General features: G+C 71.9%; 52 protein-coding genes and 2 pseudogenes (2 of these 54 cut by a window edge). 20 read left to right on the top strand and 34 right to left on the bottom strand.

Features of this window, described 5'->3' with window-relative positions:
- Positions 1–1365, bottom strand: the 5' portion of a protein-coding gene (ppdK, locus tag B6R96_RS23805) for a pyruvate, phosphate dikinase (RefSeq protein WP_081523585.1). Its footprint begins 1344 nt before the window's first position; 1365 of the gene's 2709 nt are visible here — the first part of the coding sequence; it begins with the start codon at positions 1363–1365; its stop codon lies off the left edge, out of view.
- 364 nt (positions 1366–1729) lie between these two features.
- Entirely contained in the window at positions 1730–2890 is a 1161-nt protein-coding gene (dusB, locus tag B6R96_RS23800; protein ID WP_081523584.1) for a tRNA dihydrouridine synthase DusB, read from the bottom strand.
- A gap of 33 nt (positions 2891–2923) precedes the next feature.
- Between dusB and B6R96_RS23795 the strand changes: the two genes are divergently transcribed.
- Entirely contained in the window at positions 2924–4372 is a 1449-nt protein-coding gene (locus tag B6R96_RS23795; protein WP_081523583.1) for an MFS transporter, read from the top strand.
- Positions 4373–4391: 19 nt separating this feature from the next.
- Here the strand turns inward: B6R96_RS23795 and B6R96_RS23790 are convergent, their stop codons facing one another.
- On the bottom strand, positions 4392–4847 hold the full coding sequence (locus B6R96_RS23790) for a MarR family winged helix-turn-helix transcriptional regulator (protein ID WP_030384613.1): 456 nt from the start codon (positions 4845–4847) through the stop codon (positions 4392–4394).
- A 79-nt stretch (positions 4848–4926) separates the two neighbouring features.
- Here B6R96_RS23790 and B6R96_RS23785 point away from each other — a divergent pair, with 79 nt between their 5' ends.
- From B6R96_RS23785 to B6R96_RS23770, 4 genes are all read left to right on the top strand, one after another.
- The gene (locus tag B6R96_RS23785) at positions 4927–5283 is read left to right on the top strand and encodes a DoxX family protein (RefSeq protein ID WP_272482435.1); all 357 of its coding nucleotides are present in this window, start codon (positions 4927–4929) and stop codon (positions 5281–5283) included.
- A gap of 54 nt (positions 5284–5337) precedes the next feature.
- Positions 5338–6402 (top strand): aldo/keto reductase, encoded by a 1065-nt coding sequence (locus tag B6R96_RS23780; protein WP_081523581.1) that lies wholly within the window; start codon positions 5338–5340, stop codon positions 6400–6402.
- Between the two features lie 21 nt (positions 6403–6423).
- Complete coding sequence (locus B6R96_RS23775) at positions 6424–7017, top strand: TetR family transcriptional regulator (protein WP_030384616.1); 594 nt, start codon at positions 6424–6426, stop codon at positions 7015–7017.
- A 141-nt stretch (positions 7018–7158) separates the two neighbouring features.
- The gene (locus tag B6R96_RS23770; protein WP_081523580.1) at positions 7159–7881 is read left to right on the top strand and encodes a VC0807 family protein; all 723 of its coding nucleotides are present in this window, start codon (positions 7159–7161) and stop codon (positions 7879–7881) included.
- An 88-nt stretch (positions 7882–7969) separates the two neighbouring features.
- Here the strand turns inward: B6R96_RS23770 and B6R96_RS23765 are convergent, their stop codons facing one another.
- A complete protein-coding gene (locus tag B6R96_RS23765; RefSeq protein WP_053702992.1) occupies positions 7970–9352 on the bottom strand; it encodes a glycine--tRNA ligase in 1383 nt (460 codons plus the stop codon).
- Between the two features lie 155 nt (positions 9353–9507).
- Between B6R96_RS23765 and B6R96_RS23760 the strand changes: the two genes are divergently transcribed.
- Genes B6R96_RS23760 through B6R96_RS23745 form a run of 4 tightly spaced genes read left to right on the top strand, consistent with a single transcriptional unit; the run spans position 9508 to position 12653 of the window.
- Positions 9508–10488: a metal ABC transporter substrate-binding protein gene (locus B6R96_RS23760; protein WP_030384619.1), complete on the top strand. Its 981-nt coding sequence runs from the start codon at positions 9508–9510 to the stop codon at positions 10486–10488.
- Entirely contained in the window at positions 10489–11307 is an 819-nt protein-coding gene (locus tag B6R96_RS23755) for a metal ABC transporter ATP-binding protein (RefSeq protein ID WP_078626132.1), read from the top strand.
- Positions 11307–12173, top strand: coding sequence for a metal ABC transporter permease (locus B6R96_RS23750; protein ID WP_030384621.1), 867 nt, complete (start codon positions 11307–11309; stop codon positions 12171–12173). Before B6R96_RS23755 ends, B6R96_RS23750 begins: the two co-directional genes overlap by 1 nt.
- Positions 12174–12224: 51 nt before the next feature.
- On the top strand, positions 12225–12653 hold the full coding sequence (locus B6R96_RS23745) for a Fur family transcriptional regulator (RefSeq protein WP_078626133.1): 429 nt from the start codon (positions 12225–12227) through the stop codon (positions 12651–12653).
- Between the two features lie 71 nt (positions 12654–12724).
- Here B6R96_RS23745 and B6R96_RS23740 read toward each other — a convergent pair whose 3' ends face one another.
- The 4 genes from B6R96_RS23740 to B6R96_RS23725 form a co-directional block, all read right to left on the bottom strand.
- A complete protein-coding gene (locus tag B6R96_RS23740; protein ID WP_030384622.1) occupies positions 12725–13549 on the bottom strand; it encodes an isoprenyl transferase in 825 nt (274 codons plus the stop codon).
- A gap of 11 nt (positions 13550–13560) precedes the next feature.
- On the bottom strand, positions 13561–14307 hold the full coding sequence (gene recO, locus B6R96_RS23735) for a DNA repair protein RecO (protein WP_030009060.1): 747 nt from the start codon (positions 14305–14307) through the stop codon (positions 13561–13563).
- A 104-nt stretch (positions 14308–14411) separates the two neighbouring features.
- Positions 14412–15896 (bottom strand): nucleobase:cation symporter-2 family protein, encoded by a 1485-nt coding sequence (locus B6R96_RS23730; RefSeq protein WP_234431643.1) that lies wholly within the window; start codon positions 15894–15896, stop codon positions 14412–14414.
- 607 nt (positions 15897–16503) lie between these two features.
- Positions 16504–17199, bottom strand: a complete 696-nt coding sequence (locus B6R96_RS23725; RefSeq protein WP_079404897.1) for a TerB family tellurite resistance protein — start codon at positions 17197–17199, stop codon at positions 16504–16506.
- Positions 17200–17370: 171 nt separating this feature from the next.
- On the opposite strand from B6R96_RS23725, the gene B6R96_RS23720 reads away from it, so the two are divergent.
- Entirely contained in the window at positions 17371–18129 is a 759-nt protein-coding gene (locus B6R96_RS23720; protein WP_030384625.1) for an SDR family NAD(P)-dependent oxidoreductase, read from the top strand.
- Between the two features lie 57 nt (positions 18130–18186).
- Here the strand turns inward: B6R96_RS23720 and leuA are convergent, their stop codons facing one another.
- Positions 18187–19950 (bottom strand): 2-isopropylmalate synthase, encoded by a 1764-nt coding sequence (leuA, locus tag B6R96_RS23715; RefSeq protein WP_081523579.1) that lies wholly within the window; start codon positions 19948–19950, stop codon positions 18187–18189.
- A gap of 365 nt (positions 19951–20315) precedes the next feature.
- Here leuA and B6R96_RS23710 point away from each other — a divergent pair, with 365 nt between their 5' ends.
- From B6R96_RS23710 to B6R96_RS23695, 4 genes are all read left to right on the top strand, one after another.
- Entirely contained in the window at positions 20316–21392 is a 1077-nt protein-coding gene (locus tag B6R96_RS23710; protein WP_081525220.1) for a M4 family metallopeptidase, read from the top strand.
- Positions 21393–21401: 9 nt separating this feature from the next.
- Positions 21402–21671, top strand: a complete 270-nt coding sequence (locus B6R96_RS23705) for a protealysin inhibitor emfourin (protein WP_053171584.1) — start codon at positions 21402–21404, stop codon at positions 21669–21671.
- Between the two features lie 278 nt (positions 21672–21949).
- Positions 21950–22768 (top strand): GNAT family N-acetyltransferase, encoded by an 819-nt coding sequence (locus B6R96_RS23700; RefSeq protein ID WP_237291500.1) that lies wholly within the window; start codon positions 21950–21952, stop codon positions 22766–22768.
- Between the two features lie 152 nt (positions 22769–22920).
- On the top strand, positions 22921–23616 hold the full coding sequence (locus B6R96_RS23695; protein ID WP_081523578.1) for an SAM-dependent methyltransferase: 696 nt from the start codon (positions 22921–22923) through the stop codon (positions 23614–23616).
- Between the two features lie 83 nt (positions 23617–23699).
- Here B6R96_RS23695 and era read toward each other — a convergent pair whose 3' ends face one another.
- The 4 genes and pseudogenes from era to B6R96_RS23680 form a co-directional block, all read right to left on the bottom strand.
- Positions 23700–24650 (bottom strand): GTPase Era, encoded by a 951-nt coding sequence (gene era / locus B6R96_RS23690; protein WP_030384631.1) that lies wholly within the window; start codon positions 24648–24650, stop codon positions 23700–23702.
- Positions 24651–25145: 495 nt separating this feature from the next.
- Positions 25146–25652: pseudogene (locus tag B6R96_RS38815) on the bottom strand (WxL protein peptidoglycan domain-containing protein); the annotation flags it as partial.
- A gap of 17 nt (positions 25653–25669) precedes the next feature.
- Positions 25670–27034, bottom strand: coding sequence for a beta-xylosidase (locus B6R96_RS23685; protein ID WP_081523577.1), 1365 nt, complete (start codon positions 27032–27034; stop codon positions 25670–25672).
- Between the two features lie 117 nt (positions 27035–27151).
- The gene (locus tag B6R96_RS23680; RefSeq protein ID WP_030384632.1) at positions 27152–28204 is read right to left on the bottom strand and encodes a GlxA family transcriptional regulator; all 1053 of its coding nucleotides are present in this window, start codon (positions 28202–28204) and stop codon (positions 27152–27154) included.
- A gap of 71 nt (positions 28205–28275) precedes the next feature.
- Between B6R96_RS23680 and B6R96_RS23675 the strand changes: the two genes are divergently transcribed.
- Positions 28276–29586, top strand: coding sequence for an MFS transporter (locus B6R96_RS23675; protein WP_081523576.1), 1311 nt, complete (start codon positions 28276–28278; stop codon positions 29584–29586).
- Between the two features lie 230 nt (positions 29587–29816).
- Here B6R96_RS23675 and B6R96_RS23670 read toward each other — a convergent pair whose 3' ends face one another.
- The 12 genes from B6R96_RS23670 to hrcA form a co-directional block, all read right to left on the bottom strand.
- Positions 29817–30173, bottom strand: coding sequence for a cytidine deaminase (locus B6R96_RS23670; protein WP_030384634.1), 357 nt, complete (start codon positions 30171–30173; stop codon positions 29817–29819).
- Positions 30174–30240: 67 nt separating this feature from the next.
- Positions 30241–30603 carry an MmcQ/YjbR family DNA-binding protein gene (locus tag B6R96_RS23665; protein WP_081523575.1) on the bottom strand — a complete coding sequence of 121 codons (363 nt, stop codon included), beginning with the start codon at positions 30601–30603 and terminating at the stop codon, positions 30241–30243.
- Positions 30600–31904, bottom strand: a complete 1305-nt coding sequence (locus tag B6R96_RS23660; RefSeq protein ID WP_052871700.1) for a hemolysin family protein — start codon at positions 31902–31904, stop codon at positions 30600–30602. Before B6R96_RS23660 ends, B6R96_RS23665 begins: the two co-directional genes overlap by 4 nt.
- Complete coding sequence (gene ybeY, locus B6R96_RS23655) at positions 31901–32398, bottom strand: rRNA maturation RNase YbeY (protein ID WP_030384637.1); 498 nt, start codon at positions 32396–32398, stop codon at positions 31901–31903. The genes B6R96_RS23660 and ybeY overlap by 4 nt, the downstream gene beginning before the upstream one ends.
- A gap of 13 nt (positions 32399–32411) precedes the next feature.
- A complete protein-coding gene (locus B6R96_RS23650) occupies positions 32412–33455 on the bottom strand; it encodes a PhoH family protein (RefSeq protein ID WP_030384638.1) in 1044 nt (347 codons plus the stop codon).
- A gap of 195 nt (positions 33456–33650) precedes the next feature.
- Positions 33651–34745: a carbohydrate kinase family protein gene (locus B6R96_RS23645; RefSeq protein ID WP_237291499.1), complete on the bottom strand. Its 1095-nt coding sequence runs from the start codon at positions 34743–34745 to the stop codon at positions 33651–33653.
- A gap of 239 nt (positions 34746–34984) precedes the next feature.
- Positions 34985–35890: a ribonuclease Z gene (locus B6R96_RS23640; RefSeq protein ID WP_081523574.1), complete on the bottom strand. Its 906-nt coding sequence runs from the start codon at positions 35888–35890 to the stop codon at positions 34985–34987.
- 3 nt (positions 35891–35893) lie between these two features.
- Positions 35894–36253: a histidine triad nucleotide-binding protein gene (locus B6R96_RS23635; RefSeq protein ID WP_052871697.1), complete on the bottom strand. Its 360-nt coding sequence runs from the start codon at positions 36251–36253 to the stop codon at positions 35894–35896.
- 179 nt (positions 36254–36432) lie between these two features.
- Positions 36433–37176 (bottom strand): 16S rRNA (uracil(1498)-N(3))-methyltransferase, encoded by a 744-nt coding sequence (locus tag B6R96_RS23630; RefSeq protein ID WP_030384642.1) that lies wholly within the window; start codon positions 37174–37176, stop codon positions 36433–36435.
- Entirely contained in the window at positions 37173–38264 is a 1092-nt protein-coding gene (locus B6R96_RS23625) for a nitronate monooxygenase (protein ID WP_081525218.1), read from the bottom strand. The genes B6R96_RS23630 and B6R96_RS23625 overlap by 4 nt, the downstream gene beginning before the upstream one ends.
- Positions 38265–38421: 157 nt before the next feature.
- Positions 38422–39558 carry a molecular chaperone DnaJ gene (gene dnaJ / locus B6R96_RS23620; RefSeq protein ID WP_030384644.1) on the bottom strand — a complete coding sequence of 379 codons (1137 nt, stop codon included), beginning with the start codon at positions 39556–39558 and terminating at the stop codon, positions 38422–38424.
- The gene (hrcA, locus tag B6R96_RS23615; protein WP_081523573.1) at positions 39559–40575 is read right to left on the bottom strand and encodes a heat-inducible transcriptional repressor HrcA; all 1017 of its coding nucleotides are present in this window, start codon (positions 40573–40575) and stop codon (positions 39559–39561) included.
- A 148-nt stretch (positions 40576–40723) separates the two neighbouring features.
- Between hrcA and B6R96_RS23610 the strand changes: the two genes are divergently transcribed.
- Together B6R96_RS23610 and B6R96_RS23605 are read left to right on the top strand one after the other, a co-directional pair.
- On the top strand, positions 40724–41449 hold the full coding sequence (locus tag B6R96_RS23610; protein WP_081523572.1) for an MBL fold metallo-hydrolase: 726 nt from the start codon (positions 40724–40726) through the stop codon (positions 41447–41449).
- A gap of 28 nt (positions 41450–41477) precedes the next feature.
- Positions 41478–42275, top strand: a complete 798-nt coding sequence (locus B6R96_RS23605) for a DUF3097 domain-containing protein (protein WP_081523571.1) — start codon at positions 41478–41480, stop codon at positions 42273–42275.
- An 84-nt stretch (positions 42276–42359) separates the two neighbouring features.
- On the opposite strand, the gene hemW is transcribed toward B6R96_RS23605, so the two are convergent.
- The 3 genes from hemW to lepA form a co-directional block, all read right to left on the bottom strand.
- Positions 42360–43592 (bottom strand): radical SAM family heme chaperone HemW, encoded by a 1233-nt coding sequence (gene hemW / locus B6R96_RS23600; protein ID WP_081523570.1) that lies wholly within the window; start codon positions 43590–43592, stop codon positions 42360–42362.
- A 179-nt stretch (positions 43593–43771) separates the two neighbouring features.
- The gene (locus B6R96_RS23595; RefSeq protein ID WP_053703007.1) at positions 43772–45664 is read right to left on the bottom strand and encodes an AMP-dependent synthetase/ligase; all 1893 of its coding nucleotides are present in this window, start codon (positions 45662–45664) and stop codon (positions 43772–43774) included.
- Between the two features lie 234 nt (positions 45665–45898).
- Complete coding sequence (gene lepA / locus B6R96_RS23590) at positions 45899–47764, bottom strand: translation elongation factor 4 (RefSeq protein ID WP_030384650.1); 1866 nt, start codon at positions 47762–47764, stop codon at positions 45899–45901.
- A 255-nt stretch (positions 47765–48019) separates the two neighbouring features.
- Here lepA and rpsT point away from each other — a divergent pair, with 255 nt between their 5' ends.
- On the top strand, positions 48020–48286 hold the full coding sequence (rpsT, locus tag B6R96_RS23585; protein ID WP_030384651.1) for a 30S ribosomal protein S20: 267 nt from the start codon (positions 48020–48022) through the stop codon (positions 48284–48286).
- Positions 48287–48568: 282 nt separating this feature from the next.
- The gene (locus B6R96_RS23580; RefSeq protein WP_081523569.1) at positions 48569–48886 is read left to right on the top strand and encodes a hypothetical protein; all 318 of its coding nucleotides are present in this window, start codon (positions 48569–48571) and stop codon (positions 48884–48886) included.
- Here the strand turns inward: B6R96_RS23580 and holA are convergent.
- Entirely contained in the window at positions 48883–49875 is a 993-nt protein-coding gene (gene holA, locus B6R96_RS23575) for a DNA polymerase III subunit delta (RefSeq protein ID WP_199815931.1), read from the bottom strand. The two genes, B6R96_RS23580 and holA, sit on opposite strands and share 4 nt — an antisense overlap.
- A 61-nt stretch (positions 49876–49936) precedes the next feature.
- Between holA and B6R96_RS23570 the strand changes: the two genes are divergently transcribed.
- The gene (locus tag B6R96_RS23570) at positions 49937–50179 is read left to right on the top strand and encodes a hypothetical protein (RefSeq protein WP_081523568.1); all 243 of its coding nucleotides are present in this window, start codon (positions 49937–49939) and stop codon (positions 50177–50179) included.
- 10 nt (positions 50180–50189) lie between these two features.
- Here B6R96_RS23570 and B6R96_RS38225 read toward each other — a convergent pair whose 3' ends face one another.
- The 5 genes and pseudogenes from B6R96_RS38225 to B6R96_RS23550 all read right to left on the bottom strand — a co-directional run.
- Positions 50190–51080, bottom strand: a complete 891-nt coding sequence (locus B6R96_RS38225) for a YceI family protein (protein ID WP_053171609.1) — start codon at positions 51078–51080, stop codon at positions 50190–50192.
- Between the two features lie 136 nt (positions 51081–51216).
- Positions 51217–53265: pseudogene (locus B6R96_RS38220) on the bottom strand (ComEC/Rec2 family competence protein); the annotation flags it as partial.
- Between the two features lie 323 nt (positions 53266–53588).
- Entirely contained in the window at positions 53589–54560 is a 972-nt protein-coding gene (locus B6R96_RS38215; protein ID WP_081523567.1) for a ComEA family DNA-binding protein, read from the bottom strand.
- A gap of 98 nt (positions 54561–54658) precedes the next feature.
- A complete protein-coding gene (locus B6R96_RS23555) occupies positions 54659–55504 on the bottom strand; it encodes a DegV family protein (protein ID WP_030384657.1) in 846 nt (281 codons plus the stop codon).
- Between the two features lie 283 nt (positions 55505–55787).
- Positions 55788–55838 carry the 3' portion of a hypothetical protein gene (locus tag B6R96_RS23550; protein ID WP_081525216.1) on the bottom strand. The gene runs 726 nt beyond the window's last position, so only the last 51 of its 777 coding nucleotides appear in the window; the start codon falls outside the window, past its right edge — the gene reads right to left on this strand; it ends in the stop codon at positions 55788–55790.

The raw sequence follows: 55838 nt of genomic DNA, 5'->3' as shown, positions 1-55838 counted from the left end.
CGAGGTCTTGCCGCCGCGCGAGGTCAGGATGCCCTCGGAGGCGATCATGCCGTCCAGGTCGTCCGGGTTGGTCTCGCGGCGGATCAGGATGACCTTCTCGCCGGAGCGCGACCACTTGACGGCCGTGTACGAGTCGAAGACGGCCTTGCCGACCGCCGCGCCCGGGGAGGCGGCGATACCGCGGCCGAGCAGCTCGGTCTTCGCGTCCTCGTCGAAGCGCGGGAACATCAGCTGCGCGAGCTGGTGGCCGGTGACCCGCTGGAGGGCCTCGGCCTCGTCGATCAGGCCCTGGTCCACGAGCTGGGTGGCGATGCGGAAGGCCGCGCCCGCGGTGCGCTTGCCGACGCGGGTCTGGAGCATCCACAGCTGGCCGCGCTCGATGGTGAACTCGATGTCGCAGAGATCCTTGTAGTGGGTCTCCAGCGTCTCCATGATCGTCATGAGCTGGTCGTACGAGACCTTGTCGATGGCCTCGAGGTCCGCGAGCGGCACGGTGTTGCGGATGCCCGCGACGACGTCCTCGCCCTGGGCGTTCTGCAGGTAGTCGCCGTAGACGCCCTGGTGGCCGCTGGCCGGGTCACGGGTGAAGGCGACGCCGGTGCCGGAGTCGGGGCCCAGGTTGCCGAAGACCATGGAGCAGATGTTGACCGCGGTGCCCAGGTCGCTCGGGATGCGCTCCTGGCGGCGGTAGAGCTTGGCGCGGTCGGTGTTCCACGAGTTGAAGACGGCCTCGACGGCGAGGTCGAGCTGCTCGCGGGCGTCCTGCGGGAACTCGCGGCCGGCCTGCTTGGCGACGATCTTCTTGAAGCGGGTGACCAGCTTCTTCAGGTCGGCGGCGTCGAGGTCGGTGTCGACGGTGACCTTCTTGGCGGCCTTGGCCTCGTCGAGGGCGTCCTCGAAGAGCTCGCCGTCGACGTCCAGGACGGTCTTGCCGAACATCTGGATGAGGCGGCGGTACGAGTCCCACGCGAAGCGCTCGTTGCCGGCCTGGGAGGCGAGGCCCTTCACGGACGCGTCGGAGAGGCCGATGTTGAGGACGGTGTCCATCATGCCGGGCATCGAGAACTTCGCACCGGAACGCACGGAGACCAGCAGCGGGTCGTCCGACTGCCCGAGCTTCTTGCCCATCTTCGTCTCGAGGGCCTCAAGGTGGGCGCTGACCTCTTCGCGCAGGGCGGCCGGGGCCGTACCGCTGTCGAGGTAGACCTTGCAGGCCTCGGTGGTGATGGTGAAGCCGGGAGGGACCGGCAGACCCAGGTTGGTCATCTCGGCGAGGTTGGCTCCCTTGCCGCCGAGAAGGTCCTTGAGGTCCCGGTTGCCCTCGGTGAAGTCGTAGACGAACTTCTGATCTTTGTTTTCCGACACGGGTCTCGACTCCTCGAGGCTCGGTGGCTGCCCTGACGGCCAGGAACATACCCAGATCGAAGGCTTCTGGGTACGTCCACTTGGTCGTCATACGGCTGTAACCACCCGTGCGCCAGCAGATCGAAAGTAACTCATGGGTAATCAGAAAGCCGGATCAGCGTTCACATCCCGAAGGATGAGGGGGCCCCTGAGGCCTGATCACGCTCGGATGAGCGATCATCGATACATTTGTGTTCAAGTGTTGAACGCACAAAGGGTGGCACCCAGTGCCACCCTTTGAAAGTCTTACCCGTGATTTAGCTGCTCATCTGAGCGAAACCCTTCCCATGCGTGGCGTATATCACGCGCCACGGAGGGCGATTTGTCAGCCTCCGGAGGTGTCCAGTTCTGCGTCCTCGCTCACGCCCGCGCAGTCGTACGGGTCCTTCAGCCAGCCGTCCGGCAGGACAACTCGGTTGTTTCCGGACGTCCGACCACGCGGGCCGTCGGCGCTCTCGGGCCACGCCTGGTCCAGGTCGAGCTCGCTCAGATGAGCGTCCAGTTCGGCGAGGGAAGAGGTGACCGCGAGCTTCTGCCGCATCTCGGAGCCCACCGCGAAGCCCTTGAGGTACCAGGCCACGTGCTTACGGAAGTCGATCACCCCGCGCGCCTCGTCGCCGATCCACTCCCCCAGCAGCTGCGCGTGGCGGTGCATGCTCGCCGCGACCTCGCGCAGGGTGGGCTTGTGGAAGTCCTCGGGCCGTCCTTCGAAGGCCGCCACCAGGTCGTTGAACAGCCACGGCCGCCCCAGGCAGCCGCGGCCCACGACCACGCCGTCGCAGCCGGTCTCGCGGACCATGCGCAGCGCGTCCTCCGCGCACCAGATGTCGCCGTTGCCGAGCACCGGGATCTCCGGCACGTGCTCCTTGAGCCGCGCGATGGCGTCCCAGTCGGCGGTGCCGCCGTAGTGCTGGGCGGTGGTCCGGCCGTGCAGGGCTATGGCGGTGACCCCCTCCTCGACGGCGATCCGGCCCGCGTCGAGGTAGGTGAGGTGCTCGTCGTTGATGCCCTTGCGCATCTTCATGGTGACCGGCAGGTCGCCGGCCCCGGCGACCGCCTCGCGCAGGATCGCCCGGAGCAGGTTGCGCTTGTAGGGCAGGGCCGATCCGCCGCCCTTGCGGGTGACCTTGGGGACCGGGCAGCCGAAGTTGAGGTCGATGTGGTCGGCGCGGTCCTCTTCGACGATCATGCGGACCGCCTTGCCGACCGTGACCGGGTCCACCCCGTACAGCTGAATCGAGCGGGGCTTCTCGGACTCGTCGAAGTGGATCAGCTGCATGGTCTTCTCGTTGCGCTCGACCAGGGCGCGGGTCGTGATCATCTCGCTCACGAACAGCCCCTTGCCGCCCGAGAACTCCCGGCAGAGGGTACGGAACGGGGCATTGGTGATACCGGCCATGGGCGCGAGCACCACCGGGGGCGTCACGGTGTGCGGGCCGATCGCGAGGGGCGGAGGGAGCGTGGTCATCCGCCCATTGTCCCGCATGCCGAGGGGGTGGGGCGGACGTAGCATCGGCGCATGATCGAGCCGAGTCCCCGGCAGCGCGTGCTCGTCCTGGCGATCTGCTGCATGAGCCTGCTGATCGTCAGCCTCGACAACACCGTGCTCAACGTCGCCCTGCCCTCGATGCGCCGCGACCTGGACGCCTCGGTCTCGGGGCTGCAGTGGAGCATCGACGCCTACACCCTGGTCCTGGCCTCGCTGCTGATGCTCGCGGGGTCCACCGCCGACCGGATCGGCCGCCGCAAGGTGTTCGTGGCCGGCCTGGTGGCCTTCACCGTCGGCTCCCTGCTCTGTTCGCTCGCCCCCAGCCTCGACTGGCTGATCGTCTTCCGCATGGTGCAGGCCGTGGGCGGTGCGATGCTCAACCCGGTGGCGATGTCGATCATCACCAACACCTTCACCGATCCTGCCGAACGGGCCCGGGCCATCGGTGTGTGGGGGGCGGTCGGGGGCATCTCCATGGCGGCGGGCCCGCTGATCGGCGGCGTCCTCGTCGACTCCGTGGGCTGGCGTTCGATCTTCCTGATCAACCTGCCGATCGGGCTGGCGGCGCTGGCACTGACCCTGCGGCACATCCAGGAGTCCCGGGCGGCCCGGCCTCGGCGCCCGGACCCGCTGGGCCAGGTGCTGGTCATCGCCCTGCTGGGCAGCCTGACGTACGGGATCATCGAGGCTCCGGCCGCCGGCTGGCGCTCGCCACTGATCATGGGGTGCGCGGTGGTGGCGGTCGCCTCGTTCGTGGGGCTGCTGATCCACGAGCCCCGCTGCAAGGAACCGCTCATCGATCTCCGGTTCTTCCGCAGCGCCCCCTTCAGCGGAGCGACGGTGATCGCGATCAGCGCGTTCGCCGGGCTGGCCGGTTTCCTGTTCCTGAACACGCTGTACCTCCAGGACGTGCGCGGGCTGAGCGCCCTGCACGCCGGGCTGTACATGCTGCCGATGGCCGGCCTGACCGTCCTGTTCGCCCCGCTGGCCGGGCGGCTGGTGGGCAGCCGCGGACCGCGGATCTGCCTGCTGATCGCGGGGGTGTCGATGGCGGCGAGCGGACTGCTGTTCGCCCTGTTCGAGGCCGAGACGTCGAACCCGCTGCTGTTCACCGGGTACATGCTGTTCGGGCTCGGCTTCGGCATGGTGAACGCGCCGATCACCAATACGGCGGTGTCCGGGATGCCGCGCTCCCAGGCGGGCGTCGCGGCAGCCATCGCCTCCACCAGCCGGCAGACCGGCGGCACCCTGGGCGTCGCGGTGATCGGCTCCGTGCTGGCGGCCGGGCTGGCGAACGGCTCCGACTTCTCGGGGGCGGCCCAGCCGGCGTGGTGGATCATCACGCTCTGCGGGCTGGTGGTCCTGGTCGTGGGCGCGGCGACGAGCGGCACCTGGGCCCGCGGGACGGCGGAACGGACCGCCCGCACCCTGGAGGAGCAGGTGGGGCAGACCGCAGTGACGGGTTCCCCGCGCGGCTAGAAGGTGTCCGTACGGGCGGCTACTCGCCGCACTCGAAGTCCTCGGCCGAGGTGTTGACCCGGTCGAGGAGGCCGCGCAGGAGCTCGCGCTCGGCGGCCGAGAGGCCCGCGAAGATGCCGCTCTCGACCTCGTCGAGGGCGGTGTTCGTCTTGTGGAGGGCGGCTTCCCCGGCGTCGGTGATGGCCACGTTGTGACGGCGGCGGTCGGCCGGGTCCCGGCGGCGCTCGGCCAGCCCCTCGCCCTCCAGGTCGTTCAGGATTCCGACGAGCACGCTGGGGTCCACCTCCAGGCGCTCGGCGAGCGCCCGCTGGCCCATGGGGCCGCCCTCCAGGTGCATCAGTGTCATCGCGTGCCGCGGGGTGAGCCCGGCCGCGCCCAGCGCCCGCTTCATCCGGGTCTGGGTGACCGAGCCGTGCCAGGCGAGCAGCAGGCCCAGCCGCTGCGGGGGGTGCGGTCCGTCCTGAGCTGCCGTCATGGTCCACATCGTAGCAATCAGGAAATGGTTGCGAGGGGCATATCGTTGATGCTATTCAATGGTTTCACAGCATCGACCGTTGGAGATCTCCATGTTCATCGCCTACGCCGTCGTCGGCGTCCTGCTCGCGCTCACCCTCGCCGCCTCGGCCACCTTCACCCTCCGGCGCAACGACCAGATCGTGGCGAACATGCAGAAGGTCCGGGTGCCGGACTCATGGCTGCCACGCCTGGCCGCCCTCAAGGCCGCGGGCGCGATCGGCCTGGTGGCAGGCCTGTGGGTGACTCCGCTCGGAGTGGCCGCCGCCGTCGGCGTGACCCTCTACTTCATCGGCGCGGTGATCGCCCACCTCCGCGCCAAGGACTACGAGCTCGCGCCGGCGGCCGTCCTCACCCTGGTCGCGGCGGCCGCGCTGGCCCTGCGGATCCTCGCCTGACACTGACGAGTGACAGATATTGAAATCTGTCACTCGTCATGTCATTCTCGTTGCATGACGAAGAACGAGAACGCTTCCGACCCGACCACCACCGCACGGCGCGCCCTCGGCAGCACCGGCCCCACCGTCTTCCCGCTGGGGCTGGGCTGCATGGGGATGTCGGCTCTCTACGGGGAGGCGGACCGCGCCGAATCCATCGCGACCATCCACGCCTACCTGGAAGCCATCCCCGAAGGCACGGACGCCCTGCTGGACACCGGCGACTTCTACGGCATGGGCCACAACGAACTGCTGATCAACGAAGCCCTGCGCACGGCCCCCGCCGCGGCCCGCGAGCGGGCCCTGACCAGCGTGAAATTCGGCGCGCTCCGCACGGTCGAGGGCGGCTTCACCGGCTATGACGGCCGGCCCGAGGCCGTGAAGAACTTCCTGGCCTATTCGCTCCAGCGGCTCGGCCGGGACCACATCGACGTCTACCGGATCGCCCGCGTGGACCCGGACGTCCCGATCGAGGAGACCGTCGGAGCCATCGCCGACGCGGTCGCGGCCGGGCACGTGCGGCACATCGGCCTCTCCGAGGTCGGCGCGGACACCCTGCGCCGGGCCGCCGCCACGGCGCCGATCTCCGACCTCCAGATCGAATACTCGCTGATCTCCCGCGGCATCGAGGAGGAGATCCTGCCGACGGCGCGCGAGCTCGGCATCGGGATCACGGCGTACGGCGTGCTGTCGCGCGGCCTGATCAGCGGCCACTTCACGCGCGACCGCGCACTGGCGCCGGGCGACTTCCGCGGGATGAGCCCCCGCTTCCAGGGCGACAACCTCGACCGGAACCTCGACCTGGTGGAAGCGCTGCGCAAGGTCGCCGAGGGCAAGGGTGCGAGCGTCGCGCAGACCGCCATCGCCTGGGTGCTCGCGCAGGGACCGCGGCGCGGGGTCGATCTCGTACCGCTGGTGGGTGCCCGGCGCCGGGACCGGCTCGCCGAGGCACTGGGTGCCATGGACGTCTCCCTCGACGCAGCCGACCTGGCCGCCGTCGAAGAGGCCGTTCCGGCGGGCGCCGCGGCCGGCGAGAGGTACCCGGCAGCCCAAATGGCCCACCTCGACAGCGAACACTGAGCTGACGGTACGGTCGTACCCATGCCCCCCGCTGCTGCCGAGCCCCTGACCCCCGAGCGCATCCTCGAAACCACCGAGGAGGTGCTGCGCCGCTTCGGTCCCACCAAGGCGACGGTGGTGGACGTGGCCCGGGCCCTGGGGGTCAGCCACGGCAGCGTGTACCGGCACTTCCCGTCGAAGGCGGCGCTGCGCGAGGCCGTCACGGACCGCTGGCTCGCCAGGAGCGTGGTCATGCTGGAGGAGATCACCTCGGCCCCCGCCGAGAGCGCCCCCTCCAAGCTGGAGTCGTGGCTGGAGGCCCTCTTCGAGGCCAAACGCCACAAGGCGGGCGACGACCCGGAGCTGTTCGCCACCTACACCGTGCTGCTCACCGAGAACAGCGGCGTGGTGGACGCGCATCTGACGGAGCTGATCGACCAGCTGGGCCGGATCATCGCCGAGGGCGTCGCGGCGGGCTCGCTCGCCGCGGACGACGTACCGGCGGCCGCGCGCGCGGTGTTCGATGCCACGGGCCGCTTCCACGACCCGCAGTACGCGGCGGACTGGCTCTCGCCGACGATCATCACCGAGTTCGAGGCGGTCACCGCCCTCGTGATCCGGGGCCTGCGCGCCTGACGCGGCCGCCCCGACCCCGTCCGGAAGCACTCAGTCCGGACAACTTGATGATCATTTTGGGTGCGTTCGGGTTGTTCGCGTCCCGTCAAGGACTTTACGGTCCCCCTACCGCACGTCATCAGGCACGTCTCAGGGGGAATCTTGTCCACTCCAGCAACGCAAGACGCACGACCGGCGCCTCCGAAGCGCTCGGGCGCCGCCACCGCCCTCGGCTGGATCCTGACCATCGGGCTCAACGTGGTCGCGCCGATCATCACGTACAACGTACTGACCGGGGACCACGGCTGGAGCGAGTTCTCCGCGCTGCTGGTCAGCAGTGCCTGGCCGGTGCTCGACAGCGTCATCAGCCTGGCCTGGCGGCGCAAGATCGACGAGTTCGCCGTCGTCACCCTGGTCTTCCTGGTGATCACCGCCGTCGTCTCGCTCGTCGGCGCCCACTCGGCCCGGGCCCTGCTGATCAAGGACTCGGGCGTGACCGGGCTGTTCGGGCTGCTCTGCCTGGCGACGCTGCTCGCGCCTCGCCCGCTGATGTTCTACTTCGGGCGCAAGTTCGCCACCGACGGCACCCCCGAGAGCACCGCGTGGTGGAACGGCCTGTGGCAGTACGAGGGCTTCCGCACCACCATGAACCGGATGACGCTGGTGTGGGGCGTCGTGTACGTCGCCGAAGCGATCGTCCGCGTCGTCCTCGCCTACACGCTGCCCACCAAGACCATGGTGGTGGTCAGCCCGATCATGATCTACGCAGTGCTGGGCGCGCTCGGCGTGTGGACCGCCATGTACGGGAAGCGGTCCCAGGCCGAGGGCGAGCGGCGCGCGGCCGAGGCGGCAGCCGAGGGGGCCGAGGCGGCCGCGGCCCCCTGACCCGACCGACTCGCCCCGCCCCGCGAAAAGAACCGGTGGCCCGGTGCGCTGCGAGCGCACCGGGCCACCGGTCTTCGTACGGCAGGACCTAGCAGCCGAGCAGGCGGCTGCCGAGGTAGGCCTGGATCTGGTCCAGGGAGACGCGCTCCTGCTTCATGGTGTCGCGCTCGCGCACGGTCACCGCGTTGTCGTCCAGGGTGTCGAAGTCGACGGTGACACAGAACGGCGTACCGATCTCGTCCTGGCGGCGGTAGCGGCGGCCGATGGCGCCCGCGTCGTCGAACTCGATGTTCCAGTTCTTGCGCAGGTCGGCGGCGAGGCCCTTGGCCTTCGGCGACAGCTGCGCGTTGCGGGACAGCGGCAGGACGGCGACCTTGATCGGGGCCAGGCGCGGGTCGAAGCGCATCACGGTGCGCTTCTCCATGACGCCCTTGGCGTTCGGGGCCTCGTCCTCGTTGTACGCGTCGAGCATGAAGGCGAGCATGGCGCGGTTGACACCGGCCGCCGGCTCGATGACGTACGGGGTGTAGCGCTCACCCGACTCCTGGTCGAGGTAGCTGAGGTTCTGGCCGGAGGCGGCGGAGTGGGCCTTGAGGTCGTAGTCGGTGCGGTTGGCCACACCCTCGAGCTCGGAGAACTCGCTGCCACCGAAGTTGAAGCGGTACTCGATGTCGGCGGTGCGCTTCGAGTAGTGGGACAGCTTCTCCTTCGGGTGGTCGTACCAGCGGATGTTCTCCTCACGGATGCCGAGGTCGCGGTACCAGTTCCACCGCTCCTGCATCCAGTACTCCTGCCACTGCTCGTCCTCGCCCGGCTTGACGAAGAACTCCATCTCCATCTGCTCGAACTCGCGCGTGCGGAAGATGAAGTTGCCCGGAGTGATCTCGTTCCGGAAGGACTTGCCCATCTGCGCAATGCCGAAGGGGGGCTTCTTGCGCGAAGTGGTCTGCACGTGGGCGAAGTTGGTGAAGATGCCCTGGGCGGTCTCGGGGCGCAGGTACGCCTTCGAGCCGGTGTCCTGGGTCGGGCCGAGGTGGGTCTCCAGCATGCCGGAGAACTGCTTGGGCTCGGTGAACTGGCCCTTCACGCCACAGTTGGGGCAGTTGATGTCGGCAAGACCATTGGCGGGCATACGGCCGTGCTTGGCCTCGTACGCCTCCTCCAGGTGGTCGGCGCGGTGGCGCTTGTGACAGGAGGTGCACTCGGTGAGCGGGTCCGAGAAGGTGGCGACGTGGCCGGAGGCCACCCACACCTCGGGGGCCAGGATCACGGACGAGTCGAGGCCGACGATGTCCTCACGCCCGGTGACCATCGCCTTCCACCACTGGCGCTTGATGTTCTCCTTGAGCTCGACACCGAGCGGGCCGTAGTCCCAGGCGGCCTTGGAGCCGCCGTAGATGTCACTGCACGGGAAAACGAAGCCACGGCGCTTGCTCAGGCTGACGATGGTTTCGATCTTGTCGGCGGCCACGGTGCTCTCTTCATTACGAGGACGAACGGCGAAGTCTTTAGATTACCGGCGCCCGCACCCCCCCTTTCAAATCGGTTCCCCTTCCACGGCCGCCCGCCCGGGCCTCCCACCTGGGTTTTTGACAATCGTTTCCATCTTTGATGAAAATGGATGTCATGAACGTACGACGCCTCATACCCGCCGCCGCCCTCGCCGGAGCCGTCGCCCTCGGCGCCACGGCCCTGACCGCCTGCTCCGGAGCCGCCGCCGGCACCGGTGGCGGCAAGGACGGCAAGGTCGGCGTGACGGCGTCGTTCTATCCCATGGCGTTCCTCGCCGAGCAGATCGGCAAGGACCACGTGAAGGTCGACAGCCTGACCAAGCCGGGCGTCGAACCGCACGACCTGGAGATCACCCCCAAGCAGACCGCGCAGCTCGGCGAGGCCGACGTCGTCGTCTACCTCAAGAGCCTGCAGCCCGCCGTGGACAAGGCCGTCGCCCAGTCCGGCGTGAAGAACGTCGTCGACGCCGCGACCCTGACCGCGCTGGAGACCCACGGCTCCTCCGGCCACGACCACGGCGCCGAGGAGGGCCACGCCGAGGGCGAGGGCCACGACCACAGCCACGGCGAGGCCGGCAAGGATCCGCACGTCTGGCTCGACCCCAGCAAGTACGCGGAGATCGCCAAGGGCGTCGGCGCGGCCCTGGAGAAGGCCGACCCCGACCACGCCGCGGACTACAAGAAGAACACCGACGAGCTCGTCGGCAAACTGACCGCGCTGGACACGGAGTTCAAGGACGGCCTGCAGAACACCGCCTCCAAGACCTTCATCACCACCCACTCCGCCTTCGGCTACCTCGCCGAGCGCTACGGCCTCGACCAGGAGGCCATCTCCGGCGTCGACCCCGAGTCCGAGCCGAGCCCGGCCCGCATGAAGGAACTCCAGGGCCTCGCGAAGCAGGAGAATGTCTCCACCGTGTTCTTCGAGACGCTGGCCAGCGACAAGACGGCCAGGACCCTCGCGGCGGACACCGGCCTGAAGACCGACGTGCTGGACCCGCTCGAAGGAATCACCGACAAGTCCCAGGGCGCTGACTACTTCGAGGTCATGCGGTCCAACCTGAAGAACCTCCAGAAGGCGCTCGGAGCCAAGTAGATGACAGCAGCAACGGAGGCGCGAGCCATGCAGTCGACGTCGGCACAGGCAGCGGACCAGCCCGTCATATCCCTGCGCGGGGCCACGGCCTCGCTCGGCTCGCGCCCCGTGCTGCGCGGGATCGACCTCAGCGTCCAGCGCGGCGAGGTCGTCGCCCTGCTCGGCGCCAACGGCTCCGGCAAGTCCACGGCCGTGCGCGCCGTGGTCGGCCAGGTCCCGCTGACCGACGGCGAGCTGTCCCTCTTCGGCACCGACTTCAAGCGCTTCCGCTCCTGGTCGCGCATCGGGTACGTCCCGCAGCGCACCACGGCGGCCAGCGGGGTCCCCGCCACCGTCCGCGAGGTCGTCTCCGCCGGCCGGCTCGCCCGCTCCCGCTTCGGGATGCTGCGCAAGGCCGACAAGGCCGCGGTCGAGCGCGCGCTGGCCCTGCTCGGCATGGAGCAGTACGCCTCCTCCTCGGTCAACGCCCTCTCCGGCGGCCAGCACCAGCGGGTGCTCATAGCCCGGGCGCTCGCCGTCGAACCCGAACTGCTGATCATGGACGAGCCGATGGCGGGCGTGGACCTCGCCAACCAGGAGGTCCTGGCGAACGCCCTGCGCGAGCAGAAGGCCCTCGGCACCACCCTCCTCCTCGTCCTGCACGAGCTGGGCCCGCTGGAACCCCTGATCGACCGGGCCGTCGTCCTGCGCGACGGCTGCGTGGTCCACGACGGGCCGCCCCCGGAGGCCGTGGGGCAGCACGCACTGCCCGGCCACGACCACGTACACCCCCACGCGGCGCACGACGCCGAGCCCCTGCGGACGGGACTGCTGAGCTGATGGACCTCCTCGAATACGCCTTCATGCAGCGGGCCCTGATCGCGGCCGCCATCGTCGGCCTCACGGCGCCCGCGATCGGCACGTACCTCGTCCAGCGCCGCCAGGCGGTCATGGGCGACGGCATCGGCCACGTGGCCACCACCGGTGTCGGCCTCGGCTTCCTGCTCAACACCAGCCCGGTGTGGATGGCCACCCTCGTGGCCGTCGTCGGTGCGGTGGGCATGGAGCACATCCGCTCCCGCGGGAAGACCAGCGGCGACATCGCGCTCGCCATGCTCTTCTACGGCGGTCTGGCCGGCGGCGTCATGATCATCAACATGGCCGGCGGCTCCACCGCCACGCTGAGCAGCTACCTCTTCGGCGGCATCACCACCGTCGCGCCGGAGGACGTCTGGGCCGCGGTGATCCTCGCCGTCTTCGTGCTCGCCGTCACCGTCGGACTGCGCCGCCAGCTGTTCGCCATCAGCCAGGACGAGGAGTTCGCCCGGGTCACCGGCATGCCGGTGCGCGCCCTGAACCTCCTGATGGCCGTCACGGCCGCCCTCACCGTCACGGTGGCGATGCGGATCGTGGGCCTGCTGCTGGTCAGCGCCATGATGGTGATCCCCGTCGCGGCCGCCCAGCGGGTCACCCGCGGCTTCGCGGCGACGCTGTCGCTGGCCATGCTGATCGGCGTGCTGGTCTCCCTCAGCGGCGTGAGCGCCACGTACTACCTCGACGCGCCCTCCGGTGCGGCGATCGTGCTGCTCGCCATCGCCGTCTTCGTCGTCATGACGGCCGTGTCGGCGCCGCTGGCCAGGCGTCGGGCGAAGGCGGCCCGCGCCGCCGCCGAAGAGGTCTGCACGAGGGACGATGTGAAGGTCTAGAAATGTCGGCCGCCTGGCACAATGGGCCGAGGCCGATACGAGGAGGAACCGGTGGCGACTGCGCCTGGCGAGATGAATACCGCGCCAGTACGAGGACGATCCACCCGGCAGCGGGCCGCGGTCGCGGCGGCGCTGGACGAGGTGGACGAGTTCCGCAGCGCCCAGGAACTCCACGACATGCTCAAGCACCGTGGCGACTCCGTGGGCCTGACCACCGTCTACCGCACGCTCCAGTCGCTCGCGGACGCCGGTGAGGTCGACGTCCTGCGCACCAGCGACGGCGAGTCCGTCTACCGCCGCTGCTCCACCGGCGATCACCACCACCACCTGGTGTGCCGCAAGTGCGGCAAGGCGGTCGAGGTCGAGGGCCCGGCCGTGGAGAAGTGGGCGGAGTCCATCGCGGCCGAGCACGGCTATGTGAATGTGGCGCACACGGTGGAGATCTTCGGCACCTGCGCCGACTGCGCCGCCGCGGGCTGACCGCTCCGGCTGCACCGCTCCCGCCCCCGGCCAGGTGTTTTCCCCGGCCGGGGGACGGATCGAGCGGGTGCTCAGGCGGAGGTGCCCGGCTCCGGCTGGTTCGGGACGGCGCCGCCGAAGCGGCGGTCGCGCTGCGCGTACTCCAGGCAGGCCGCCCAGAGGTTGCGGCGGTCGAAGTCCGGCCACAGGACGTCCTGGAAGACCATCTCGGCGTACGCGCTCTGCCAGAGCAGGTAGTTGGACGTGCGCTGCTCGCCGCTGGGGCGCAGGAAGAGGTCCACGTCCGGCATGTCCGGGTAGTACATGTACTTCGCGAAGGTCTTCTCGTTCACCTTCGACGGGTCCAGCCGGCCCGCGGCGACATCGCGGGCGATGGCCTGCGCCGCGTCCGCGATCTCCGCGCGGCCGCCGTAGTTGACGCAGAAGTAGAGGGTCATGGCGTCGTTGCCGACGGTCTGCTCCTGGGCGACCTGGAGCTCCTGGACGACCGACTTCCACATCTTCGGCATGCGGCCGACCCAGCGGATGCGGATGCCCAGCTCGTTCATCTCGTCGCGGCGGCGCCGGATGACGTCGCGGTTGAAGTTCATCAGGAAGCGGACCTCGTCGGGCGAGCGCTTCCAGTTCTCCGTCGAGAAGGCGTACAGGGACAGGTTCTTGACGCCCATCTCCAGGCAGCCCTTGAGCACGTCGAGCACGACGCCCTCGCCGACCTTGTGGCCCTCGGTGCGCGGCAGACCGCGCTCCTTGGCCCAGCGGCCGTTGCCGTCCATGACGACCGCGACGTGGTTCGGGACGAGCTCGCCGGGGATCTTCGGCGGGACCGCGCCGGAGGGGTGCGGTTCGGGAACCTTGTACTCGCGGCGAGAGCGCCCCAGAATCCCGCGTCGTGCCATGTGCCCAGCTCCTATTTCTCGACGTATCGCAGGGAGCGTAGCCCGCGCTCCAGATGCCAGTGCAAATAGGCGGAGACCAGCCCGCTGCCCTCCCGCACGTGACGCGCCTCGCACGCGTCGGCATGCCCCCAGTCGCCCGTCAGCAGGGCGCTGAGCAGGGCGATGGCCTCCGACGAGGGTACGACGCTGCCGGGTACCCGGCAGTCCCCGCATATCACCCCGCCCGCGGCGACGGAGAAGTGCCGGTTGGGGCCGTGGATGCCGCACTTCGCGCAGTCCTCGAAGCTGGGCGCGTAGCCGTTGACCGCGAGGGAGCGCAGCAGGAAGGCGTCGAGGATCAGGTGGGGCTCGTGCTCGCCGCGCGAGAGGGTGCGCAGGGCTCCGACGAGCAGCAGGTACTGCTGCACGGCGGGCTCGCCCTCGTTCTCGGTGAACCGCTCGGCGGTCTCCAGCATCGCGGTGCCGGCGGTGTAGCGGGCGTAGTCGGTGACGATGCCGTTGCCGTACGGGGCGATGATCTCGGTCTGGGTGCAGAGCGGGAGGCTGCGGCCGATCAGTTCGCTGCCGCGGGCGAAGAACTGCACGTCGGCGTGGGAGAAAGGTTCCAGCCCGGCGCCGAACTTGGACTTGGTGCGCCGGACCCCGCGGGCGACGGCCCGCACCCGGCCGTGGCCGCGGGTGAGCAGCGTGATGATGCGGTCCGCCTCACCCAGCTTCTGGGTGCGCAGCACGATGCCGTCGTCGCGGAACAGGCTCATGGGCCCATTGTCCCGTACGCCGCCGACAGCGGGACGCGACGGGACAGCGATGGCCCCTCGTGCGGACCCGGGTCCGCACGAGGGGCCAGCACCCCTTGGGAGGATCAGGAGGCCGGGGTCCGGGCCTCTTCGCCCTCACCCGACGGGGCCGGTGCGGCTGCTGCGGAATCCGCGTCGTCCCCGGCCGCCGCCACCTGGGCGGGCAGTTCGACCTTGGGGACGTCGTGGGCCCCGTCCTTGGCCAGGCCGTTGAAGACCAGGTTCAGGACGATGGCGGACGTGGCACCCAGCGTCACACCGCTGTTGAGCAGCGAGGACAGGTCCGGGTCCATGTGCTTGGCGAAGAGGACCGGGACGGTCGCGGGGAGCAGGGCGAAGGCCAGGGAGACGCCGACGATCAGGGCGTTCTTCTCCTCCTTCAGGTCCACCTTGGCCAGGGTCTGGATGCCGGCCAGGGCGACCATGGCAAACATGACGGTCGCGGCGCCGCCGAGGACGCCGTGCGGGACGGCGGCGACGATCGCGGCGGCCTTGGGCAGCAGGCCCAGGACGATCATGAACACACCCGCGGCGACGACCACGAACCGGCTCTTGACCTTCGTCATCCGCACCAGGCCGACGTTCTCGGCGAAGGCCACGTACGGGAAGGAGTTGAGGACGCCGCCGAGGGCGGTCGCCGCGCCGTCGGCACGCAGGGCGCGGGCCACGGTCTCGCTGTCGACCTCCTTGCCGACGATGTCGCCGACGGCGTAGGTGTCACCGGTCGTCTCGACCATGGTGATCAGCATGACGATGAGCATCAGGACGATCGGGAACCACTCGAACTTCGGGGCACCGAAGTGGAAGGGGGTGGTGATGCCGATCCACTCGGACTTGCTCACGTCGCCGAACTTCGCGTCCCCGAGGAGGAAGGCGACGGTGGTGCCGACGACCAGGCCGAGGAGGATCGAGATGCTGGAGAGGAAGGGCCTGCCGATCTTCATCAGGACGAGGATGAAGAGCATCGTGCCGCCGGCGTAGGCGAAGTTCTTCGGGTCCCCGAAGTCGGGGCTGCCGAGGCCGCCGGCCGCGTCGTTGAGACCGACCGGGATCAGGACGATGCCCAGCACGGTGATCACCGTGCCGGTGACGACCGGTGGGAACAGCCGCATCACGGTCCGGAAGGCCTTGGCGGGCAGCCAGGCGAAGGCGAAGGTGGCGAGACCGGCGGTGATCACGGCGCCGTAGATGACCAGGAGGGCGGCGGTGCCGCCTCCCGCGCCGAGGCCGATGGCGATCATCGGGGAGACCGCGGTGAAGGTCACGCCCTGGATCAGCGGCAGTCGCGCGCCGATCCGGCCTATGCCCCAGGCCTGGATGATCGAGGCGATACCGCAGGTGAAGAGGTCCGCGTTGATCAGGTAGACCAGCTGTTCAGGGCTCAGCTTCAGCGCATTGCCGACGATGATCGGAACGATCACCGCACCGGCGTAGAAGGCGAGTACGTGCTGGAAGCCGTACAGCGCGAGCTTGGGAACGGGGAGCACCTCGTCGACCGGGTGGGTGCTCTGCTCTCCGTCGGTGGAAAGCCGGGCGGCGACACGTGCCATCTCAGCCTTGCCCTTCAAGGTAGGTAAGTGAGAGGAGATCTGGTTGTCCCTGGGCGCAGTGGGTCGCTAACCCGTTGATACGCCAGGGTTGTCAGTACGTTCACGTCGAGGTGAATCGAAGCCGCGCTGTGTTAACGGCGCCGTCTTGTCGTGTGACCGGAATTGAACGCCTGTGGGGGGCCTCACAGGTATCGTCGACTTCGACAAACTGTTGACGTTCACGCGTGCTCGATCTGGAGGTTTCTCCAGTGGTGCGGGCTCCTCGACAGGAGTATGAGCACAGCGGCGTGGAGTCCGGCCCTCCTGCCGTGCGACTGCGAAGCGCACCCGCTGTGACGTGCGCGTACGGCGTTTGCCGCGCCTGCGGCAGGCAAACCCGAAGGCGCTGTTCCGGCCGTCCGACAGGTGGACACGCCGGGCTCGGAGGGAGGGCCTCCGCCCTTCACACGACGTTCACGCGTCCCGAAATCGGCCCCGCGAGGCCGGATCGTTACGTCGTGGAGGGCCGTTTCGGACGGATCCCGGACGGATCGGCGCAGCGGAACGGACACGAAAGGGCCCTGCGCCGCTTCTCCGCGCAGGGCCCCTCCACGTCCGTACGGCACGCCTAGGGCGCGCGGACCGCCGACAGCAGCCGGGCCACCTCGTCCGTGTCGATCCGCAGCGCCGCGCCGACCGTGGCGAGCACCTCGCGCTCGGCCGGGGTGTACGGGCCGTCCGCGAGCGCGATACGGGCCCCCTGGAGCAGGATCGATTCACGGCCGGGGCCGGCCAGGTGCGGGGCCAGCGGCTCCAGGGCCTCGTGCAGCTCTATCGACAGCGCGGCCCCGCAGCACTCCGGGACGTCGTACAGCCCGAGCCGGCCCTCGTCGCTGGACAGCGCCTCCACGAGGGACTCCAGCTGCTCCTCGGTGCAGTCCTGGAAGCCCGCGGCCCGTACGGCGCCCACCGCGGCCTCCAGCGCGCTCCGCGAGGCCGTCCCGCCCGCGGTGAGCACGGCGAGCGCCACGGTGTGCACGGCGTCGCGCAGCAGGGCGGTGAAGCGGGTCGTGGTGAGGTGGTCGAGGACGTCGGTGTCGAAGCGGGCCCGGCAGCCCTGGCACTCGATGACGGGCCCGGCCTGCCCGCGGGGCAGCAGCGGCACCCCGAGGACGGTGAACCGGCGTCGTCCGGTGCGCCGGCGGTAGTTGCGGTCGCCACCGCAGGCGGGGCAGAAGAACTCCCCGTCGCCCACGGTGCTCCAGGTGGTACGGGTGCCCCAGACCGTCAGCTTCCGGCCGTCCCCACCCCGAACTGGCAGCACGTCGCACCTCCGTAACCTTCCGGCAACATCGCCGGGTGGGCGTGATGTTAGCCACATCGGTGAGGATGCGTCAGTCGTGTGACAAGACAACATGTGCCGGGCGGCGGACTTGGCCGGTCTGCGCCCCCGGCGTCCCCCCGTCCCCGCCCCGCTCCCCCTAGGGTTCGCGGCATGAACGAGAAGTCCTGTCTGGTCACGGGCGCCGCGAGCGGGATCGGCCGGGCCACCGCCCTGCTCCTGGCCCGTTCCGGGGCCCGGGTGACCGCGGCCGACATCAATGCCCCGGGCGTCGAGGCCCTGCGTACGGAATTGGCCGCGGAGGGGTACGCGATCACCGCGGTCGGCGGTGACGTGGCCGATCCGGAGGCCAATCACGCGATGGTGGCGGCCGCCGTCGAGGCCTACGGGCGCCTGGACGTCGCCGTGGCGAACGCCGGGGTGCTGCCGCTGTCCGACGTACGGGAGACCAGCCCCGAGGACTGGGACCACGTCATGGCGGTGGACGGCCGCGGAATGTTCCTGACCTGCAAGTACGCCATCGAGGCGATGACCTCGCAGCCGCGGCCCGGCGGGGCCCTGGTCTGCGTGTCCTCGATCTCGGGAGTGGCCGGGCAGGCCCGCCAGGCCGCTTACGGGCCGGCGAAGTTCGTGGCGTCGGGGCTGACCAAGCACCTCGCGGTGGAGTGGGCCGCGCACGGGATCCGGGTCAACGCGGTGGCTCCCGGAACCATCCGTACGGAGCGGGTGATCGCGCTGAAGGACGAGCCGGGCGGGCCGGAGTACCTGTCGGAGATCGCCGGGGCGCACCCGATGGGCCGGCTCGGCGAACCGGAGGAGGTGGCCCGGGTGATCGCCTTCCTGGCCTCCGACGCGGCCTCGTTCGTGACGGGCGCGATCGTGCCGGTGGACGGCGGCTACCTGGCCCGCTGAACGCCGCTGCCCCGCCCCCTTCGGCGCGGAAGGGGGCGGGGCAGCACGTACGAGGGGTCAGCGGCCCGCGCGGTTGACGGCGGAGATGACCGCCTTCAGGGAGGCGCGGGTGGTGTTGGCGTCGATGCCGATGCCCCACAGGACGCGGCCGTCGATCACGCACTCGATGTACGAGGCGGCCACGGCGGAGGCGCCCTCGCTCATGGTGTGCTCGGTGTAGTCCAGCAGGCGGGCGTCGACCCCGATGCCGGCCAGCGCGTCGAAGAAGGCGGAGATCGGGCCGTTGCCGGTGCCGTTCAGGACCGTCTCCACGCCGTCCACGACCGCCTCGACGGTCAGCGTGTCCGTGCCGTCCTTGTCGGTGGCCGTCGAACCGGAGCGCAGCTGGATGCGACCCCACGGGTTCTCGGGGTTGGGCAGGTACTCGTCGGAGAAGATGTCCCAGATCGCCTTCGGCGTGACCTCGCCGCCCTCGGCGTCGGTCTTGGCCTGGATGATCCGCGAGAACTCGATCTGCATGCGGCGCGGCAGGTCCAGCTTGTGGTCGTTCTTCAGGACGTACGCGATGCCGCCCTTGCCGGACTGCGAGTTGACCCGGATGACCGCCTCGTAGGAGCGGCCGACGTCCTTCGGGTCGATCGGCAGGTACGGGACCGCCCACTCGATGTCGTCGACCGTCTTGCCATGGGCGGCCGCGTCGGCCTCCATGGCGTCGAAGCCCTTCTTGATGGCGTCCTGGTGGGAGCCGGAGAAGGCGGTGTAGACCAGGTCGCCCGCGTAGGGGTGGCGCGGGTGGACCTCCATCTGGTTGCAGTACTCGCTGGTGCGGCGGATCTCGTCGATCTGCGAGAAGTCGATCTGCGGGTCGATGCCCTGCGAGAACAGGTTCATGCCCAGGGTGATCAGGTCCACGTTGCCGGTGCGCTCGCCCTGCCCGAACAGGCAGCCCTCGATGCGGTCGGCGCCGGCCATCAGGGCCAGCTCGGCGGCGGCGACGGCGGTGCCGCGGTCGTTGTGCGGGTGGACGGAGATGCAGATGTGCTCGCGGCGGGTCAGGTTGCGGGCCATCCACTCGAAGCGGTCCGCGTGCGTGGACGGCGTCGAGCGCTCCACGGTGGCGGGCAGGTTCAGGATGATCTCGCGGCCCTCGGACGGCTGCCAGACGTCGCAGACGGCCTCGCAGACCTCCAGGGCGAAGTCCAGCTCGGTGTCGGTGAAGATCTCCGGGCTGTACTGGTAGCCGAAGGTGGTCTCCGGGCCCAGCAGCTTCTCGGCGTACTCCATGACCAGGCGGGTGCCGTCGACGGCGATCTGCTTGATCTGCTCCTTGGTGCCGCGGAAGACGACCCGGCGGAAGGTCGGGGCGGTCGCGTTGTACAGGTGCACGGTGGCGCGCTTGGCGCCGACCAGGGACTCCACGGTCCGCTCGATCAGGTCCTCGCGGGCCTGGGTGAGTACGGAGATGGTGACGTCGTCCGGGATCGCGCCCTCTTCGATGATGGAGCGGACGAAGGCGAAGTCGGTCTCGCCGGAGGAGGGGAAGCCGACCTCGATCTCCTTGTAGCCCATGCGCACCAGCAGGTCGAACATCTCGCGCTTGCGGGCGGGGGTCATCGGGTCGATCAGCGACTGGTTGCCGTCGCGCAGGTCGGTGGAGAGCCAGCGGGGGGCCTTGGTGACGCGGGCGTCCGGCCAGGTGCGGTCCGGGATGTCCACCTGCTCGTACTGTCCGTACTTGTGGATCGGCATCCCGGAGGACTGCTGGGTGTGGGTCGCGTTCGTGATGGGCGTGGGGCGACCGACAAAAGGCTGCTGGCTCATGGCGTTGGGCTCCTCGCGTGTCCGCGTGTAGTTCGCTGGGACGGCCGACGGCGGTAGTGAAAACCGCAACACCAAACTCCGCGGGGAGGGGGTCGGCCTACGACTACAGACCCTCGCCGCGGCAGCTAAGGAGAAGCAGCCCGAAACGCATGATGGACCGAGCCTAGCCGAGCCGCGCCGTATCGCGAGGACCTGTTTCAGTATGCAAGACCCGAGGGTCCGATTTGCACCAAATGTGAGCCAAGCCTCGTTTGATCCCGCCGGGTCAGGTTGTTCCGTCAACCCGGCGTCACCGCTTTCAGACAAGTGAATGAATCATGGTCGCAGCTAGTGACAGCGTCATGACCCACTGCCACATTTCCGGCATGGATGCCTCCCACGCCCACCGCCATCACCCCGTCTTCTGCACGGTCGTGCCGCCGCACCTCCTCGACAAGGCCGCCCGCTCCGCGGACTCCCGCCGCGCCGACCTCGCCCAGCGCACCCTCGAACGCGACTCCCTGCTGCGCACCCGGCGCCGCGTCACGGCCGTGCGCGGGATCGTCCCCACCCTCGCCGCGCCGGCCTCGGACGAACCGGACCGGACGATCTACGACGCCCAGCACCGCACCCGGCTGCCCGGGAAGAAGGTCCGCGGGGAGGGCGACCCGCTGAGCAGGGACGCCACCGTCAACCGCGCCTACGCGGGGCTCGGGGCCACCTACGACCTGTTCCTGAAGGGCTTCGGGCGGCGCTCGATCGACGACTCCGGGCTCGCACTGGACGCGACCGTCCACTACGGCGAGGAGTACAACAACGCCTTCTGGGACGGCCAGCAGATGGTCTTCGGCGACGGGGACGGGGACCTCTTCCTCGACTTCACCGTGTCGGTGGACGTCATCGGCCACGAACTGACCCACGGGGTCACCCAGTACACGGCGAACCTGACCTACCACGGGCAGTCCGGCGCCCTGAACGAGTCGATGTCGGACGTCTTCGGCTCGCTCATCAAGCAGTACTCGCTGGAGCAGACGGCCGAGCAGGCCGACTGGCTGATCGGCGCCGGGCTGCTCGGTCCCAACGTCACCGGGGTCGCGCTGCGCTCCATGAAGGCGCCCGGCACCGCGTACGACGACGACGAGCTCGGCAGGGACCCGCAGCCGGCCACCATGGACGACTACGTGAACACCCACAGCGACAACGGCGGGGTCCACATCAACTCGGGCATCCCCAACCACGCCTTCTACATCGTGGCGACCGAGCTGGGCGGCAAGGCCTGGGAGCGGGCCGGACAGATCTGGTACGACGCGCTGACCGGCGGGGAGCTCGCCGAGAACGCGGACTTCGCGGACTTCGCCCGGCTCTCGACGGCGGCGGCCGTGACCCGGTACGGGGACGGCGGCGCCGAGCACCAGGCCCTCCAGAAGGCATGGTCCGCGGTGGGCGTCCCACTCGAGGGGTAGAGGGCTCCCATGCGGATTCAGGTGGTACGGACGGGCGGCTTCGCGGGCATCGAACGCCGGGCCGAGGTGGACACCGCGGGCCGGCCGGACGAGGGCGAGTGGCGGGCCCTGGCCCAGCTCGCGCTGCGGCCCGGTCCGCCGGGCCACCCGGCGGACCGGGTGCGGGACGGCTTCTCGTACCGGATCACGGTGGACGGGCGGACGGTGGCCTGCGAGGAGCCGAACCTGTCGGAGGCCCAGCGGGCGCTGATCTCAAGGGTGTTGAAGGAGGGCGCCTAGGCCGTCTCTTTCGGATCTTGTCGGATCAGCCCGGGTCGTCCGGCGCCATGGGGTCTCCCCGGGCCCACCAGGGCCGAGGGGAAGCATCGCAAGGCGGAGGGGCGCCCGTGTACTGGACGTACTCGGGCGCCCCGCCAACGCGGCGAGGCGCCGTGCCGGGCGACCCGGGCCCGACAAGATCCGGAAGAGACGGCCCAGGCAGGGCGTCCGACGGCCGCGTGGCGCAGGGTGCCCGGAAAGAAGGTGCCCGGGCGGCGGCGCTTTGTTTGGATGGCCGGATGACCGACCACATGATCGAATCAACGCTGTCCGAGCTGGAGCGGTACTACGACACGGTGCCGCGGGTGGGCGGGGCACGCGCCGAGGACTTCGGCGCGCTGACCCTGTTCGTCCAGGAGGGCGCGGGCTGGCCGTACTATGCGCGGCCCGCGCTCGGCGGCCCCGAGGCGACCCCCGCCGACGTACAGCGGGTGCTGGAGCGCCAGCGGGAGCTGAAGGTGCCCGAGGCCTTCGAGTGGGTGGCCGAAACCAGCCCCTCGCTGCGGGCTGCGGTGGAGGCGGCGGGACTCCACGTCCACGAGCACCCGCTGATGGTGCTGGACCCCTCGGCCGAAGCCCTTCCCCCGCATCCGGAGGTCCGTCTGCTCGGCGCGGACGACCCGCTGCTGACCGCCGCGGTGACGGTCCCGGCCCTCGCCTTCGCGGCCCCGGGCACGGCCGTGGGCGAGGCCGGACCGGCGGAACTGGCGGCAGCGATGGCGGAGCCCTCGGCCGAGGAGGGCCGGGCCCGGGTGTCCGGAAAGCTGGCGGCGGGCACCGGCGCCATGGCCGCGGCCGTACGGGACGGCGTCGTGCTCTGCTCCGGCATGTACAACCCGGTCGGGGACGTCGTGGAGATCGTGGGCGTCGGCACCCTCCCGTCGGCCCGCCGCCAGGGCATGGCCCTCGGGGTGACGGCCGCGCTCGTCGCGGAGGCCCTGGCGCGCGGGGCCCGTACGGTCTTCCTCTCGGCCGGCGACGAGGACGTGGCCCGCGTCTACGCCCGCATCGGCTTCCGCCGGGTGGCCACGGCCCTGATCGCCGAACCGCAGGCGTGACACCTCTGCTCGGGCGGCTGCCGCCCTGCTGACCGGGCCCGGCAAACGGGCCCGCCCGGGACCCGTTTGCCGGAACGGCAACAAGGTTTGCCTGTGCGGGCGGGTCGGGCGGAGCATCGGCCCTACCGGCACCCGTACTGGAAGAGGGACCCATGACCGAGCACGCGCACACGGACACGGACACCGACACGCACACGCACACGCACTCCCACCACTACCCCGTCACCGGGCCCCCGGCGGGCGAGGAGTTCTGGAACGGCCGCTACGGCGAGAGCGACCGGATCTGGAGCGGCGAGCCCAACGCCATGCTGGTGCGCGAGGTGTCCGGCCTCGCCCCGGGGCGGGCCCTCGACCTCGGCTGCGGGGAGGGCGGCGATGCCGTCTGGCTGGCCCGCCACGGGTGGACCGTCACGGGGACCGACATCTCCGGGGTCGCCCTCGGCCGGGCGGCCGAGCACGCGGCCGACGCCGGACTCGCGGACCGGATCTCCTTCGCGCGGCACGACCTGACGGAGTCCTTCCCGGAGGGGGAGTTCGACCTCGTCTCGGCGTGCTTCCTGCACAACTACGGGGACTTCCCCCGTGATGCCGTCCTGCGCACTGCCGCCGCGGCCGTGGCCCCCGGCGGCACCCTGCTGGTGGTCGGCCACGCGGGCTGGGCACCGTGGCAGGAGGAGCGGGAGGAGGCCCACTTCCCCACTCCCGAGGAGGTCCTCGCCCAGCTGGAGCCGGTCACGGCGAGCTGGGAGGTGCTGCGGGCCGAGGAGACCGAGCGGGTCCAGGCACAGCCCGACGGTACGCCGGGGACCCGTACGGACAATGTGGTGCGGGTGCGCCGGCCCGCATAGCCGGACGAACGGCAACGACGCACGGACGCGGTCCCCGGGCGGGGGGCCGCGTCCGTGCGTCGTCGTGTCGTTCGGTCCGGGCCTCAGAAACCGAGCTTGCGCAGCTGCTTGGGGTCCCGCTGCCAGTCCTTGGCGACCTTCACGTGCAGGTCGAGGAAGACCGGGGTGCCGAGCAGCGCCTCGATGTGCTTGCGCGACTTCATCCCGACCTCCTTCAGGCGGGAGCCCTTCGGGCCGATGATGATGCCCTTCTGGCTCGGCCGCTCGATGTAGACGTTGGCGTGGATGTCGAGCAGCGGGCGGTCCGCCGGACGGTTCTCGCGCGGGATCATCTCCTCGACGACCACGGCGATGGAGTGCGGGAGCTCGTCCCGTACGCCCTCCAGCGCGGCCTCGCGGATCAGCTCCGCGACCATGACCATCTCGGGCTCGTCGGTGAGGTCGCCCTCCGGGTACAGCGGCGGGCTCTCCGGCAGCAGCGGCGCGATCAGGTCGGCCAGCAGCTGGACCTGGGTGTCCCCGACGGCCGACACGGGAACGATCTCGGCCCACTCGAAGCCGAGCTCGGCGCCGAGCTGGTGCACGGCGAGGAGCTGCTCGGCCAGCTGCTTGGACTCGACCAGGTCGGTCTTGGTGATGATGGCGATCTTGGGGGTCTTCTTGATCCCCGCCAGCTCCTTGGCGATGAACTTGTCGCCGGGGCCGAGCTTCTGGTCGGCCGGCAGGCAGAAGCCGATCACGTCGACCTCGGCCCAGGTGGTCCGCACGACGTCGTTGAGGCGCTCGCCGAGCAGGGTGCGCGGCTTGTGCAGGCCGGGCGTGTCGACGAGGACGAGCTGGGCGTCGGGGCGGTGCACGATGCCGCGAACGGTGTGGCGGGTGGTCTGCGGCCGGTTGGAGGTGATCGCGACCTTGGTGCCCACGAGTGCGTTGGTGAGGGTCGACTTCCCCGCGTTGGGGCGGCCGACGAAGCAGGCGAACCCCGCACGGTGCGGGGCGGTGGACTCGGGGGAACGATCGCTCATACGGGCCATTCTCCCCGATGCGGCTCCCAGCGCCGACCAGATCACCGCGACGAGCGCCGGCACGGCCGTGAGCGAGGGGTGTTCGGCGAGGTCCGCACGGCCCTGAGCTGTGGTTCCGTCGGCCCGGGCACGCACCACGACCTCGGCCCATTCCGCTCTGGGCGCGCCCTCCCAACGGGCGCCGAGCCGTACTTCCTGACCCGGCAGCAGCTCGGCGGGCAGCCCGCCGGACTCGCGGCCGAGGAGCCGGCGGCCGAGGGCCCCGGTGGCGGTGAGGGTGACGCGGGGGCGGAGGGTGACGTTGCCGATGTTGTGGAGCGTGTACGAGATGTCCGCTCCGGAGCCGCGGCGGTCCACGGTGACCTCCCGGACGGTGAGGGCGGCGGCGGTGGGGCCGGTCACCCGCAGGTACAGCCGGGCGGCGACGGCCTGCTGTACGCCGATCCCGCCGCCGGTGGCGGTGGCCGCGGCGGGGCGCTCCTCCAGGGCCACGACGGCGCCGGGATGGTCCCCCGGCTCCGCCCGGTCGGGGACGGTGAGGGTGAAGCCGACGGTGACCGAGCCCCCGGCCGGTACGGTCACCCGCTCCCGGTCGAGCTTCGCCCACGCGGCGGCGGCCAGCCGCGGCTCGTCGGGCCCGCGCACCGCGAATCCGCCGTCGCGGGCGGTGTTGTGGGCGTCGGCGGCGTAGAGCCGGAAGGTGCGGGGCCGGTCGGTGCGGTTGGTCACGGCGACGGCGTCGGTGACGGTCTGGCCGGGCGCGGCCGCGAGGTAGAAGCAGGGCCGCTGCGCGACGGAGTTCGCGACGGGCAGGACGGACCACTGGCCGCCGTCCGCGGCGGCGGCCGTCCCGGCGGGAGCGAGGACGAGGGCGAGGAGGAGGGCGAGCAGGGCGGTGCACAGCGCTCGCACCGCGGTCCTTCCCGGACCCTGCCCCGACCCGGCGCGGGGCCTGGGGCGGAGCCCCGGGAAACGGCGAACGGGCGGGGCGGGGAGAGATCCACGCAGCATCGGCAGCAGGCGCCCCGTCACGACAGGGTCAGCGTCAGGACCGCCGTGTACGCACCCGGCGGGGTGTACGGCGGCACCTTGAGGGTGACCGTGGCGTCGATCGTGAAGGTCCCGCCGGCCAGGGGCGCGTCGGGGGTGGAGGCGAGGAGCGCCCCGTCGGCCCCGACCGCACCCGCACTGCCCGGCGTACAGACGCTCCGGCTCCCCTCGGCCGCCACGCACCTCGGCGTCCAGGACAGCGAGGCGCCCGGGATGCGGATCCCGCCGGGTCCGGTGAAGTCGGTGACCTTGCCGATCAGGGACCAGCCGGCCGGTCCGCCGCGGGCGTCGGTGACGGTGACCGTCCCGATCCGGCCGGGGGCCGCGGCGCCGTCGCCGTAGGGGACGGCGCCCAGGGTGATGTCCTCGCCGGTCTGGGTCATGCCGAGGGCGCCCGGCTCGACCGTCGCCGTGACCTTCTGCGTGCCGGTGGACGGCGGCGGGGTGACGGACGGCGGCGCGGTGACGGAGGGCGGCGGGGTGAAGGAGGGCGGCGCGGTGACGGCGATGACGGTGTACGCGGCCGGGCCCGAGCCCCTGCCCGCCGTCCACGCGGCGCCCTCGTAGGCGACCACCGCGGTGGTGGCCCGGTCCGTGACCGGCAGCTCGACCAGGGCCGTGCCCCGTTCGTCGGCGGTGGCACGGACCCGGTCGGCGGTCTCGGCGGCGCCCGCCCGGCCGGCCACCGTGACGGCCGCGCCCGGCGGGAAGCCCGCGGCGGTGACCTTGACCCGGTCGCCCGGTCCACCGTGGGCGGCACCGAGGAGGACGCTGCGCAGGTTGGCCGTGGGCAGTGGGGTCGCGGTCAGGCGTGCGGAGACGGGTGCGGCGGAGGCGGTGTCCGCGGTGCAGGTGGTGTCGAGCTCCAGCAGGTGGCCGGTGTGCAGGGTGTAGCTGCCCGGGGCCAGGGTGGTCTCGCCGGGCGCGGTGACGGTGAAGGTGCCGGTCATGGTGACGGCGGGGAGGGGCGTGCCCGCGGGGACGGGGTCGTTGCGCTTGGCCCCCACGACGGTGACCTCGCCGCTCTGGGCGCCCGCCAGCAGGATCCGGCCGGTCGGGGTCAGCGTGTCGGCGGGGAGTTCGCCGCCGGCCCCGTTCGGGTCCAGGGGGGCCACGGCGGGGGTGCGGAGCACCTGGTAGGTGACGGTGACGGTGTCGCCGACCTGCGGGGCCGGGTTGTCGACGGTGATCCGGGCGGTGGTCGGCCCGTCCGCGGGCGGGAGACCGGCCTCCTGGGGCGGCAGGCAGTGCGTGGGGAAGTCCACCTGTCCGGGGGGCGTCTCGCCCTCGGCCGCGGCGGGCGCGCCGAGGGCGCCCCCGGTCGTGGCCGCGAGTACGGCCATGCCGACGGCCGCCGACCATCTCCGCTTCCGCGCCCCTGTTCGCACTGCCCGCCCCCTGGGTTCCCTCGCGCCCGCGCCCTGCGCAGGGGGTCATTCACGAGCGGGGGGCGGGAGAAGTCAATGCACGGGTCCGGCAGCAACTGATGGTCCATCAGGAGATGGCAGGGTGTCCGGTTCCGCCGGCCCGCTCGCGGCCGCCGCGCGGAAGGTGCGGCGGTAGGCGGTCGGGCTCACCCCCAGCGCCGCCTGCACGTGCTTGCGCAACGACTGGGCCGTACCGAAGCCGCTGTCCCGCGCGACCTGCTCCATCGGCAGCTCCGTCTGCTCCAGCAGCTGGCGGGCCCGCTCCACCCGTCGGCCGACGATCCACTGGCCGGGGCTGACGCCCGACTCCTCCCGGAAGCGGCGTGTGAACGTCCGTACCGACATGGCCTCCTGCCGGGCCAGGTCGGTCAGCCGGAGCGGTTCGTGCAGCCGGTCCAGCACCCACGCCCGGGCCGCCGTGGTCGTGGCGAGCTGCGGCTCGGGCATCGGGCGCGCGATGAACTGCGCCTGCCCGCCCTCGCGGTGGGGCGGTACGACGGTTCGCCGGGCCACCTCGTTGGCGACGGCCGCGCCGTGGTCGCGGCGCACGATGTGCAGGCACAGGTCGACGCCCGCGGCGACCCCGGCCGAGGTCAGTACGTCCCCGTCGTCGGTGTAGAGCACGTCCGGGTCGACCCGGACGGCCGGGAAGAGCCGCTGGAAGTGCTCGGCGGACGCCCAGTGCGTGGTGGCCGGACGCCCGTCGAGGAACCCTGCGGCGGCCAGCACGTACCCGCCCGTGCAGATGGAGACGAGCCGGGTGCCGGGCCGGATGTGGGCGAGGGCCGCCGCGAGTTCGTCGGTCAGCCTGCCCTCCTCGTGCACCGGGCCCAGTTCGTACGAGGCCGGCACCACCACCGTGTCGGCCGTGGCCAGCAGTTCGGGGCCGTGCTCGACGTGGATCGCGAAGTCGGCGTCCGTGCGCACCGGCCCGGGGGCGAGCCCGCACGTGAGGATCTCGTACAGCGGCCGCCCGGCCGGATCCTTGGCCCGCCCGAAGATCCGGTGCGGGATGCCCAGCTCGAAGGGGAGCAGCCCGGTGAGCGCGAGGACGACGACCCGATGTGCCTGCTGCTGCGACTCCATGGCCCGATCGTAGCGAAGCATGACAGTCAAGCCACTTTCGTACGGTCCCCCGCCGGCCGGAAGCTGTCGGCGTGCCCCAGACAGCTCCCGCCTCCGCCTCCGCCTCCACGGCCCCCTCGCGCGCCCCTCGGCGGGCCGCCCGCATCCACCGCGCCTGGTTCGTCGCCGCCGTCGCCTTCGTGACGATCATCGGCGCGGCCGGCTTCGCCTCCCTGCCCGGGCTGCTCATCGAGCCGCTGCACGCGGAGTTCGACTGGTCGCGCGGCACCATCGGCCTCGCCGTCTCGGTCAACCTCGCGCTCTACGGGCTCACCGCGCCCTTCGCCGCCGCCCTGATGGACCGCTTCGGCATCCGCAGGGTGGTGGCCGTGGCCCTGCTCGTCATCGCCTGCGGCGCGCTGGCCACGGTGTGGATGACCGCGCCGTGGCAGCTGGTGCTGTGCTGGGGCGTACTGGTCGGACTCGGCAGCGGCTCGATGGCCCTGGCCTTCGCGGCGACGGTGACCAACCGCTGGTTCACCGCCCGGCGCGGCCTGGTCACCGGCGTCCTGACCGCGGCCGGGGCCTCCGGCCAGCTGGTCTTCCTGCCGCTGCTGGCCTGGCTCGTGGACCAGCACGGCTGGCGCCCGGCAACGGTGACGGTCTCCCTGTCGGCGCTGGCCGTCGCCCCCTTCGTGTGGCTGCTGATGCGCGACCACCCGGCGGACGTGGGGCTCGCGCCGTACGGCGGCACGTACGAACCGAAGCCGGCCCCCACCCCGGGCGCGACCCGGCGGGCGCTGAAGGTACTCCTCGACGCGGCCCGGACCGGCCCCTTCTGGCTCCTGGCAGGCACCTTCGCGATCTGCGGCGCCTCCACGAACGGCCTGGTCAGGACCCACTTCGTGCCCGCCGCCCACGACCACGGCATGCCGGTGACGGCCGCCGCGGGGCTGCTGGCGGTGGTCGGCGTGTTCGACGTGATCGGCACGGTGGCCTCCGGCTGGTTCACCGACCGCTTCGACTCCCGGCGGCTGCTGGCCGTCTACTACGCCCTGCGCGGGATCTCGCTGCTCTTCCTGCCGATCCTGCTGGCGCCGTCGGTGCGGCCGCCGCTGGTCTTCTTCATCGTCTTCTACGGCCTCGACTGGGTGGCGACGGTCCCGCCGACGATCGCGCTGTGCCGCGAGCACTACGGGGACGACGGCGCGATCGTCTTCGGCTGGGTCCTGGCCTCGCACCAGCTCGGCGCGGCGGTGGTGGCCTTCCTGGGCGGCCTGGCCCGTGACCTCACCGGCTCGTACGACGTGGTCTGGTACGCGTCGGGCGCGCTCTGCGCGATGGCCGCGCTGATGGCCATGACCATCCACCACCGCCGCCGCCCCCCGACGCCCCGCGTCTGAGGCCGCCACCTCCAGCCCCGCCGGCGTTTGAGGCCGCCACCTCCAGCCCCGCCGGCGTTTGAGGCCGCCACCTCCAGCCCCGCCGGCGTTTGAGGCGCGGGGTCTGGGGCGGAGCCCCAGGAAACCCGGCTTCGCCGGGCACCGGGCTCCGCCCGGACCCGCTCCTCAAACGCCGGAGGGGCTGGATGTGGCCCGGCGAGGCTGAACATGGCGCAGGCCCCCCGGGGGGGCTAGGCGCCGGCCGGAGTGGTCGACTTCAGGGTCCCGTCCGGACCCGCCAGCAGCACCGGGGTCTGCGGGCCACCGAGATCGCGGACGGCCGCACGATCGGCCTCCGCCGGGGCCTCGGCCGTGCTGACGACCGCCGCCGCCTCCAGCGACCGCGCCCCGCTCGCCACCGCCATCGCCACCGCCGTCTGCAGCGCGCTCAGCTTCAGGGAGTCGAGCTCCACCGTCCCGGCGACGTACGTGCGGCCCGTCTCGTCCCGCACCGCCGCCCCCTCCGGCACCGCGTTGCGGGCCCGGGCGCTGCGCGCCAGCGTGATGATCTTGCTGTCCTCGGGGTCGATCCCGGTGCTGTCGGTCATGGGCGAAAGCATAGGGAGCGCACCCGCGCCCCCGCGCGACCACCCCACCGCCGAAGTGCGGGCAGCGTCAGGGCCGGTCGAGCCGCAGCCGCTCCGCCCTCGGCAGGCCCGCGACGACCAGGTCGTACGAGTCCTCGACGAGCTCCCGCACCAGCCGGTCCGGCAGACCGTCGGGCCCGCCCACCGTCACGGTGTTCCAGTGCCGCTTGTTCATGTGATAGCCGGGCACGATCGCCTCGTGCTCCTCGCGCAGCCGTACCGCCAGCTCCGGGTCGCACTTGAGGTTGACCTTCAGCGGTTCCCCGTCCAGCGCCGACAGCGCGAACACCTTGCCCAGCACCTTGAACACCGAGGTTTCCGGGGTGAAGGGGAACTCCTCCACCGCCGCGTTGAAGCCCAGGCAGAACGCGCGCAGCTGCGCCGGGGTCACTCCCCCTCCTCCCCCGCGGGCTCCGCCGCGGCCACCGGCTCCACCAGTACCGTCACGATCTTGTTCCGCCGTCCCGCCGGGGATTCGGCCGTCAGCCGCAGCGGACGGCCGTCCGGCAGTTCCACCACCGCCGAGGCGCCCGCGATCGGCACCCGGCCCAGCGCCTTGGCCAGCAGGCCGCCGACCGTCTCCACGTCCTCGTCGTCGAAGGCCTCGACCTTGAACAGCTCTCCGAGGTCGGTGATGTCCAGCCGCGCCGTGACCCGGTAGCGGTCCTCGCCCAGGTCCTCGACCGGCGGGAGTTCCCGGTCGTATTCGTCGGTGATCTCGCCGACGATCTCTTCCAGGATGTCCTCGATGGTGACGATGCCTGCCGTGCCGCCGTATTCGTCGATGACGACGGCCACGTGGTTGCGCACCTGCTGCATCTCGCGCAGCAGATCGCCCGCGTTCTTGGTGTCCGGCACGAAGAGCGCCGGCCGCATCGCCGTCGACACCAGGTCCGCCTCCGCCTCCCGGCTGATGTGCGTCTTGCGGACCAGGTCCTTCAGGTAGACGATCCCGACTATGTCGTCCTCGTTCTCCCCGGTCACCGGGATGCGCGAGAAGCCGGACCGCAGTGCGAGCGTGGTCGCCTGACGGATCGTCTTGTACCGCTCGATGCAGACGAGGTCGGTGCGCGGCACCATCACCTCGCGCACCAGCGTGTCGCCGAGCTCGAAGACCTGGTGCACCATGCGGCGCTCGTCGTCCTCGATCAGTGATTCCCGCTCCGCGAGGTCCACCATGGCGCGCAGCTCGGCCTCGGAGGCGAACGGCCCCTTGCGGAAGCCCTTCCCGGGCGTGAGCGCGTTGCCGATGAGGATCAGCAGCTGCGGGATCGGCCCCATGATCCGGGCCAGCGGTACGAGCACGTACGCGGCCGCCGTCGCCGTGTTCAGGGGGTGTTGACGGCCGATCGTACGGGGGGACACGCCCACGGCGACGAAGGAGACGAGCACCATCACGGCGATGGCCACGAGCAGTGCGGTCCAGTTCTCGCCGAACTCGTCGAGGCAGACGTAGGTGACGAGCACCCCGGCGGCCATCTCGCAGGTGACCCGGACCAGCAGGGCCACATTGAGGTAGCGGGTGGGGTCGCCGGCGACCTGGGCGAGCTTCTCGCTCCCGCGCCGGCCCTCCCGTACGGCCTGCTCGGCCCGGAAGCTCGAGATGCGGGCGATGCCGGACTCGGCGCACGCCGCGAACCAGGCCACCACCACCAGCAGGACGGCCCCGGTGATCAGTTGCGGCGCGTTCACGAGACGGTCGGAGCCGGGGACGGACCCGTGATACCGCGCTCGCCGCGCCAACCGTCGACGATGGCCGCCTGGAGGCCGAACATCTCGGCCTTCTCGTCCGGCTCCTCGTGGTCGTAGCCGAGCAGGTGCAGCACTCCGTGGACGGTCAGGAGCTGGAGCTCCTCGTCCATGGAGTGCTGCGTCGGGGCTTCCTCGCCCTGCCTCTTGGCGACCTCGGGGCAGAGCACGATGTCACCGAGGAGCCCCTGCGGGGGCTCCTCGTCGTCCTTGGCCGGCGGACGGAGCTCGTCCATCGGGAAGGACATGACGTCGGTCGGACCGGGCAGATCCATCCACTGGATGTGGAGCTGCTCCATGGCGTCCTCGTCGATGACGATGACGGAGAGCTCGGACAGCGGGTGGATCCGCATCCGGGTGAGCGCGTAGCGGGCGATGTCGAGGATCGCCTGCTCGTCGACCTCGGTTCCGGACTCGTTGTTGACGTCGATCGACATGGTGCGCTGGGTTCTACTTCCGTGGATGGCCGTTCGCGGCCTGCTGGCTGTCGTCGTACTTCTCGTACGCGTCGACGATACGGCCGACCAGCTTGTGGCGGACGACATCCTCGGACGTGAGCCGTGAGAAGTGGATGTCCGGGACGCCTTCCAGGATGTCCTGCACCTGCCGCAGACCGCTCCGGGCACCGCCCGGAAGGTCGATCTGCGTGATGTCACCGGTGATCACGATCTTCGAGTCGAAGCCGAGCCGGGTCAGGAACATCTTCATCTGCTCGGTGGTCGTGTTCTGCGCCTCGTCGAGGACGACGAACGCCTCGTTGAGGGTGCGTCCGCGCATGTACGCCAGGGGCGCCACCTCGATCGTGCCCGCCGCCATCAGCCGCGGGATCGAGTCGGGGTCGAGCATGTCGTGCAGCGCGTCGTAGAGCGGGCGCAGGTACGGGTCGATCTTGTCGAAGAGGGTGCCCGGCAGGAAGCCGAGCCGCTCGCCCGCCTCGACGGCGGGCCGGGTCAGGATGATCCGGCTGACCTGCTTGGACTGGAGGGCCTGCACGGCCTTGGCCATGGCCAGGTAGGTCTTGCCGGTGCCGGCGGGGCCGATGCCGAACACGATCGTGTTCTTGTCGATCGCGTCGACGTACCGCTTCTGGTTGAGGGTCTTGGGGCGGATGGTACGGCCGCGGCTGGAGAGGATGTTCTGGGTGAGCACCTCCGCCGGCGTCTCGGCAGGCCCGTTGCCATTGCCGTTGCCGCTCGCCTTGAGCATGGCGATCGAGCGTTCCACTGCGTCCTCCGTCATCGGCTGCCCGGTGCGGAGCACCAGCATCATCTCGTCGAAAAGTCGCTGGATCAGGGCGACTTCCGCCGCCTCGCCGATCGCGCTGACCTGATTGCCCCGAACATGGATGTCGGCCTTCGGGAAGGCCTTCTCGATCACGCGCAACAGGGCGTCACCCGAGCCGAGCACGGTCACCATCGGGTGCGTGGCCGGAACGGTGAAGTGGGCTCGCGCCTGCCCCGGCGCAGGGATGTGGGCTGTGGGTGTCTGAGTCATGGGCCGGCACTGTGGCCTGCACATACCTCCCGCTGAGGGGCCGCGCCGATCGACGACCTCCGGAGTACAAGCGTACGTCTCCGCCGCTGCTTCCCCGAGAGGTTTTACACCCGCCCGCGCCCCGCCCGCGCCCCGTCCGCGCTCCGTCCCGCCCCGCCGGCGCCCCGCCCGCGCCTGCCGCGCGCACCCGCGCCGCTACACGGAGTGCCGGAAGCCGATCGTCGGTACGGCCCGGCGCCGGGCCGCCGGGGCCTCGCCCGAGGGGATCAGGTCGTCGAGGAAGCCGTACCGGCCGCGCAGCTCCTGCGGGGCCGCCTGCCACCAGTGGGCCACCTCCGGCCAGCCGGGGGCCGACAGGGAGCCGCCGAACTCCTGGACCGACAGCGCCGCGGTCAGGCCGGCGAAGGCGAGCCGGTCCGCCAGCGGCCAGCCCGCCAGGGTGCCGGTCACGAAGCCCGCCACGTAGACGTCGCCCGCGCCGGTCGGGTCCAGTTCGTCCACGGTGATCCCGGGGACGTGCGCCGTCTCCCCGGTGCGCCCGTCCACCGCGTACGAGCCCTCCGCCCCCATCGTCACCACCGCGATCGGCACCTTCTCGGCCAGCGCCCTGGCCGCGGCTCTCGGACAGTCGGTCCGGGTGTACCGCATGGCCTCGCCCGCGTTCGGCAGGAAGGCCTCGCAGTGCTCCAGGTCGGCCAGGGCTCCCAGGTCCCAGCGGCCGCTCTCGTCCCAGCCCACGTCGGCGAAGATCCGCGAGCCGCGCCGGGCGGCCTCGCCGATCCACTCCTCGCCGCGGCCGGGCCCGAGCGAGGCCACGGCCGCACGGGCCAGCGGCGGGCACTGCGGGAAGGGCCCGGGTCCCGCGGGCGGCGGGGCCTCGTGGCCGTGCGAGACCATCGTGCGCTCGCCCTCGTAGGCCATCGAGACCGTGACGGGGCTGTGCCAGCCGGGGATGGTGTGCGACATGGACAGGTCGATGCCCTCGCCCTGCTCCAGGGCGTCCCAGCAGTACTCGCCGTAGTGGTCGTCCCCGAAGGCGGCTGCCAGGGCGGTGCGCAGACCGAGCCGGGCCAGGGCGGTGGCCATGTTGGCGACGCCGCCGGGGCTGGATCCCATTCCGCGCGCCCAGGACTCCGTACCGCGCACCGGGGCCGAGTCGAGGCCGGTGAAGATGATGTCGAGGAAGACCGTTCCGGTCAGGAAGACGTCGCAGCCCGGTTCCTGCGGGTCACGCAGCGGACCGAGCGGGTCCACTGCTGCTGCGCGGATTTCGTAGTCCCGACCGGTCACGGCGATCTCCCCGTTGTTTCTCGAAGGCCCGTTTCTGCATGACGTTTTCCAGTGGAAAGCTGCCAGCCCTGCCCACCCCGGGCAGGACCAAACCCAGTGTGGCGCAGATCACCCTCGAATGGCCCGCCGTCACTCGGACCACTCGACGGGGACCGGGCGGGCACGGCCCCGGGACGGGCGGGTCCCGGGGCCGGTCCCGGGGCCGGTCCCGGGCCGGTCCCGGGCGGGCACGGCCGCCGTCAGCCCCGCTTGGGCAGGGGCACCCGCAGCAGGTCGGCGGCCACCGTGAGCTCGCCCTCGAAGCCGGCCGCGCGCGCCTGGCGCTCGAACTCGGCGGGGTCGGTGTAGCGCTGCGAGAAGTGCGTCAGCACGAGGTGCCGTACGCCCGCGTCCCGCGCCACGCGCGCCGCCTGCCCGGCGGTGAGGTGACCGTGATCGGTGGCCAGCCGTTCGTCCTCGTCGAGGAAGGTCGACTCGATGACCAGCATGTCGCAGCCCTCGGCGAGGGCGTCCACGCCGGGGCACAGCCGGGTGTCCATGACGAACGCGAACCGCTGCCCGGGCCGGGGCTCGCTCACCTCGTCCAGGGTGACCGCGCCGAGCCGGCCCTCCCGCTGGAGCCGGCCCACGTCCGGCCCCTTGATGCCGTGCCGGGCGAGCAGCTCGGGCACCATGCGGCGCCCGTCGGGCTCGGTGATCCGGTAGCCGAAGGACTCGACGGGATGCGAGAGCAGCCGGGCCTCCAGGGTGTACGAGGGCCCTTCGGCCAGCACGCCGTCCGCGGCCACCGGTTCCTCGCGGAGCGGGACGGTCTCGCGGTAGGCCGTGGCGTACCGCAGCCGGTCGAAGAACTTCTGCCCCGAGGCCGGGTAGTGCGCGGTGACCGGGTGCGGGACCTGGTCGAGGTTGATCCGCTGGATCACCCCGGCGAGACCGAGGCTGTGGTCACCGTGGAAGTGGGTGACGCAGATCCGGTTGATGTCGTGCGCGGCCACCCCGGCGCGCAGCATCTGGCGCTGGGTGCCCTCGCCCGGGTCGAAGAGGATGCCCTCGCCGTCCCAGCGCAGCAGGTAGCCGTTGTGATTGCGGTGGCGGGTGGGCACCTGGCTGGCGGTGCCCAGCACCACGAACTCCCTGACGGACACGTGTTATCCGGGGGGCCACTGGAGGCCACGGCCGCCGAGGACGTGCGCGTGGGCGTGGAAGACGGTCTGGCCGGCGCCGGAGCCGGTGTTGAAGACGATCCGGTAGCCGTGGTCGACGATCTTCTCGTCGAGGGCGACCTGGCCGGCCTCACGCAGTATGTCGGCGGCGACGGCGGGCTCGGCCGCGGCCAGCGAGGCCCCGTCGGCGTAGTGCACCTTGGGGATGACGAGCACGTGCGTGGGCGCCTGCGGATTGATGTCCCGGAAGGCGACCGTGGTGTCGGTCTCCCGGACCACGGTCGCGGGGATACTCCCCGCGACGATCTTGCAGAACAGGCAGTCGGCCTGCGGTTCCCCGGCCATTGCTGAGCCTCCCGTGACGTTGATCGGTCCGGGCATCGTATCCAGCCGGGCCCCCACCACGGGCAGCCATTACGGCCCCCCGGCCCGAACCCCCGGCCCCGGCCGGGTCCGAACCAGCCGGGCGGGCCGGGGAGGAGCCGTCCGGCGGGGACGACCGGGACGCCGGGGACGGCGGGGCGTCAGGACCAGCGGCCCGTGCGGGCCAGCAGCACCGCGGTCGCCGCCGTTCCGGCCGTGGAGGTCCGCAGGACGGAGCGGCCCAGGCGGTAGGGGTGGGCCCCCGCCTCGGCGAAGACCGCCAGTTCCTCCGGGGAGACGCCGCCCTCCGGGCCGACCACCAGGACGACGGAGCCCGAGGCGGGCAGCTCGGCCGTGGCCAGGGCCCCGGAGGGGGTGTCGCGGTCCTCGTGCAGGACCATCGCCAGGTCGGCGCCGGCCAGCAGGGCCGCGACCTGCTTGGTGGACATGGCCTCGGCCACGTCCGGGAAGCGCACCCGGCGGGACTGCTTGCCCGCCTCCCGGGCCGTGGCCCGCCACTTGGCCAGGGACTTGGCCCCGCGGTCGCCGCGCCACTGCGTGATGCAGCGCGAGGCCTGCCAGGGCACGATCGCGTCCACGCCGGTCTCGGTCATCGTCTCGACGGCCAGCTCGCCCCGGTCGCCCTTGGGAAGGGCCTGGACCACCGTGATCCGGACCGCCGGCTGCTCCTCCTGCCCCGCCGAGGAGACCGCCACGACCAGCCGGTCCTTGCCCTCGGCGGCCTTGACCACGCCCTCCGCCCAGTGCCCGCGCCCGTCGGTGAGGACCACGTCCTCGCCCGGGGTCAGCCGCTTCACGGACACGGCGTGCCGGCCCTCCGGGCCGTCCAGGACGAACTCCGGCCCCGCGGGGACCTCTTCCACCACGAACACCGGGGCGGTCATGACGCACTCCTCATCTGCATTGCCTTCAACGTGCTCTGTGCCTGGGCCAGTTCGGCCGCCAGCACCTCCACCAGCTCCCCGGCCGGCAGCGGCCGCGCCAGCCGGTGCCCCTGCCCCGCCCACAGGGCCATGCCCTGCGGGTCCCCGGCCGCGGCGGCGGCCTTGCGCAGCCCCGAGGTCAGGTGGTGGACCTGCGGGTACGCGGCCGGGGCGTACGGCCCGTGCTCGCGCATGAAGCGGTTCACCAGCCCCCGCGCCGGCCGCCCGGAGAAGGCCCGGGTGAGCTCGGTGCGGGCGAACAGCGGGTCCGTCAGCGCCTTCTTGTGCACCGGGTCCGCCCCGGACTCCGGGCAGGGCAGGAAGGCCGTCCCGAGCTGCGCAGCCTCCGCCCCGGCCGCCAGCAGGGCAGCGATCTGCGCGCCGCGCATCAGACCGCCCGCGGCGATGATCGGCAGCGCCACGGCCTCCCGTACCTGGCCCACCAGCGCGAGGAGGCCCACGGCCGCCGTGCCGTCGATCTGCGGGTCGTCCCGGTGGGTGCCCTGGTGGCCGCCGGCCTCCGAGCCCTGGACGCAGACCGCGTCCGCGCCCGCGTGCTGGGCGCTGCGGGCCTCCTCGACGGAGGTCACCGTGACGACGGTGTACGTACCGGCCTTGCGCAGCGCGGCGAGGGCCGCGGAGGCGGGGCAGCCGAAGGTGAACGAGACCACGGGGACCGGGTCTTCGAGGAGGATGGCGAGCTTGGCGTCGTAGCCGTCGTCGCTGGTGCCGAAGACCTCTTCGTCGCCGAGCGAGATCTCGTACCAGCTCGCCTCGCCGGCCAGCTGCCCGCGGTAGGTCTCCACGGCGGCCGGATCGACATAACCGGTCTGCGGCATGAAGAGGTTGACGCCGAAACGGCGCCGGGTGAGCGCGCGCAGCTGCTTGATCTCGTGGTACATCCCGTCGGCCGTCTTGTAGCCGCCGGCGAGGAAGCCCAGTCCGCCCGCCTCGCACACGGCAGCGGCGAGCGCGGGGCAGGAGGCGCCGCCCGCCATGGGAGCCTGCACGATCGGGTACGGGGAGAGACCGTTCGCTGCCGAGGACATGGACTGCATCGTGCCACGTCCCGGGCAGGGGGCCGAATCATCGCATTCGCCTGGCATAGTCCCCTTCCCGGCGGGCCCGCGGCCCCCCGCCGCGCTCGTGCGACGAGCCCGGCCGGGGAATCCCCGGGCCGGGCTCGTGACGGTGGTGCGCGGTCGGTCAGCGACCGTTGAACGCGTCCTTCAGGCGGCTGAACAGCCCCTGCTGACCCGGCGCGAACTGGCCCATCGGCCGCTCCTCGCCGCGCAGCTTCGCGAGCTGGCGGAGCAGGTCCTCCTGCTGCGCGTCCAGCTTGCCCGGGGTGGTGACCTCGACGTGGACGATCAGGTCGCCGCGTCCGCCACCGCGCAGGTGGGTCACGCCGCGGCCGTGCAGCGGGATCGCCTGGCCGGACCCGGTGCCGGGCCGGATGTCGATCTCCTCCAGCCCGTCGAGCGTCTCCAGCGGGCATTTGGTGCCCAGTGCGGCCGCCGTCATCGGGATGGTCACCGTGCAGTGCAGGTCGTCCCCGCGCCGCTGGAAGGTCGGGTGCGCCAGCTCGTGGATCTCCACGTACAGGTCACCGGCGGGGCCGCCGCCGGGGCCGACCTCGCCCTCGCCCGCGAGCTGGATCCGGGTGCCGTTCTCGACACCGGCCGGGATCTTGACCGTGAGGCTGCGGCGGGAGCGGACCCGGCCGTCGCCCGCGCACTCGTGGCACGGGGTCGGGACCACGGTGCCGAAGCCCTGGCACTGCGGGCAGGGGCGCGAGGTCATGACCTGGCCCAGGAAGGACCGGGTGACCTGCGAGACCTCACCGCGACCGCGGCACATGTCACACGTCTGCGCCGAGGTGCCGGGAGCGGCGCCCTCACCGGAGCAGGTGTTGCAGACCACGGCCGTGTCGACCTGGATGTCCTTGGTGGTCCCGAAGGCCGCCTCGTCCAGCTCCAGGTCCAGACGGATCATGGCGTCCTGGCCGCGGCGGGTCCGCGAGCGCGGGCCGCGCTGCGAGGCCTGGCCGAAGAAGGCGTCCATGATGTCCGAGAAGTTGCCGAAGCCACCCGCTCCGAAGCCGCCCGCGCCGCCGCCGCCCGAGGAGGACAGCGGGTCGCCGCCGAGGTCGTAGACCTGCTTCTTCTGCGGGTCCGACAGCACCTCGTAGGCCGCGTTGATCTCCTTGAAGCGCTCCTGCGTCTTCGGGTCCGGATTCACATCCGGGTGGAGTTCACGCGCGAGGCGCCGGAAGGCCTTCTTGATCTCGTCCTGCGATGCGTCGCGGCGCACGCCGAGAACGGCGTAGTAGTCCGTGGCCACTTACGACTCCGCCAGGATCTGTCCGACGTAACGTGCCACTGCGCGTACCGCTCCCATCGTTCCGGGGTAGTCCATGCGGGTCGGTCCGACCACGCCGAGTTTGGCGACTGCTTCGCCGCCCGAACCGTAACCGACCGAGACGACCGACGTGGAGTTCAGTCCCTCGTAGGCGTTCTCATGCCCGATCCGTACGGCCATTCCCGACTCATTGGCCTCGCCCAGCAGCTTGAGGAGCACGACCTGCTCCTCCAGCGCTTCGAGCACCGGCCTGATCGTCAGGGGAAAATCGTGTCCGAAGCGGGTGAGATTGGCGGTACCGCCGATCATCAGCCGCTCCTCGGCCTCCTCGACCAGGGTTTCGAGGAGGGTCGCGAGCACCGTGGAGACGGTGCCGCGGTCCTCGGCCTCGAAGGATTCGGGGAGGTCCTGAACCAGCGGGGGCACATCGGTGAAGCGCCGCCCGACGACCCGGCTGTTGAGCCGGGCCCGCAGGTCCGCGAGAGAGGTCTCGCCGAAGGGGCTCGGGCAGTCGATGAGCCGCTGCTCGACCCGCCCGGTGTCCGTGATCAGTACGAGCATCAGGCGCGCGGGAGCCATCGAGAGCAGCTCCACGTGCCGGACGGTCGACCGGGTCAGGCTCGGGTACTGGACGACGGCGACCTGCCGGGTGAGCTGCGCGAGCAGCCGCACCGTGCGGCCGACCACGTCGTCGAGGTCGACGGCGCCGTCGAGGAAGTTCTGGATGGCCCGGCGCTCGGGCGACGACAGCGGCTTGACCCCCGCCAGCTTGTCGACGAAGAGGCGATAGCCCTTGTCGGTGGGGATCCGGCCGGCGCTGGTGTGGGGCTGGGCGATGTAGCCCTCCTCCTCCAGCACGGCCATGTCGTTGCGCACGGTGGCGGGCGAGACGCCGAGCCGGTGCCGCTCGGTGAGCGCCTTGGAGCCGACCGGCTCCTCCGTCCCGACGTAGTCCTGGACGATGGCGCGCAGCACTTCGAGTCTGCGTTCGCTGAGCATCGCGCGCACACCTCCAGCTCTGGTCCGTTGCCGTGTTCTGCCGTGTTCGTTGGCACTCTGATCGTTCGAGTGCCAGAGAGCCCCCGCTCAGTGTACGGCCGGGCGGTAAGCCCCTGGCAAGGGAGGCCCGCCAGGGTAGCGTCGCCGCATGGACGTGCGTTGGGAAGAGTGTGGGTGGGAACGGCTGACCGGACGGGCCGGCCGTCGGCGGCTGCCGGTGTGGGACTGCACCGTGGGGCTTGTGGTGGGCGAGGATTCCGTGCTCCTGATCGACCCCGGCTCGTGCCTGCGCGAGGGCGCCGAGGTGCGGGCCGAGGCGGAGCGGCTGACGGGCCGGCACGTGACCCATATCGCATTCACGCACGGCCATTTCGATCACGTCCTGGGCGGGGCCGCCTTCTCGGGCGCCGAGGTGTTCGGGGCGGTCGGGCTGGACTCGCTGCTGGCGGCGGAACGCGAGGAGCTGCGCGAGGACGCGGTCCGCCACGGGCTCGCGGAGGCGGAGGCGGCGGAGGCGGTGGACCTGCTGGTGCTGCCCCGGCACCCGGTGTCGGGCGAGTGGACGCTGGAACTGGGCGGCGTACAGGTGCTGCTGGCCAATGTGGGGCCCGGGCACAGCGGGCACGACCTGGCCGTCTTCGTACCGGGCGAGCGCGAGGTGGTCTTCTGCGGGGACCTGGTCGAGGAGTCGGGGGAACCCATGGCGGGCCCGGACGCCGTGCCCGGGCAGTGGCCCGCGGCCCTGGACCGGCTGCTGTCGCTGGGCGGGGACGACGCACTGTACGTGCCGGGTCACGGAGCGGTGGTCGGGGCGGACTTCGTCCGTGCGCAACGCGCCACACTGGCGGCCCGTTTCGGCGTGTCGGAGGCGTGACGCGCGCGGCTCTCCTACTGTCGGCCGGATGCGCGAGTACTCCCCCGACCTGACCCCCCAGTGGAAGCGACCCACGGCCGTGCCGGAGGTGGCGGCGGACCGCGACCTCGTGGTCGAGGTCGCCGGTACGGACTTCTGCGGCGCGGTGGTGGCCTGCGAGGCGGGCACGGTGACGCTGGAGGACCGCTTCGGCAAGCGGCGGGTGTTCCCGATGGAGCCGCGGGGGTTCCTGCTGGACGGCGAGGTGGTCACCCTGGTCCGGCCGGCGCGCGGCCCCGCGGCGCCGCGCCTGACGGCCTCGGGCTCACTGGCCGTCCCCGGGGCGCGGGCGCGGGTGGCCCGGGCGGGCCGGATCTACGTCGAGGGCCGGCACGACGCCGAGCTGGTGGAGCGGGTCTGGGGCGACGACCTGCGGATCGAGGGCGTGGTGGTCGAGTACCTGGAGGGCATCGACGACCTCCCGGCCATCGTCGCCGACTTCGCCCCGGCCGAGGACGCCCGCCTCGGCATCCTGGTCGACCACCTCGTCCCGGGCTCGAAGGAGTCCCGCATCGCGGCGTCGGTGACCTCCCCGCACGTCCTGATCGTGGGCCACCCGTACGTGGACGTCTGGCAGGCGGTGAAGCCGTCCGCACTGGGCATCCCCGCGTGGCCGGTGATCCCGCCCGGTCAGGACTGGAAGACGGGCGTCTGCCGGGCCCTGGGCTGGCCGGAGAACACCGGGGCCGCCTGGCAGCACATCCTGTCCCGGGTCACCTCGTACCGCGACCTGGAATCCACCCTCCTGGGCTCGGTGGAACACCTCATCGACCACGTCACAACCTGACCGCCCCCGCCCTCCAGCCCCGCCGGCGTTTGAGGCGCGGGGGTCCGGGGGCAGCGCCCCCGGCGGCCGGCCCGCCCGCGCGGGTCAGTCCACCAGGTCCCGCACCACCGCATCGGCCAGCAACCGCCCCCGCAGGGTCAGCACCGCACGCCCGCCCTCGTACGGCCCCGGCTCCAGCAGCCCGTCCGCCAGCGCCCTCCGCGACGCCGCCAGCCCGGCCGGAGCGAGCAGCGGCAACGGCACGCCGTCGACCAGCCGCAGCTCCAGCAGGATCCGCTCCACCCGCCGGTCCTCCGCCGACAGGAGCTCGCGTCCCGCCCCGGGCGACCGCCCCTCCGCCAGCGCCGCGGCGTACGCACCCGGGTGCTTCACGTTCCACCACCGCACCCCGCCCACGTGCGAGTGCGCGCCCGGCCCGGCGCCCCACCAGTCGGCGCCGCGCCAGTACAGCTCGTTGTGCAGGCAGCGGCCGGCCTCCGAGGTGGCCCAGTTGGAGACCTCGTACCAGGAGTAGCCGGCCTCGGCCATCACCGAGTCCGCGATCAGGTACCGGTCGGCGTGGACGTCGTCGTCCGTCATCGGGACCTCGCCCCGGCGGATCCGCCGCGCCAGCTGCGTGCCCTCCTCGACGATCAGCGCGTAGGCGCTGATGTGGTCCGGCCCGGCCCCGAGCGCCGCCGCGAGCGTCGCGCGCCAGTCCTCGTCCGACTCCCCCGGGGTCCCGTAGATCAGGTCGAGGTTGACGTGCTCGAAGCCCGCCGCCCGTGCCTCCGCGACGCACGCCTCGGGCCGGCCGGGGGTGTGGGTGCGGTCGAGCACCTTCAGGACGTGCTGCTTGGCGCTCTGCATGCCGAAGGAGACCCGGTTGAAGCCCCCGGCGCGCAGCTCGGCGAGGTACGCCGGGTCCACCGACTCCGGATTGGCCTCCGTGGTGATCTCGGCGTCCTCGGCGAGGCCGAATTCGTCCCGGATCGCCGCGAGCATGCGTACGAGGTCGGCGGCGGGCAGCAGCGTGGGCGTACCGCCGCCGACGAAGACGGTCCGGACCTGGCGGGGGTCGTCGCCGAGCACCTTCCGCGCGAGCCTGACCTCGTCGATCAGGGTGTCGGCGTAGTTCTCCCGGGAGGCGAGCACACCGCCGGTGCCCCGCAGCTCGGTGGCCGTGTAGGTGTTGAAGTCGCAGTAGCCGCAGCGCGTGGCGCAGTAGGGGACGTGCAGGTAGAAACCGAGCGGCCGCTCCCCCGCGCCCGCCAGGGCATGCGACGGCAGCGAGCCGTCTTCGGGCATGGGTTCACCGTCGGGGAGTGCGGAAGGCATACCCCCATCATCCCGCACCCCGCCCATGGTCAGCCCCGCCCGGCACCACTCCCGCCCCACTCCAGCCCCGCCGGCGTTTGAGGCGCGGGGTCCGGGGCGTAGCCCCGGGAAGGGCGCGCGGGACGGGGGGCCCGGCGGGGCGGGAGACCGCCCCGCCCCCGCCGAGCCCGCGGCAGGCGTTACGCCTCGCGCGACCCCTCGTACATCTCCTCGATCAGGTGCTTGAACTCACGCTCGACCACCGGCCGCTTCAGCTTCAGGCTGGGCGTGAGGTCGCCGTGCTCGACGTCGAGGTCGCGCGGCAGCAGCCGGAACTTCTTGACCGTCTGCCAGCGCTGGAGCCCCTCGTTGAGGGTCTGGACGTAGGTCTCGATCAGGCGGTTGGTCTCCGGCGCCGCCAGGACCTGTCCGTAGGTCTTGCCCTCCAGCCCGTTGTCGGCGGCCCAGGTGAGGATGGACGGCTCGTCGAGGGCGATCAGGGCGGAGCAGAAGTTACGGTCCGCGCCGTGCACGACGATCGTGGACACGTACGGGCAGATCGCCTTGAACTGGCCCTCGATCTCCGCCGGGGCGACGTACTTGCCGCCCGAGGTCTTGATCAGGTCCTTCTTGCGGTCGGTGATGCGCAGGTAGCCGTCGGCCGACAGTTCGCCGATGTCGCCCGTGTGCAGCCAGCCGTCGGACTCCAGGACCTCGGCGGTCTTGTCCGGCTGACCGTGGTAGCCCTGCATGATGCCGGGGCCGCGCAGCAGGACCTCGCCGTCGTCGGCGATGCGCACCTCGGTGCCGGGGAGCGGCTTGCCGACCGTGCCGGTGCGGTAGGCCTCGCCCGGGTTGACGAAGGAGGCGGCGCTGGACTCGGTCAGGCCGTAGCCCTCCAGGATGTGCACGCCGGCGCCGGAGAAGAAGAAGCCGATCTCGGGGGCCAGGGCGGAGGCGCCGGAGACGGCGGCGCGCAGCTTGCCGCCGAAGGCCTCGCGCAGCTTGGAGTAGACGAGCGCGTCGGCGATCTTGTGTTTGGTGGTGAGGCCGAAGGGGGCGGTCGCCTGGCCGGTGCGGCGGAAGTTGTCCTGCGTGACCTTCGCGTACTCGCGGGCGACGCCCGCCGACCACTGGAAGATCTTGTACTTGGCGCCGCCGGCGGCCCGGGCCTTGGCGGCCACGCCGTTGTAGACCTTCTCGAAGATGCGCGGGACGGCCGCCATGTAGGTGGGCTGCACGACCGGCAGGTTCTCGATGATCTTGTCGATCCGGCCGTCGACGGCGGTCACGTGCCCGGCCTCGATCTGCCCGGAGGTCAGTACCTTGCCGAATACGTGGGCCAGCGGCAGCCACAGGTACTGGACGTCGTCCTTGCCGATGAGCCCGGTGGCCGTCATGGCCTTGGCCAGGTACGACCAGTTGTCGTGCGGCAGCCGTACGCCCTTGGGGCGGCCGGTCGTGCCGGAGGTGTAGATGAGGGTGGCGAGCTGGTCGGAGGTGATGGCCGCGATCCGCTCGTCGACGGCCTCGGGGTGCTTGGCGAGGTACTCCTTGCCGCGCGCCTCCAGCTCGGCGAGGGAGAGCACCCAGCCCTCGGGGTCGCCCTCGGCCGCGACCGCGTCGGCGGCCTCGAGGACCACGACGTGTTCGAGGTGCGGCAGGTCGGTGCGGCGCTCGCGCGCCTTCGCCAGCTGCTTCGCGTTCTCGGCGATCAGCACCCGGCTCTCGGAGTCCGAGAGGATGAAGGCCGACTCGTCCGCGTTGGTGCTGGGGTAGATCGTGGTGACCGCGCCGCCGGCACACATCACGCCGAGGTCGGAGAGGATCCAGTCGACCCGGGTCTCGGAGGCGAGCGCGACGCGCTGCTCCGTTTCCAGGCCGAGGGAGATCAGGCCGGCCGCGATGGCGAACACCCGCTCGGCCGCCTGGCCCCAGCTGAGTGATTTCCAGTCGTCTGGGCCGCCCCGGCCGTCGGCCGCGGGCACCGGGTACCGGTAGGCCTCGTCGTTCGGCGTCGCTGCGACGCGCTCAAGGAAGAGCACCGCCACGGTGGGCGGGCGGTTCTCGAGATAGGTCTGTGTGTCGCTCACGACATCCTCCGGACCGTTCCACGCGGCAGTGCGTGGGCGTGGGGCGCTGGGGGCGCTTGGGACTGGCGGGTTTGCAACCGTTGACTTTTTAAACTGGCGAGTAACCGTCGGGCAGTGATCAGACTAGAGCGCCGCTGCCGCGCGCGTAAGAGCCCGCGAGCGGCCGCTTCATAACGAAACAGGCCCCCGCACCGGAGTGCGGGGGCCTGTCTGCGTCGGGTGGCGGCGGGGCTGCTACTTCTTCTTGCCGCCGGACTCGTCGCTGGAGAGGACGGCGATGAAGGCCTCCTGCGGGACCTCCACGGAGCCGACCATCTTCATCCGCTTCTTGCCTTCCTTCTGCTTCTCCAGCAGCTTCCGCTTACGGGAGATGTCACCGCCGTAGCACTTGGCGAGGACGTCCTTGCGGATGGCGCGGATGGTCTCGCGGGCGATGACGCGGGAGCCGATCGCGGCCTGGATCGGCACCTCGAAGGCCTGCCTGGGGATGAGCTCGCGCAGCTTGGCGACGAGGCGCACACCGTAGGCGTAGGCCGCGTCCTTGTGCGTGACGGCGGAGAAGGCGTCGACCTTGTCGCCGTGCAGCAGGATGTCGACCTTGACCAGGCTGCCGGACTGCTCGCCCGTGGGTTCGTAGTCCAGGGAGGCGTAGCCGCGCGTCTTGGACTTCAGCTGGTCGAAGAAGTCGAAGACGATCTCCGCGAGCGGGAGGGTGTAGCGGATCTCGACCCGGTCCTCGGAGAGGTAGTCCATGCCGAGCAGGGTGCCGCGGCGCTGCTGGCAGAGCTCCATGATGGCGCCGATGAACTCGGTGGGTGCGAGCACGGTGGCGCGCACGACCGGCTCGAACACGTCCGAGATCTTGCCCTCGGGGAACTCGCTCGGGTTGGTGACGGTGACTTCCTTGCCGTCCTCCATGACCACGCGGTAGACCACGTTGGGCGCGGTGGCGATCAGGTCGAGGCCGAACTCGCGCTCCAGGCGCTCACGGACCACGTCCAGGTGGAGCAGGCCGAGGAAGCCGACGCGGAAGCCGAAGCCGAGCGCGGCCGAGGTCTCCGGCTCGTAGACCAGGGCGGCGTCGTTGAGCTGGAGCTTGTCCAGGGCCTCGCGCAGGTCCGGGTAGTCCGAGCCGTCGAGCGGGTAGAGACCGGAGAAGACCATCGGGCGCGGGTCCTTGTAGCCGCCGAGGGCCTCGGTCGCGCCGTTGTGCAGGCTGGTGATGGTGTCACCGACCTTGGACTGACGGACGTCCTTCACGCCGGTGATGATGTAGCCCACCTCGCCGACGCCGATGCCGTCGGAGGGGGTCATCTCCGGGGAGGAGACACCGATCTCCAGCAGCTCGTGGGTGGCGCCGGTGGACATCATCCGGATGCGCTCGCGCTTGTTGAGCTGGCCGTCGACCACACGCACGTACGTCACGACGCCGCGGTACGAGTCGTAGACCGAGTCGAAGATCATGGCGCGGGCCGGGGCGTCCTTGACGCCGACGGGGGCCGGGACCGTGGCGACGACCTTGTCGAGCAGCGCCTCGACGCCGAGACCGGTCTTCGCGGAGACGCGCAGCACGTCCTCGGGCTGGCAGCCGATCAGGTTCGCGAGTTCCTCGGCGAACTTCTCCGGCTGGGCGGCCGGCAGGTCGATCTTGTTCAGGACGGGGACGATCGCGAGGTCGTTCTCCATCGCCAGGTACAGGTTGGCGAGGGTCTGGGCCTCGATGCCCTGGGCGGCGTCCACGAGGAGGACGGTGCCCTCGCAGGCGGCGAGGGAGCGGGAGACCTCGTAGGTGAAGTCGACGTGCCCGGGGGTGTCGATCATGTTGAGGATGTGGGTGTTGCCCTGACCCTCGCCCGTGGTGGGGGCCCAGGGCAGTCGGACCGCCTGGGACTTGATCGTGATGCCGCGCTCACGCTCGATGTCCATGCGGTCGAGGTACTGGGCGCGCATCTGCCGCTGGTCGACCACACCGGTGATCTGGAGCATCCGGTCGGCAAGAGTCGACTTGCCGTGGTCGATGTGCGCGATGATGCAGAAGTTGCGGATCAGCGCCGAGTCGGTACGGCTCGGCTCGGGCACGTGGCTGGGGATCGCGGGCACGCAGTGTCCTGATTCTCGGTCGCAGTCGGAAGCGTTTGCGGAGCGTCGGTCGGAGCGAAAGTCCGGCTCCCGTCGCTCTCGGCGGCGCGATGTCGGATCTATACGCAGAGTCCCATGGTCCCATGGACGGGGCAGTGCGCTCGGTTTGGGCCGCCAGGAGCGTGCCTGGTAGCCTGGGCAGCTGTGTCTCGTATGCCCTCTCAGCTGTCGGGACACAATCCGAAGATCAAACTCTGAACCTGAAAAGGCTCTTTCGTGGCGAACATCAAGTCCCAGATCAAGCGGAACAAGACGAACGAGAAGGCGCGCCTGCGCAACAAGGCCGTCAAGTCCTCGCTCAAGACCGCGATCCGCAAGGCCCGCGAGGCCGTCGTCGCCGGTGACGTCGAGAAGGCCACCGTGGCTTCTCGCGCTGCCGCGCGTGCGCTCGACAAGGCTGTCTCGAAGGGTGTCATCCACAAGAACGCCGCCGCCAACAAGAAGTCGGCGCTGGCCACCAAGGTTGCCTCCCTGCAGGGCTGAGCTCCCTGATGTGATCGCCGGAAGGGACCCAGTGGGCCCTCTCTCCCGCTCCTGACCGGCACCCCGCTCCGCACACGAAGCGTTCGCCACGCGGGTGCGGCGCAACCAGAAGTAACCGAAGGCCCCGGCCTCCGCCCTTCCCCAGGGCGGTGGCCGGGGCCTTCGTGCTGCCCGGCGTGCCTCGCCGGGGCTGCTCAGTCGTACATGTGCTGAGGCGGTACGCGGTGCGGCAGCGGCCGGCGCCAGTCGCCCTCGCGGGCGACGAGGATCCGGCGGGCCAGGGTGCGCACCCCGTTCCAGGCCGGTTCGGCGGTCAGCGACTCGGCACAGGCCGGCGCGGCCGCGGACGTCGGCCTCGCCGAGGAGCCGGCCGATGGCCCGGAGGTCCTGCAGGGCCTGTGGTGCGAGGGTCCCCCGCTGCGCCATGCCCTCGGCCAGGTGGAGGACGAAGTCGGCGTCGTCGGTGACAGGAACGCTCTTCACCCCGTGCTCAACGGCCCAGGCCAGCTGATCCGCGGCATCGGCGGCGAGGACTGCCATCAGCCTCGCGACCCAGCGCTGCCAGCAGTCGGCGTCGTCGTACATGCGGGTCCGCGCTAACGGCCCTGGGGACGGGCGGCGCGGGCCACCGCCACGACGGCCTTCTCCAGGGCGTACTCGGGGTCGTCACCGCCGCCCTTGACCCCGGCATCGGCGGCGGCCACGGCGCGCAGCGCCTCCGAGACCGCGTCCGCCGACCAGCCGCGCATCTGCTGGCGGACCCGGTCGATCTTCCACGGGGGCATGCCCAGGTCCCGGGCGAGGTCGCCGGGGCGGGCCCCGCGCGGGGCGGAGGCGAGCTTGCCGATGGCGCGGACGGCCTGGGCCAGGGCGCTGGTGATCAGGACCGGCGCCACCCCGGTGGACAGGGACCAGCGCAGGGCTTCCAGGGCCTCGGCCGCCCGCCCCTCGACCGCCCGGTCGGCGACCGTGAAGCTGGAGGCCTCGGCCCGGCCGGTGTAGTAGCGGGCCACGACGGCCTCGTCGATGGTGCCCTCGACGTCGGCGCACAGCTGCGCGGCCGCGCTGGCCAGCTCCCGCAGGTCGCTGCCGATCGCGTCCACCAGGTTCTGGCAGGCCTCCGGGGTCGCGGACCGGCCGAGCGTGCGGAATTCGCCCCGCACGAAGGACAGCCGGTCCGCCGCTTTCGTCATCTTCGGGCAGGCGATCTCGCGCGCACCCGCCTTGCGCGCCGCGTCCAGCAGGCCCTTGCCCTTGACCCCGCCCGCGTGGAGGAGGACCAGGATGATCTCCTCGTAGGGCGCGGCGAGGTAGGCCTTGACCTCCTTGACCGAGTCCGCGGACAGGTCCTGCGCGTTGCGCACGACCAGCACCTTGCGCTCGGAGAAGAGCGAGGGGCTCGTCAGCTCGGCGAGCGTGCCGGGCTGGAGCTGCTCGGAGGCGAGATCGCGGACGTCCGTGTCGGCATCGGCGGCGCGGGCGGCCGCCACCACCTCGCGCACGGCGCGGTCGAGCAGCAGTTCCTCCTGCCCCACCGCGAGGGTGAGCGGGGCGAGCGGATCGTCGGTGGAGTTCTTCCTGGTGGCCATCGCGTCCAGCATCCCACGCCGCACTGACAGCCCTCCGCCCCGCGTGCCCGAGAATGGTCGCGTGAATGTGCGACATGTACTCGTCCTGCCCGACCGCGACGCCGCCGAGGAGGTGGCCCAGGAGGCCGCCGACCGCTTCGGACTCCCGGAGGAGCCGCAGTTGGTCCGCGACGCGCTGGCCGGCGAGGACGACGCCGAGGACGCCCAGTGGCTGGTGGTCGTCGAGGACCCGCAGGAACGGCTCGACGTCACCTCGCTGGACGACCTCGCCGCCGAGTACGAGGGCTGGCTGGAAACCCCGTAGGGGCTGCCGGTCAGGCCTTGCGCACGGCCTGGATGTCCAGGGTCACTTCCACGCTCGAACCGATCGCCGCGATCCCCTGCGCCAGCACCGACTGCCAGTTGAGGGTGAAGTCCTCACGGTGCAGTTCGGTGGTGGAGCGGCAGGCCGCCCGCAGTTCGCCCTCCATGCCCGTGCCCAGGCCGAGGTACTCGGTGTCCAGGGTCACCGAGCGGCTGACCCCGTGCAGGGTGAGCGCGCCGGCGACGGTCCAGCGGCTGCCGCTGCGGTGGATGAACCGCTCGCTGTAGAACTCCACCGTGGGGTGGCGGACCGCGTCCAGGAAGTCCCCCGACCTCAGGTGGTCGTCGCGCAGCCGCACCCCGGTGTCGATGCTCGCCGCGTCGATGATCACGTGCATGGAGGAGTCCTCCATGCGCTCGGCTATCCGCACCGCCCCGGCGAACGTGCTGAACCGGCCACGGATCCGGGCCAGGCCGATGTGCTGCGCGGTGAACCCGATGGTCGAGTGCGTCGGGTCGAGCTCCCAGTGGCCGGGCTGCGGCAGCAGCGGCGGCTCCACCGCGTCCAGGATGATCTCCGCGGTGCCGGACTGAGCCGGGTCCCCCACGATCGTCACCCCGTGGAACGGGGCGTACCCCTCGGCGGTGACCGACAGCCGGTACTCCCCCTCCGGCACGGCCGCGGTGAAACCGCCGTACGGGTCGGTCTCGCCTCTGACGATGCGGCGGCCTATCGGGTCGGTCACCTCGAACACGGCCTGCCGGAGCGGCCGGTGCACCGTGTCGAGGACCCGGCAGCTGAGCAGACGTGCCGTCGGCGGCAGCGTCAGTGTCGCGGATATGGAGGGACTGGAACTCCCGGCCGTCCCGGCCGTCTCCATCCCCCGTCTGCGACCGAACATGGCTGATGCACCCCCGTGCTGTGTGGACTTGGACCGTTCTGGCGAAGACGCATTCGATCATGCTGTCGGGTTGTGGGCAAACAGAGCGGTCCCGCCCGGTATGACCGCGCCTTTTGCGCCGCCGGCCGGCCGGAAACGCCCGGAGCCGAACTCCGGCTCCGGCGACGGCGATCGAGCCGTCGATGTCGGTACGCAGCACGGTCGCCCCCATCTCCCGCAGCCGGGCGAGCGTACCCGGCGCGGGGTGTCCGTAGCGGTTGCCCACGCCGACGGGAACGAGCGCGAGCCGCGGCCGGACCCGCGCGTACAGCTCGGGGTCCTGGTGCGCGGAGCCGTGGTGGGCGACCTTGAGCACATCCACCGGACCGAGATGCGGGTGCGCCCTCAACAGGCCCTGCTGCGCGGGTGGTTCAAGGTCTCCGAGCAACAACAGGGTCAGGCCCGCGCCGCGCACCAGCAGGGCGACGCTCGCATCGTTGGGGCCCTCGGGCGGCGGGCCGGCCGGCGGCGGCCAGAGCACCTGCCACTCGAACGCCCCGGCCCGGCGCCGCTCGCCCTGCACGGCCCGCACGATCGGCACCCCGGCGGCCGTCGCGGTCCGCCGGACGAACTCGGCCTGCCCAGGCGGCTCTTCCAGCGCGGTGGCCTGGATCACACCCACGGACCGGTCCCGGAGCACCCCCGAAAGGCCTCCCACGTGGTCGGCGTGAAAATGCGTCAGCAGGAGCAGCGGCACCCGGCGCACACCCAGGGTGCGCAGGCATGCGTCCACCGGGCCGGGTTCCGGGCCGGCGTCGACCACGAGGGCCTCCCCCGGGCCGACGGCAAGGACGGCGGCGTCCCCCTGCCCCACGGCGCACTGCACGTAGCTCCAGTCGGGCGGGGGCCAGCCGGTGAGCGTACGGGTGAGCTGCGGCGGCCGCAGTACGGCCAGGAGCAGCAGCACCGCCAGCGCCGAGCAGAGCCACCCGCGCCCGCGGAAGCGGGCACCGGCGAGGGCGACGACGACCAGGGTGACAGCGGCGAGCAGTGCGCCGCCGGCGAGCCCGCCCGGCCAGGACAGCTCGGCGCCCGGGAACCGTGCCCCGGCCCGGGCCACGCCCGCGATCCACCCGGCCGGGACTGCGGCGCACCGGGCCAGCACCTCCGCGGCGGGCATCCACACCGGGGCCGCGGCCAGCGCGGCGAAGCCGAGGACCGTCGCGGGACCGGCCGCCAGCTCGGCCAGCAGGTTGCACGGCACCGCCACCAGGCTGACCCGGGCGGCGAGGACGGCCACCACGGGCGCGCACACCGCCTGGGCGGCCGCGGCGGCCCCCAGCGCCTCGGCGAGCCGCGGCCCCGCCCCACGGCGCCGCAGGGCTGCGCTCCACCGGGGCGCGAGGGTGAGCAGCGCCCCGGTGGCCAGCACGGAGAGCAGGAAGCCATGGCTGCGGGCCAGCCACGGGTCGTGGAGCACGAGCAGCAGCACGGCCGCGCCCAGGGCCGGGATCAGGGACCGGCGCCGCCCGGTGGCGATGGCCAGCAGGGTGACCGCCCCGCAGGCCGCGGCCCGCAGCACGCTCGGCTCCGGCCGGCACACCACCACGAACGCCATCGTCAGGGCCGCCCCGCACAGGGCGGTGACCCGCAGGGAGAGCCCGAGCCGGGGCGCCAGCCCGCGCCGTTCGGCCTGCTGCGCGCGGGCCGGGGGCCCGATGAGCAGGAACAGCACCACGGTCAGGTTGGACCCGGAGACGGCCAGCAGGTGCAGCAGGTCGGTGGCCCGGAAGGCCTCGTGCAGATCGGGCGGAACCCTGGAGGTGTCACCGACGACCAGCCCCGGCAGCAGGGCCGCGGCGTCCGGTGCGAGCCCCTCGGTGGCCTCGCGCAGCCCGGCCCGCAGCCGTCCCGCGAACCGCTGGACGGTGTCCGGGCCGCCGGTCACCCGGGGCGGGGTGTCACCGGCCGGGCGGAGCAGCGCCACGGCCCGCTCCCCGCCCCTCGCCGGGGCCAGCCGGGCGACGACCTCCACCCGGGTGGAGGGCTGCAGCCGGGCCCACTGTGCATGCCCGGCCAGTACCCGCACGGGGGTCTCGACCCGGGTGCTCACCCCGTCGGGCCCGGTCACCCGGGTCACCACCGCGTCCAGGACGGTCACCGGCGGCCCGTTCCCGCTCCGGGCGGCCCGCGGATCGGAGCCCACGGTGAGCTCCGCGAGCACCCGGGCGTGCTCCCGCGCCAGCCCCGCCACCGGCCCGGCCCGCGCCTCGGCCCGCTGGAGCCCCGCCACTCCGGCCCCGGCGGACGCGCACAGCAGGACCGCCGCCGCGGCCGGGGCGAGCCGCCAGAGCCGTCCCGGACACAGGCACCCGCACAGCATCAGCAGGCCCGCGCAGACCACCCCGAGCCCCACCCCGAGGGCCGCTGGCCGGGCGGGAGCGTCCAGGGCGAGGGCGGCGGCCGCCCAGGCGGCCGCGGCGGGCACCACGAGGCGCAGGTCCACCGGGCCCGCGCCCGCGCGGCCGGTCACGGCCGCACCAGCGTCCGCAGGTCCGCGAAACGCCGCTCCCCGATGCCGTCGACCTGCCGGAGCTCCTCCACGGAGCGGAAGCCGCCGCGGGCGGTACGGAAGTCGACGATGTGCTGCGCCAGCACCGGCCCGACCCCCGGCAGACCGTCCAGCTGGGCGACCGTGGCCGAGCCCAGACTGAGCGGTCCCGGTCCAGGTCCCGGTCCAGCTGCGGGCCCCGGTCCGCCGCCCGCCCCGGCCACCGGCGGCGGCGCCGGGGCGCCGACCACCACCTGCTCGCCGTCCACGAGTACGCGGGCCCGGTTCAGCCCGGTGGTGTCGGTGCCGGGGCGCACTCCCCCGGCCGCGGCCAGCGCGTCCTCCACCCGCGAACCGGCGGGCAGCCGCCGCACCCCCGGGTCCCGGACCTTGCCGCTGATGTCGACCACGATCCTCGCGGCGCCTCCGGGACTGCCGGCCCCCGCCGGCGCCCCCGCAGACGCCGCGGACGCCGCCGGTACCGCTCCCGGGGTCACCACCGCGGGCGCGGTCACCGTCTGCGGCCGGGCCCACCAGTACTGCTGCCCGGCGAATCCGACGGCGGCGACCAGCACCACCGCGACCGCGGCCACCGTGCGCGGCCGTACCTCGCACCGGTCCTGCAGCCACAGCGGCAGCCGCTCCCGTACGGCCAGCCCGCGCGCGGCCCCCGGGGACAGCCCGGCCCCCTCGGCGGCCGGTGCCGGGGCCAGAACCTCCGGATCCGCCCGGGTCGGAGCTTCGGCCGGGGCGTGGGGCAGCGCCGCGGGCGGGCTGCTGCCGCCGAGCAGGGCCTCGGCCCGCCGGCGCACCGCGCCCGGTTCGGGATGAGGAACCCGCCGGCCCCGGCGGGCCGTGCGGCGGTGCCGCAGACGGCTGTCGGAGAGTCGGGAACGGCCCGGGCCACTGGTGGCACCCGACGGATACGAAGCACGCGTTCGAAGAGTCATGCGACGACCGTAGGGGCCGATCCCCGCCCCCGTTCGGAACACTCAATTCCGGTGGAAAAAAAGATCGTTGTGGATAACCGGGCCACTCGTTCCGGTGGTCAGCGGGGTGAGACGACCGCCGCGAGCAGCCCGGGCCCGGTGTGCGCCCCGATCACCGCGCCGACCTCACTGAGATGCAGTTCGACCAGTCCGGGGATGCGCTCGCGAAGCCGCTCGGCGAGCTTCTCCGCCCGCTCGGGGGCCGCCAGGTGGTGCACCGCCACGTCCACGGCGGCGGACCCGGCACGCTCGACGGCCAGCTCCTCCAGGCGGGCGATGGCCTTGGACGACGTACGGACCTTCTCCAGCATCTCGATCCGCCCGCCGTCCAGCGTCAGCAGGGGCTTCACCGCCAGTGCGGAGCCGAGCAGGGCCTGCGCGGCCCCGATGCGGCCGCCGCGGCGGAGGTAGTCGAGGGTGTCGACGTAGAAGTAGGCGGACATGTCCGCCGCCCGCTTCTCGGCGGCCGCCACCGCCTCGTCCACGGACCCGCCCGCCTCGGCGACCTCGGCGGCCGCGAGCGCGCAGAAGCCGAGGGCCATCGCGACCATGCCGGTGTCCAGGACACGGACGGGTACGGGAGCGGTCCTGGCCGCGACGACGGCCGCGTCGTAGGTACCGGAGAACTCGGCGGAGAGGTGCAGGCTGACGATGCCGGTCGCTCCGGCGTCCGCCGCCGCCCGGTAGGCCCGGACGAACTCCTCCGTGCTGGGGCGCGACGTGGTGACCGAGCGGCGCTTCTGCAGGGCCAGGGCCAGGCTGCGCGCCGAGATCTCGGTGCCCTCCTCCAGCGCCTCGCCGCCGAGGACGACGGTGAGCGGGACGGCGGTGATTCCGTGCCGCGCCATGGCCGGTCGGGGCAGGTAGGCCGTGGAATCGGTGACGATGGCGACATGGCGGGACATGAGGCGGAGGTTACCGCCAGTGGGGGCAGGACGGCAGCCTGGGCCCGTCACGCGACCTCCGACGGCGCTCCCGGGGGCGGCGCGAGCCTACGGTACGAGCCCGCGCCCGCACCGCACCGGCCGCAGGTCACCTCCACCCGCCCAGCGCCCCGTCAGCCCGCACCGGGCCGTCCCGGACCCAGCCGTCTCACCCCGTCCCGGACCAGCCGTCTCAGCGCGCCCCCGGTCCTGCTCTCAGCCCGGCCCGGGTCCTGCTCTCAGGCCGTGCCCTCCGGCCGCGCCCTCAGGTCGTGCTCTCCGGCCGGCGCGTCTTCTGCCAGGGGTACTGCGGCGC

Origin of the sequence: Streptomyces sp. Sge12 (assembly GCF_002080455.1) — a bacterium.
Taxonomy (GTDB): Bacteria; Actinomycetota; Actinomycetes; order Streptomycetales; family Streptomycetaceae; genus Streptomyces.
Note: the sequence above shows the minus strand (reverse complement) of the source record. Positions and strands in the feature narration are given on the sequence as shown.

What these genes read in the sequence shown, in the direction of transcription:
- dusB (WP_081523584.1), bottom strand. Translation starts at nt 2,890, where the DNA reads ATGCGGGACAATGGGCGGATGACCACGCTCCCTCCGCCCCTCGCGATC.
- B6R96_RS23795 (WP_081523583.1), top strand. Translation starts at nt 2,924, where the DNA reads ATGATCGAGCCGAGTCCCCGGCAGCGCGTGCTCGTCCTGGCGATCTGC.
- B6R96_RS23790 (WP_030384613.1), bottom strand. Translation starts at nt 4,847, where the DNA reads ATGACGGCAGCTCAGGACGGACCGCACCCCCCGCAGCGGCTGGGCCTG.
- B6R96_RS23780 (WP_081523581.1), top strand. Translation starts at nt 5,338, where the DNA reads ATGACGAAGAACGAGAACGCTTCCGACCCGACCACCACCGCACGGCGC.
- B6R96_RS23775 (WP_030384616.1), top strand. Translation starts at nt 6,424, where the DNA reads ATGCCCCCCGCTGCTGCCGAGCCCCTGACCCCCGAGCGCATCCTCGAA.
- B6R96_RS23760 (WP_030384619.1), top strand. Translation starts at nt 9,508, where the DNA reads ATGAACGTACGACGCCTCATACCCGCCGCCGCCCTCGCCGGAGCCGTC.
- B6R96_RS23755 (WP_078626132.1), top strand. Translation starts at nt 10,489, where the DNA reads ATGACAGCAGCAACGGAGGCGCGAGCCATGCAGTCGACGTCGGCACAG.
- B6R96_RS23750 (WP_030384621.1), top strand. Translation starts at nt 11,307, where the DNA reads ATGGACCTCCTCGAATACGCCTTCATGCAGCGGGCCCTGATCGCGGCC.
- B6R96_RS23740 (WP_030384622.1), bottom strand. Translation starts at nt 13,549, where the DNA reads ATGGCACGACGCGGGATTCTGGGGCGCTCTCGCCGCGAGTACAAGGTT.
- recO (WP_030009060.1), bottom strand. Translation starts at nt 14,307, where the DNA reads ATGAGCCTGTTCCGCGACGACGGCATCGTGCTGCGCACCCAGAAGCTG.
- B6R96_RS23730 (WP_234431643.1), bottom strand. Translation starts at nt 15,896, where the DNA reads ATGGCACGTGTCGCCGCCCGGCTTTCCACCGACGGAGAGCAGAGCACC.
- B6R96_RS23720 (WP_030384625.1), top strand. Translation starts at nt 17,371, where the DNA reads ATGAACGAGAAGTCCTGTCTGGTCACGGGCGCCGCGAGCGGGATCGGC.
- leuA (WP_081523579.1), bottom strand. Translation starts at nt 19,950, where the DNA reads ATGAGCCAGCAGCCTTTTGTCGGTCGCCCCACGCCCATCACGAACGCG.
- B6R96_RS23710 (WP_081525220.1), top strand. Translation starts at nt 20,316, where the DNA reads ATGGATGCCTCCCACGCCCACCGCCATCACCCCGTCTTCTGCACGGTC.
- B6R96_RS23705 (WP_053171584.1), top strand. Translation starts at nt 21,402, where the DNA reads ATGCGGATTCAGGTGGTACGGACGGGCGGCTTCGCGGGCATCGAACGC.
- B6R96_RS23700 (WP_237291500.1), top strand. Translation starts at nt 21,950, where the DNA reads ATGACCGACCACATGATCGAATCAACGCTGTCCGAGCTGGAGCGGTAC.
- B6R96_RS23695 (WP_081523578.1), top strand. Translation starts at nt 22,921, where the DNA reads ATGACCGAGCACGCGCACACGGACACGGACACCGACACGCACACGCAC.
- era (WP_030384631.1), bottom strand. Translation starts at nt 24,650, where the DNA reads ATGGCCCGTATGAGCGATCGTTCCCCCGAGTCCACCGCCCCGCACCGT.
- B6R96_RS23685 (WP_081523577.1), bottom strand. Translation starts at nt 27,034, where the DNA reads ATGGCCGTACTCGCGGCCACGACCGGGGGCGCCCTCGGCGCGCCCGCC.
- B6R96_RS23680 (WP_030384632.1), bottom strand. Translation starts at nt 28,204, where the DNA reads ATGGAGTCGCAGCAGCAGGCACATCGGGTCGTCGTCCTCGCGCTCACC.
- B6R96_RS23670 (WP_030384634.1), bottom strand. Translation starts at nt 30,173, where the DNA reads ATGACCGACAGCACCGGGATCGACCCCGAGGACAGCAAGATCATCACG.
- ybeY (WP_030384637.1), bottom strand. Translation starts at nt 32,398, where the DNA reads ATGTCGATCGACGTCAACAACGAGTCCGGAACCGAGGTCGACGAGCAG.
- B6R96_RS23650 (WP_030384638.1), bottom strand. Translation starts at nt 33,455, where the DNA reads ATGACTCAGACACCCACAGCCCACATCCCTGCGCCGGGGCAGGCGCGA.
- B6R96_RS23635 (WP_052871697.1), bottom strand. Translation starts at nt 36,253, where the DNA reads ATGGCCGGGGAACCGCAGGCCGACTGCCTGTTCTGCAAGATCGTCGCG.
- B6R96_RS23630 (WP_030384642.1), bottom strand. Translation starts at nt 37,176, where the DNA reads ATGACCGCCCCGGTGTTCGTGGTGGAAGAGGTCCCCGCGGGGCCGGAG.
- B6R96_RS23625 (WP_081525218.1), bottom strand. Translation starts at nt 38,264, where the DNA reads ATGTCCTCGGCAGCGAACGGTCTCTCCCCGTACCCGATCGTGCAGGCT.
- hrcA (WP_081523573.1), bottom strand. Translation starts at nt 40,575, where the DNA reads ATGCTCAGCGAACGCAGACTCGAAGTGCTGCGCGCCATCGTCCAGGAC.
- B6R96_RS23610 (WP_081523572.1), top strand. Translation starts at nt 40,724, where the DNA reads ATGGACGTGCGTTGGGAAGAGTGTGGGTGGGAACGGCTGACCGGACGG.
- B6R96_RS23605 (WP_081523571.1), top strand. Translation starts at nt 41,478, where the DNA reads ATGCGCGAGTACTCCCCCGACCTGACCCCCCAGTGGAAGCGACCCACG.
- hemW (WP_081523570.1), bottom strand. Translation starts at nt 43,592, where the DNA reads ATGCCTTCCGCACTCCCCGACGGTGAACCCATGCCCGAAGACGGCTCG.
- holA (WP_199815931.1), bottom strand. Translation starts at nt 49,875, where the DNA reads ATGGCCACCAGGAAGAACTCCACCGACGATCCGCTCGCCCCGCTCACC.
- B6R96_RS38225 (WP_053171609.1), bottom strand. Translation starts at nt 51,080, where the DNA reads ATGTTCGGTCGCAGACGGGGGATGGAGACGGCCGGGACGGCCGGGAGT.
- B6R96_RS38215 (WP_081523567.1), bottom strand. Translation starts at nt 54,560, where the DNA reads ATGACTCTTCGAACGCGTGCTTCGTATCCGTCGGGTGCCACCAGTGGC.
- B6R96_RS23555 (WP_030384657.1), bottom strand. Translation starts at nt 55,504, where the DNA reads ATGTCCCGCCATGTCGCCATCGTCACCGATTCCACGGCCTACCTGCCC.